The following is a 57,127-nucleotide window of genomic DNA, read 5'->3' on the forward strand; positions in this document are numbered from 1 at the left end:
GGATTTTTTCCGTAAGTCATGAAGAAATCGTAGATTTTGTCTTTGGTGGTTTCAGACAGGTTCTTACGCCATGCAATCGGGTCGCCTGGGATCAGTGGAGATTTCCAGATGACTTTCAGCTCTTTCAGCTTGTCTGGCGCGGAAGTTTTCAGCTTTTCGAGGTTTTCGGTATTGTTGGTCGCCACATCAACTTGCTTATTGGCAACCGCCAGGGCGTTGGTTTCATGGCTGGCATTCACAGAGCGTTTGAACTCGCTCACCGAGGCGTTGTTCTTCGCAAAAACGTAGTATCCCGGGACGAGGTAACCGGAGGTTGAGTTCGGATCACCGTTACCGAAAGTCAGCTCTTTACGTTTTGCCAGCAGCTCTTGCAGGTTGTTGATTGGGCTGTCTTTGTTAACGATCAGCACGCTCCAGTAACCCGGAGAACCATCGGCTGCGACGGTTTGAGCAAAGACCTGAGCGTTAGCGCGGTCGACGGCTTCCATTGCCGAGAGGTTGCCGTACCAGGCGATATCCACTTTGTTAAAGCGCATCCCCTGAATGATCCCCGCGTAGTCCGGTGCGAAGAAAGCATTAACTTTCACGCCCAGCTTCTTCTCCATATCCTTGAGGAACGGTTCCCATTGTGGTTTCAGGTTTTGTTGTGATTCGGTGGAGATGATGCCGAAGTTCAGGGATTTCTCTTGTTCTTCCGCGTGAGCCGGGCTGAACAGGGCACTGACGCTTAACAGGCTGGTAAAGGCTAAGGCTTTCACGGCTTTGTAGCTCATGGCGGACAATTCCTTGAGGCGATTGATTGGTTGAAGTTTTTTATGCAGCCGCCGCATCAACGCGGTTAATGCTGCGGTAGAGATTCCCCAGCCGTTCGTTGTCGAACGCCGAGCTGTTTCCGTCGTAAAACACATGACCCTGGCGCAGCGCGACGATACGTTCGCAGTAGCGCAGGGCGTAATCCACCTGATGCAGCGTCACCACCACGGTGATACCGTCCAGACGGTTAATGTCGTGCAGCGTTTCCATCACGATGCGCGCGGATTCTGGATCCAGAGAGGCAATCGGCTCATCGGCCAGAATCACTTTTGCTCGTTGCATCAGCGCGCGGGCAATCGCCACACGCTGTTGTTGCCCACCGGACAGGGTGGACACGCGTTGATAAGCAAACTGCGCCATACCGACGCGGGTCAGCGCCTGCAATGCACGTTGCTTTTCTTCGCGAGTAAACCAGTTAAAACAGGTGCGCCAGAACGGCGTGGAACCCAGTGCGCCAATCAGTACGTTTTCCAGTACCGTCAGGCGGTTCACGAGGTTGAACTGCTGGAAGATGTAGCCGGTGTGGGCGCGGCTTTTACGGATATCGCTCGCCAGACGGCCCGCTTTTTGTACGGTGCGGCCGAGCAATTCCACGTGGCAATCGGGTGATTTATCGGAAGTAATCAGACCGCTCAGATGGCGTAAGAGGGTAGATTTGCCTGAGCCAGATGGCCCCAGCAGAGCAACCATCTCACCTTCATTAACCATCAGACAGACTTCATTCAACGCTTGATGCTGGTTGAAGGTTTTGCTGAGTTTGTTGACGCGAATAATTGTTTGCATCATTCGGCTCCTTAAAAAAGTTGCCTCATGGTGCCGATGAAATGTGACGGTTTTGTTAAGAATAAGTTTCCATATGATGAAGAGTGAGTCTCAGCCTGGAAGTCATCAAGCTAATCAGCTATTTGTCGTATTGTTAGGCGCTTCGTTTTTGTATTTGCTTACTGGTACCTGTCGGCCGTTGGGAAGGCAAATAATGGGCAAAAATATTATTTTTTGTGCCGATGGCACATGGACCGCTCCCGGTGTGGAAGCAAAGCTGGATGATGAAACCGTCGCCAGTAATGTTTATCAGTTATTTATTGATTTGAAAGGAATTGTCGACCAACAGAGTTTGTTGTTAGCCAATGAGCAAGAAAAAACGCTTACGGATAACAGCGGCAATGTGGTGCAAGTCGCGAAATATATTTATGGCATGGGCGATCCCCATAACGGTCTGATCAAACGTCTGGGTGGCGCATTTGGCGCAGATTTGATCGTGCCGATCATTCGTGGCTACACCTTTATCAGCCGTCACTGGCAGGCGGGCGATCGGATCTATCTGGTGGGATTTAGCCACGGCGCTTATACCGCGCGGGTTCTGGCGGAAATGATCATCGATCGTGGCTTATTAAGTCGTGAAAAACTCAATCTAAACCTGCGCAATAAAGAAGAAGCGTGGCGTTTTGCCTCGTCCGTGTGGGCGCAGTATCTTGCTCATTCAGCGGAAATGAGCCCGAGTCTGCTGGGCAGTGTGGTGCGCGAGTTACCGGGTTTTTTTTGCGACAGCGTGGATCCCACCTGCATTGCGCGGCCTGCTTCAATTGAAGCGGTTGCGGTGTGGGAAACGGTCGGGCAGATGGGCATTCCTAAATATTTCACTGATAAGCGTTACAACGTCTTCCGCTTTAACAATACCGAGCTGCATCCACGGGTGAAATACGGGCTACAGGCGCTGGCGATTGATGAGCAGCGCGTCGATTTATCCCCGGTGTTGTGGGACAACCGCGATCGTATTTTACAGGTGATGTTTCCGGGTATTCATCAGGATGTGGGCGGGGGCTATAGCACCACCTGTGAGGATCGCAGCTTGTCGAATGGCGCGTATTTGTGGATGCACGATGCGCTTGACGACCTGGGGATTAATCTTGCACCCAGCAATATTGTGGCTGATCCACTGGGGCCGTTGCATTGCGACTGGTATCCACCGACCCGTTATTTGCGCATCAACCCGCGCCAGCTTCCTCCGCCGGTGACGTCATCGATGATGGTGCATCAGTCGGTTATTGAGCGGCTGAGTGGCGGTTCAGTGCTGCTACAGCAGTCAGCCATCAACGGCGAGTGGCAGCCTGGGCCTTATATGCCGCAACCGTTACAGGACTATTTACGCGGGCTGGGGGCGATTCCCATTAACTGGGCCATTGCGCGGTAAAAAGATAGAGAACGGGTTGCGTAGGGTGGATAAGCGCTAGCGTCATCCACCATTTTCATCAGATATGTCGGATGACGCTGCGCTTATCCGACCTACGTTTGGTATCAGGTCGAACCGGTTACATTGGTTTTTCGACATTCACCATCCATGGGATTCCGTACTTATCGGTCAGCATGCCAAATCCTTTGGCCCAGAATGTTTCTCCCCAGGGCATCGTGACATCGCCACCCGCGGCCAGGTTTTCAAACCAACGCTTACCTTCGTCGAGATCTTTGGTGGCAAGGCTCAGTGAATAGCCTGTGTGTTTCACTTTATCAGCGGACATATTGCCGTCGCTCATCATCACTTCACCGTCACCAATCCGGACATTGGCGTGCATGATTTTGTCGTCAGGCCAGTTGAATCCACTACCGCAGCCTTCCGCCGTGTCGCTTGCTTCCTCCTTCGGCATCTCGCCAAAAGTCATTTTAAACAGCAGTTCAGCACCGATAGCTTGATTATAAAACGCGATAGCTTCTTCACAGGTGCCGTCAAAAAAGATGTAGGGACTTACAGACATGACTTGTTCCTCATAATGCGGAGTGCACAAGTAGTTTAGTTGTGGGGAGTAAGGCAAGCCAGGCGGGGGGAGGGGAAACTTCTTGTAGTGCGGATGAAAACGGTGGATGACGCTGCGCTTATCCACCCTACAACGACCCTACAACGATCCTTCGTAGGTCGGATAAGCGCAGCGTCATCCGACACTTAACTAGTTCTTCTTCACAAACTCTGATTTCAATTTCATCGGGCCAAAACCATCAATTTTACAATCGATGTTGTGGTCGCCTTCAACCAGACGGATACCCTTCACTTTGGTACCAATTTTCAGCATTGAAGAACTGCCTTTCACTTTCAAATCTTTAACCACGGTGACGTTATCGCCGTCAGCCAGCAGATTGCCGTTGGCATCTTTAACAATCAGTTGGTCGCTGTCTGAAGCGGGTTCGGCATCATTCCATTCATGTGCACATTCCGGGCAGATAAACATACCGTTGTCTTCGTAGGTGTACTCGGAATTGCATTTTGGGCAATGAGGGAGAGTCATTACTAGTATCCTCAAAAATAGCGGCTTTCCGCCAAAAGTGGCACAATTATACATTAAAACCCTACTTCTGCAGGGATTATTGCCGCTACACCTACTGCCATCGGGGTAAGCGAAACGCAAAGATTAATATTTAGTATCTTTAATCAATTGCTAAATTCGGGATGAAAATACAGAATTAGCTTATTGAAATGCGCTATTGTTTCTTTCTTTTTATATGCCACCTGATAACTTCATTTTTGAAAAGTAAGTTTAATTATAAAAACATCGAATAATTGATTTCCGCGCGTAATTATAATTACCGGTACTTAATTGACCTGCAAATATAAGTATTTTTATAAAAATCCGGATAATTTGATTTAAGTAAGGATTTTTTATGCATACACAAGCAATATTTGAGTTAAGTCAGGAGGCTGAGCGGCTATTACAACTCGCCTTACAAAATCTTAATTCCTTAAAAGCGACCTCTTTTACTACCCAGCCTGATGAAAATGACCAGGGTAAAGCGCAGGTGGGGTCGGTTGCCTCGTCTAAGTTTTGCCCGCGTACCATTCAGGAGCAGCAGGCCATGCTGCAAAATGAGTTACGCAAAATCACGCAGAATGAAATGGTTCTGGCCATTGTCGGCACGGTTAAAGCCGGCAAATCCACGACCATCAACGCCATTATTGGCACAGAAGTCCTGCCTAATCGCAATCGCCCGATGACGGCATTACCGACATTAATTCGCCACACGCCAGGCCAGCGTGAACCGGTGCTGCATTTTCCTTACGTGCAACCCATCGACAAATTAATGCAGACGTTGCAACTTCGTTTGCAACAAACCGACAGAGCAACGCTTGGCAGGCATCTGGAAATTGATCGGGATATGGCAGCATTATTAACCCGAATAACTGAAGGGGAATCTTTCGCTAAGCATTATCTGGGTGCTCAACCTATTTTTCATTGTTTGAAAAGCCTTAATGATTTAGTGCGTTTATCAAAAGCACTGGATGTGGCTTTTCCATTTAAAGCTTATGCAGCAATTGAACATGTTCCGGTAATTGAAGTGGAATTTGTTCATTTGGCCGGAATTAATGAAGGTCACGGGCAACTGACATTATTAGATACGCCGGGGCCGAATGAAGCCGGGCAACCGCATCTGCAAAAAATGCTGCGAGAACAACTGGCGCAGGCGTCTGCGGTGCTGGCAGTACTGGATTATACCCAGTTGAAGTCAGTTTCTGACGAAGACGTGCGAAAAGCGATATTAGGCACCGGTTCTTGCGTACCGCTGTACGCGCTGGTCAACAAGTTCGATCAAAAAGACAGGAATGGCGACGACGAAGAACAGGTTAAAGCATTGATTTCCGGGACGCTGATGAAAGGGATGATTGAGCCGAGTCATGTTTTCCCGGTCTCTTCCATGTGGGGATATCTGGCTAACCGTGCGCGTCATGAAATGGCGTTACACACGAAGTTGCCGGACCCGGATGAACATCGCTGGGTGCAGGATTTTGCTGATGCCGCACTCGGGCGCCGTTGGCAGCGTGATGATTTGGCAGATAGCGCAGTGGTACACCAGGCGGCAGAGCTGCTTTGGCAGGACTCGCAGTTTGCCGAGCCTATCAAAAAGGTGCTTCATGCCGCCCACGCCAACGCCTCGATGTACGCGTTGCGTTCCGCCTGCCAGAAATTACTTAACTACACGCAAAGCGCGGAAGAGTACCTGAATTTCCGCAGCCAGGGTTTACGCATCGCCAGCGAGCAATTGCAGCAGAATATTACGGCCATTGAAGAGGACATTAACCAGGCGGCTGCCAGCCAGCAGTCGGCTGGTGAAGTTGCACGCAGCAACGTCGATCAGGCTGTGGATGCGATGGAGGACTTTATCCGTCGTTATCAGCAACAGATTAATGCCAACGTAGCGGACTATTTCCAGAATGGCACGGTGCCAGAAAAACTCACCCGCCAGGCGATGGCGTTTGGCACCCGTCGTGGTGTCGATTTTGACGCCCGCTATGACACGCTGAGTTTTGACGACGAACAGTCGGCGCAGATTGCACTGCACAGGATCCGGGCTTCCTGCGAAATCATCCTCACCGCCGCGCAGGAAAAAATGACCGAGGAGCTGATGCATCTGTTCAGTTATCTGGAAATCGAACTGGCGGATACGCTGCGTAATACCTTAAAACCGATTGAATCCCGCGTCGCACAAGGGCTGGCGCAGGCCGGATTTCGCACCAATATCACCCTGCCGGTGTTCCATGTCGGGTTGTTAAATTTCAATGCCAATAAAGCCTTCAATGAACTGATTGAGGAACAAGATATTCCGGTCGCGCGGTTACGCCGTCCGGCGGGGATGCGGGGCACGGTTGCGCGCTGGCTCAATAGCGACGAGTGGGGCTGGGAAGGATACACGGTAATGCAAAGTCGCTACGTCATTTCGCTGCCCGATGTTCAGCACAAGCTGTGCGAGCACGTGGCTAACTTCCTGTTGCAGCTCAATCAGACCATGGCCGCGCAAATTGAAAATGCGGTGAGCGAGGGCATGTCCGCCTTCTTCGTCGATTTTTCCCAGGCGCTGGATGCGATACGCCTGAATCTGCAACAAAGTTTGTTGGCGCGTCAGCAAAATGAAGACGCGGTGATGAGCTTGCGTCATCAGCTCCAGCAGTGCGTACGCACCACGCGTTACATCCATGAAGACACCCGCCTGCTACGGGATGATATTCAGACGTTATTTACGGTAGAACAGCAATGAGCAGTCTATTACAAGGTATTCAAACTCGCGCTCTGGAGTGTGTTGCAGAGAAGTTTGTCGTCGATTTTGCAAAAACTAGCGGTGTCACACGTGAGCTGTGGCATAGCCAGCAAAGCAAAGCCTATTACCAACGTCTGAGCGGCGAGTTCATCGGCAGAAGTCAGTTACAAAAATGGGCGATGGACGAAGTGTTACTGGAGACGCCGGAGTTCACGCTAGCGATACTCGGGCAGCTTTGCCAGCGTGTGGCGAAAAAACATCGGGCGATGGCGATCGTCTATGACAGCGTGTGTGCCATGTCCGCCGCTTCAGCGCGGGTGAATAACGAGGCGCGTGAAACACGACAGCTGTTTACTCAAGTACAGCAACAACTGGCGCAACGCGTCGCTAAGCTGGAAGCGCAATTTAACGGCACCGATCTCACCCATCTGGGCATCGTACATTGCGAGCAAGTTTTTGCCCGTTGGCAGGCGGGGCACTATGCCTCGTTTTCCCCGGCAGGACGCTGTTATGTCGCGTTGCAGGAGTTGTACTGGGGCGCGTTTGGCGATGCGTTGCGTTTTGGCAGCACGTTGCAGGCAACGGAACTGGTGGAACAGGCGCGGGCGTTAGCTATCAGGCAGTTAGCGCAAGATGTGAATGCCTCAACTCGCACCCGTCATTACTATTATGAATGGCTGATGTTCCCGTCAACAGCAGCAATGATGGAAAGCAAAGAAGCGCTCGCCTGGCTGGGCGATGACTGCGACAGCGAGCAACAGCCGGTAAGTTTTGCCACCACCCAGACCCACCAGGGCGTTTCGCTCGGCATGCCACGCATTTGTTCCGCCATGCGCCTCGGCAGCGCGATGGTCGATGAAGTATTTAATTAAGTCGCGTTAAAGTCAGTAAAATATGATCAGCATCATATTAAGTGTTATTTATATCAATATTAAATAGCAAGAATAAGTAACTTAAATGGAGTTGATTGCTTATTCTTTACTGGCTGTAAATATTTAACAACACATTACCCTGTTAATTATAAATATCCGCCACTGCAGAATTATCCCTAAAAGTAATAATATTACCCGCCTCGCTATTTTCGTTTTTCAAACATCAGGATTTATTAACGCAATGAACGCGATAATCGTTGACGATCATCCATTGGCGCGGATCGCCATTCGCAATTTACTGGATACCAATGGCATCACCGTCACCAGCGAACTCGACAGCGGCGAGCATGTGGTGCAAACGGTGGAAAAGCTCAAACCCGAACTGCTGATCATCGACGTAGATATTCCCTGCATCAGCGGCATTGAAGTGCTGGAACAATTACGTAAACGCCATTTCACGGGCGTTATCATTATCATCTCCGCCAAAAACGAATTGTTCTATGGCAAGCGCAGCGCAGAATCTGGAGCCAATGGATTTGTCAGTAAAAAGGAGGGCATGAATAATATTCTCGCGGCCATCGACGCGGCAAAGAATGGTTATAGCTATTTTCCTTTTTCACTTGAGCGATTTATCGGCACCGGTAGGACTGAGCAGGACAAACTGGATACGTTATCGACCCAGGAAATGAAGGTGTTACGCTATATTCTTAACGGCATTGATTACACCACCATCGCCAGCAAAATGAATATCAGTAATAAAACGGTTAGCACTTATAAAACCCGCTTAATGGAAAAGTTAGATTGTTCCTCATTAATGGAACTTTATGATTATGCGCAAAGAAATAAAATAGGGTAATAAGATGTTGGCTCGTGTGTTTATTTATTTGATTGTGATGTTGGGTTTAAGTAGTTTTTCTACTGCGGGTGCAACTCAGGTCATTGAGCTTAAAAGTAACTACCAGCCCGCGGTGCTGGATATTCATTTAAACGCGGAACACAGGCTGTGGCTCGAGCGTAAAAAAACGCTGACTGTCGGGACCTGGTTGCCGGAAGTTTCCCCTATCGATTATGAAAGTACCGGGGGCATTTATCAGGGGGTGAATGCCGATTATCTGGCCCTGATGCAAAAAAATCTGCAGATTAAAATCGCGATAAAACAGTTTGATAGTGAGCAAGAGGCCCTTGCGGCATTGTCGAGGCATGAAGTCGATACGCTGCTCACACAACTGACTGACACTAAAGAGGTGGGCAGTTCTCTGCTGACGACTTCGGCGTTAATCAAAACCTGGCCGACGCTGGTCACCTCGCTGAAAAATACTCTGTTGCCGCTGAACACGGACAAAGTGGTGACGCTTGCTTGCGTGCGAGATTGCCCGTTTTCGCTTGTTGTCAGGGAAGCCTTTCCTCACGCCAGAATGACCTTATACGATAATGATTACCAGGCATTATCATCGGTGCGGGACGGTCAGAATCAATATTTTATTGGTAATAACGTCACCACCGGAAATTACATTTCTAAGTACTTCTCACAGTCGCTGGTGATTACCCACTACTTTAACCAGCAACAACAATACAATTATTTTATCACCAGCAAGAATCAGCCATTATTGCGAAATATCCTTGAAACGTTCATGACTTCTATAAGTAATGAAACCCATATGCGGATGATGCAGAACTGGTTGAATCGCGGCAATCTTTCCTATCTCAACTCGCCAATTCCGTTCAGTAAGCAAGAGCAGGACTGGCTTAAAAAACATCATCAAATTAAGGTGTTGATTAACCCAAACTATCCACCGTTTACGCTTCTCGACCAGGGTGGCGAGCTGCGTGGCATCATGGCTGATTTACTCAATATTATTCAGCTCCAAACCGGCCTTGAATTTCAGCCGGTGATGGTTAATTCCGAAAACCAAATGGCGCGCGATCAATGGGATATGATCCCCGCCGCTACGCTGAATAATGTGCCGCAGAAATTTATCTCGTTTAGCGATCCGCTGATGAGTGTCTCGTATGTGATTGTCACGCCTCATCAGGAAAATGCCGACCGGTTGCTCACCAAACCCCTGCGTATTGCCGTGGCCGCAGGGACGATTTTGACCGACGACTTGCATCAACGTTATCCGCAGGCGACGTTGATTGAAACGGAAAACGTCGTTGAGGCAATGAAAATGGTTGAGAAGGGAGATGTGGATGCGGCGATAACCACCGAGTTATCCGCCCGCTACATGATTGACCATTATTATCTGCAAAAAATGTACTACATGCGGCTCCCCGGCATGCCGAGCGCCTCGCTGAGGTTTGCGATGGCACGCGATGAACCCGAACTGAACGCCATTATGAGTAAGGCGCTGCAAGCTATTCCTCCGCGCGACATTCTGCAAATGACTGAGAAGTGGTCGAAAATTTCCAGCGTACAGAAAGATACCTGGAGACTTTACAGCAAGCAGTTCTATCAGCTGGTGCTGTTTGCGTTAGTGCTGATTGCTATTAGCCTCGGCTGGGGATTGTCGCTTTCGCGTGAAGTGCGCAAAAGAAGGGAGTCGCAACGGCAACTCGAAGAAGAGCTGCGGCTAAAAGAAGCACTTTCACATGAACTGGAAGCTGAAAAAGATAAAGCGATTCAGGCGACTAAAGCGAAAAGCCGCTTTCTGGCGAGTATGAGCCATGAGCTGCGTACGCCGGTGAGCTCGATTGTGGGCTTTCTGGAGTTGCTGTCGAGTTCGGATCTCAACGCCAGTCAGCGCAAAGAGGCTGTCGCACTTGCTGGTGCTACGGCGCAATCGCTGCTTGGCTTGATCGGGAAGATCCTCGATGTGGATAAAATTGAGTCCGGAAAATACCAGATTTCCCCGCAATGGACGGATTTATCGCAGCTTATCGACATCCAGTGTCACTCGTTTAAGGCGCTGGCCCGACAGAAGGGTGTGGAATTGCGTTATATCAGCGATCTTGCGGCGGATGACCGTGTACTGATTGACCCGCAAGCCTGGCGGCAAATCCTCAACAATCTGGTTGGCAATGCACTGAAGTTCACCGAACGAGGGCATATTGAGGTTTCTTGCCAGCTGACGGAGGTTGAGGATAAACACGGAACGCTGGTGGTGAAGGTGAGTGATACCGGCTGCGGGATCAGTGCTGAAGAGCAAAAGACGTTATTCCACCGTTATGTTCAGGCGGGCCAGGGGCGCAAACAAACAGGATCTGGATTGGGTCTGGTGATCACCAAAGAGTTGGTGACGTTGATGGGCGGCACGCTGGAACTCAGCAGCCAGTTATCACGGGGTTCTACGTTCACGATTACGCTTGCGGTTGAAACGGCGCAGCAGACTGTTGTACCGACGAAGAAGACGCCTGCCGCGTTGTCGCCATTGCCGCGTTTGTCGATTCTGATTGCTGACGATAATCCGACTAATCGCCTGCTGCTAAAGCGCCAGTTGAATGCGATTGGTTACAACGTGGATGAAGCCTGCGACGGCGAGGAAGCTGAATCCAGAATCGCTAACAAACAGTACGATTTGTTAATCACCGATCTGAACATGCCGAAAAAAGATGGCATGGCGTTAACGGCGTCTTTGCGCAGCAAAAATGTGCAGCTGCAAATCTGGGGGCTGACCGCCAGTGCGCTGTCGAAGTCGCGGGAGCAGTGCCTGAATAGTGGGATGAATCAGTGCCTGTTTAAACCGATTTCGATTCAGACGCTGACCCACGAGCTAAGTAAGCTCGATGTTGGGCGTGCGTCCTCTTCCGTTACGGGACATTTGAAGCTGAGTATTTTGACTGAGAATACCGGCGGGGACAGGAAGTTGATAAACGAGATTCTGGAAACGTTCCGCGAGGCTTCGGCTAACGATTTACAGGTCGCCGTGCGTGCAATAGAGCAGGATGAACCTCAGATGTTTTTGCACGCGTTGCACCGTTTGCATGGTTCGGCGCAGATTCTGGAAATCACCGCGCTTCAGGCATTGTGTGAGCCTTTCGAAGCACGCCGGCATGATTCGATTCCGCTTGCGGATCGCAAGGAGACGCTCGAGAAAATTGCCGCGGTGTTGCGGGAGATAGACGTTGAGATTGATAGTTTGATGAGTCATTGAAAATGGTGGATGACGCTGGCGCTTATCGAAAATGGTGGATGACGCTGGCGCTTATCCACCCTACGAAACCGAAACCGAAACCGAAACCGAAACCGAAACCGGAATCGGAATCGGAAACCGGCAATCGGAAACCGGCAATCGGAATCGGCAACCGGAAATCGCCAATCGAACCGGCAATCGGAAACCGGAATCGGCAACCGGAAATCGGAAATCGGCAACCGGAAATCGGCAATCGGAAACCGGCAATCGGAATCGGAATCGGCAACCGGAAACCGGCAATCGGAATCGGCAACCGGCAACCGGAAATCGCCAATCGGCAACCGGAAATCGGCAACCGGCAACCGGCAACCGGAAATCGGAATCGTCATCCGGAAACCGGAATCGGCAACCGGTAACCGGAAACCGGAATCGGCAACCGGCAACCGGCAATCGGAATTGAAACCGAAATCCAAATCCAAATCGAAATCGTAGGTCGGATAAGCGCCAGCGTCATCCGACGCCCGGCACCTTAATTCAAAACTAACTTAGTTAGTCGCGGCGAACATTTCGCTATCCACTACGATACCGTCCTCAGCACCTTTCAGAACCAAATTAGCCTCGTAGTATTTACCGTCTGCCAGCAATTTTTGAGCCTGGGCCACCGCTTTACGGGTCTGATTCAAAGGCATCAAATATTGATTTTCCATCACGCCAATCCCTGCCAGACGTAAGGTCTCCATTGCCCCTTTTTTATCGCCTTTCGCCAGTTTTTCATTGGCAGATTTGATGGCGCTCTCTTTGGCCGGGGTCGCAATATAGTCCTCTGACAAGGTGACATTGGCGTTAATGATGACGTACTGATCATCAATCATCTTCGCTTTGGCATCAGTTTTGACAAATTTCTTCCAGTCCACGCTGTCATCTTTGAGCAGCGTTGCCGCATCATCAGTCAGCTTTTTAGCGCTAGCGGGTTCACCGTGAAACAGTGCCAGGCGTGCAAACTGGATATCACGCATGGCATTTTCGCCCTGTACGGCAACTTGCATGACATCGGCAGCTTCTTTTTGGATTTGTGCGGTTGCAGCAGCCGTTTGCGCGGGAGTAGTCGTAGTTGCAGCCAATACCGGTGCAGAACTCATCATGGTAGCCAGAACGCTTGCCAGAATTAATTTTTTCATTCTTTTCTCCTGAATAAAATGGGTGTTAATCACCAACGGAGCCAGAATAGAAAATTAATATACGGATGAAAATCAGAGTGCGGAATGAATATTGCAGGAGTCGTCTGACAGTTGTCAGATTGAGCGTATAGCAATGGGGCTTCACTCTTATTTACCCCGTCAGATCAATAGATTTACTATTTCAGGTATCAATTATAAGGTGGATGCCAAATGTTCATATTTAACCCATTTAGAGTAAAGAGTCTTAGTGAAGGCTCACGTCTACAATATAAAAGGCATGCCATGATTATGGCGGTTCTTCTGTATATATGTGGTGCCTGCTGTCTTATCTTTCCTTTTATGGCTGGGATGTATCTCTGTTATATCATTGGCATGCTGTTTATGGTCTGCGGTTTTTATACGCTTTATAGTCTGGTGGTTTTCCGCTCCCAGCACTGGAGATCTAAATTTGTCAGTGTTGTATTTGCCTTAGCCTGGTTGTTGTTGGGCTACAGTTTTGTCTCACATCCGCTGGTTGGAATGAGTTCGTTATCGTTAGTATTTTGCTGCTTATTCATTATTGGTGGGGTATCACGCATCCTTTCAGGGTTCGCGATGCGTGGCCATGTGGGCGCTATCCCGAACATATTTATCGGTATTTTTGATCTGCTGATTGCCGTTATCTGGTTAGGGATGACTCCTGAACAATCTTATCTATTTACCACCGCATTTGTTGGTATTGAGATGATTTTCAGTGCAGCGAGTTTTCTCATTTTACGCAAGAATTTGACCACTGCCCCGCAACTAAAACAAGCTGTTTCAAATTCACAATAAACATTGGATGAAATTATGAAGAGTAAACACTTTATTACGGCAATTATTTCAGTTGCCGCTTTATCGGGCTCAATGAATAGCGCATTCGCCGTCCAGGAGACGACGCCGAAAAATATGACGTGTCAGGAATTTATCGACATGAATCCAAAATATATGACGCCTGTCGCTTTTTGGGTCGTGAACAGAAATACCGACTTTAAAGGCGGTGATTATGTCCATTGGCAGGAAGTCGAAACGGTATCGGTGCCAAAAATTGTTAAACAGTGCCAAAAAACGCCTAAAGCGAAATTAGGCGAACTGACTCAAAGCGTTAACTAAATATCTGCGCTCACGCTCCCCTGGCTCGTCTAAAACTGTTGAGAATGCTATCGCTATTTTTGTGTATTAACGGATAATGGCCGATTCTGAAACGGCAGTTTATTTTTGGGTAAGGGAAGGGGCGTGAGTCATAACGTTTCGCTGTTTACTAACAAGAAATTCGCATGGATGGGAGCGGCTTTTTGCTGCTTGTTATGGGGAAGTGCGTACCCGGCCATTAAAAACGGTTATGAAATTTTCCAGATAGCGACGGACGATTTACCGGGAAAAGTGGTCTTTGCCGGTTACCGTTTTGTCATCGCCGGCCTGCTGTTGCTGGCGTTTGCCCTGTTACAGGGCAAGCCGGTTGCGCGTTTATCCCGCCACCAGTTTTCGCAACTTGCGCTGTTAGGCGTGACCCAAACGGCCATTCAATACCTCTTCTTTTATATTGGCCTCGCCTATACCACAGGCGTGAAAGGTTCAATTATGAATGCCACGGGCACTTTCTTTAGCGTTCTGCTGGCGCATTTTATCTATCAAAACGACAAGCTCAGTATTAACAAAGTGGTGGGCTGCGTGTTGGGGTTTGCCGGTGTGATGGTGGTGAACTTCAATAGCCAGCTGATGGATTTCAGTTTCAGCTGGATGGGTGACGGCTTCGTAGTGCTGGCGGCATTTATTCTTTCTGCCGCGTCGCTGTATGGAAAACGTCTTTCGCAAACCATGGATGCGACCATTATGACCGGCTGGCAATTGGCCATCGGTGGCGTGGTGCTGACCGTTGGCGGCTACGCATGTGGCGGGCGGTTGGCGTTTCATGGCCTGGAGTCGGTGGCAATCCTTGGCTACCTGGCATTGCTCTCTTCCGTGGCCTTTGCGCTATGGAGTTTGCTGCTCAAGCACAACCGCGTGGGGATGATTGCGCCGTTTAACTTCCTGATCCCGGTGTCGGGTGCGGTGCTTTCAGCCATCTTCCTGCAAGAAAGTATTCTTGAGTGGCGTTATGCCCTGGCATTGGTGTTGGTGTGCTTCGGCATCTGGCGGGTGAACGTCGTTAAATCCCGCTTAAATTAGAGCAGGCAAAATCGTCAAATGCAGGCCATTATTTATCCATCTTTTATCGATAAAGGGCCTGCCAATGACCAGACTTACCGCAAAAGATTTCCCTCCTGAATTACTCGAATACTTCGATTTCTACGTCCACGGCAAAATCAGCAAACGTGAGTTTCTCGACCTGGCAGGCAAGTTTGTCGTCGGTGGGCTTTCAGCGGTGGCGCTTGGCACTTTGCTGACGCCTGATTACGCCTTCGCCCAACAAGTGGAATTTACCGATCCCGATATTGTGGCTGAATATATTCAGTACCCAAGTCCGCAAGGGCATGGGGAGGTGAGAGCCTATATGGTGCGTCCGGCGAAAGCCGCGGGTAAAGTGCCGGGCGTGGTAGTGGTGCATGAAAACCGTGGCCTGAATCCCTACATAGAAGATGTCGCGCGGCGTGTGGCCAAAGCGGGATTTATTGCGCTGGCACCGGATGGTTTGAGCTCGGTCGGCGGGTATCCGGGCAATGACGAAAAAGGCCGTGAGCTGCAATCTCAGGTCGATCCCACCAAACTGATGAATGATTTCTTCGCCGCGATTGAGTTCCTGATGCATCACGAGGCGGTAACGGGAAAAGTCGGTATTACCGGATTTTGTTACGGTGGCGGTGTAGCAAATGCCGCGGCGGTTGCCTATCCGGAATTAGCCGCCGCCGTACCGTTCTATGGTCGCCAGCCAAAAGTGGAAGATGTGCCGCGTATTAAAGCGCCATTGTTGCTGCATTACGGTGAGCTGGATTCGCGGATTAACGAGGGATGGCCTGCGTATGAAGCGGCGCTGAAAGCCAATAATAAAGTCTACGAAGGCTATATCTATCCGGGTGTGAATCATGGTTTTCACAACGATTCGACACCGCGTTATGACAAGGCGGCAGCGGAGCTGGCCTGGTCGCGAACCCTCGACTGGTTCCGCAAATATCTGGCTTAACTGTGGATCAGAATGCTGGCACCCAGTGCGATGCCATTCTTGCCGGTGCGTTTAATCAGGTACATGGATTCATCGGCACGAATCACGGCATCGGCAAAGTTGTCGCTGGCCCAGGATTCGTTCACGCCAATGGATGCGCCCACTTTCGCCGCACCATTACTCAATTCAAACGGAGTGATGGCGGCATCGAGGCAGCGGCGGGCGATGGTCTGGATTTGGTTGTTATCCAGCGTCCAGGGCATCAGCAGGATAAATTCATCGCCACCCAGGCGACCAATGGTCACTTCCGCTGGGCAGGCTTCGGATAAACGTTGGCTGAGTTGCAACAGAACTTCGTCGCCGCTGCGATGCCCGAGGGTATCGTTAACGTTTTTGAAATCATCAAGATCGATAAATGCCACGGACAGCGAGCCGAGTTTTTTGAGCAGATCGAACTGCGCCTTAAGCGCATGGCGGTTGGCAAGACCGGTGAGCGGGTCGTGGTTAGCGAGCTTCGCCAGTTGCTCCTCGTACTGCTTTTCTTTGGTCATGTCGATGTGGGTGCCGGTGACTTTCAGCGGTTTGCCGTCATCGCTCCATTCGGTCACACGTCCGCGATCAAGCACCCAGGTGATGGTGCCGTTTCTGGCCTGCATGCGGTGCAGTGCCTCGTAATAGGGCGCTTTCCCTTCGAGATGGTTATAAAACGCGGCGAGCACCCTGTCTCTGTCTTCAGGATGCAGGTGCTCACGCCACACATCAAAATGAGCGCTAAGTTCTTTGGGCCGATAACCTAACATGGCTCCCCAGCGGCGGTTGAAAATAACCAATTTGCCGCTACTGACATCGAGTTGCCACAAGCACAAACCTGTCCCGTCGAGCGCCGCACTCAGCTTGTTGCGTGAGTCATGGGCAATTCTTTTGAGTCGGGCATTGTGCTTTTTGAGGTTCTGGATCTGCTGCCTGAGGTTGTCTTCTGACATTGACCATATTTATGTTCAAATAATACTCATTCTTAACATGTATTAATAAGTTGTAAATATGGCGAAGAAAATATCGTACTAATTCCACTGCTGTTGGGATATCGACACGCGTTTTCTCTTCTCAACCGGGATAACAGAGAGAAAAACACCGCCCAACATCGCCGCCAGCAGAAGCCAGGATGTCTGTGAAAATATGCTGTCCATGACCACGCATTCGAGGATGACGGCGATCACCGGGAAACAGATAAACACCAGCGATGTCCTGAACGTCGAAAGGCGTTTTTGCAGCGAGAAATAACACAAAATCCCGAACACGCCCGCCACGATGCCAAGGTAAATAATCGAGGCAAACGACAGCCAGGTAATATTTTCCAGCATCGGTTTCTCTACTATCGCGCCAATCATCGTCAGGATTAATCCCGCGGCGAGGCAAGGCAGGGTATTGAAGGTGAAAAGCGAAACCGGGCAACTGCGCTTCTTGCATTGAACATACATAAAAGCATGCATGAACACGGCGAGAACCACGGCTAACGCCCCTTTCCAGTTGTTACTCAGGCTGACTCTGGCTTCTTCTTGCAGGATGCAGAACAGCGCGACCAGTGCCAGCACAGCCCCCATCAGCTGCAATAAGCTGGTTGGAGTATTCAGCAGCACAATGGAAATCAGCATCACGGCGACGGGCATCACGGCAAAGATTATCGCCGCGGTGCTTGGGTCGACGTATTGCTCACCGTAAAGCACCAGCGTGAAGGGCAGGCAGTAACAGAACAGGAACACGCAAAACTGGAAAAAGCGGTGGCCTGGTGGGAACAACAACGAAGAGCGGGTAATGCTCAACATCCACAGTAGCAGCGGCGCTGCGCTTAAGAAGCGCAGGCCGGTGGCAAAGATCGGTGGCATGCTGACCAACGCGAACTTCATGGCAAGCCAGGTGCTCCCCCACGTCAGAATAACGATGGCGAAAAGAGTGAACATTTTTGCTTTCTGCATGGGGTGGCTCCTTTGTTACCTCGGATTAATGATCGATATACAGGTAGTGCATCCAGCTGGTCATACGCAGCAGGATTTTGCGGATAATGGAAACGTGCTCGAAGTGATCGGAATAGACCGCCACTTGTCCCATGGTACCGGCGGGCAATCTCTCCACATCGGCTACGTTGCTCAGCTCGATTTCCGCGTAGATGCCGTCGAGTTTCGGATCAAGGCTTAAGCCTTGCAGATGTCCCTGTGCCTGGTAGCTACTGTTAGCAATGGCGGGCAGGATCTGTTTCACTTTCCCTTTTACGACGCTACCTGGCAGACCGTTGAATACCACTTCGGCTTCATCGCCTGCGATTAAGCGCAGCGCTGAGTTCTGACGGAACACCGCATAAACACTGGTTTTCTGATCCGGTACGAACACCATCACCGGGCGCAGCGGAATCGGACGGACGAACATGCCTGGTTTCAGGAACAGTTGCGTCGCGTAGCCATCGCTCGGGGCGCGAATAACGGTTTTCTCAAGGAAGTACTCGGCTTCTTTGAGATTGGATTTCAGGCGGTACACCACGGCGTTTTCGCCGTTAATCAGAGCGCTAAGTTCTGCAGCCGTTTGATCTCTTTTCGACAGGGAAGAGCGCCATTGAGCTTGCGCTGCCAGATAAGTTTGCTGCGCACGGACCACTTCTTGGTCTGTGAACGGGCTTTTCATTTTGTCATGGCTGCCACTGCGGTAACGGTCAGCATCTTTCATGGCTAAATCACGTTGCGCTTTCGCCTGAGCGATATCGGCATTTTCGGACGCCAGACGCGCTTTAAGCATCTCAACGTTTTGTTGCGCGCTTTCAATCTCACCTTTTATCGACTCAACTTTGGCCTGGTAAGCTGTTGGGTCAATACGGAACAGGAAATCGCCTTTTTTCAGCATCTTATTGGCTTTAGACGTCACTTCGACCACCGTTCCCGAGACTTCAGGGATAATAGGTACCGTGACGGTAACCATCTGAGCCCTTTCGGTATAAGGATGGTTGTAGTTCATTAATAAAAGCAGAGAGCCAATGAGAATAATCCCACCCAATACTGCGGTAGGGACGCTCCATTTATTTAATGGAATTTTAAAGAATTTAAATATACCCACACAAATGGCGGTATAGGTAAGAATAAGTAGTAAATCCACAATGAATCCTGCTCAATAATTCAGTTATTGATGGTTTGTTGTATTATTTTTGTGCTGAGCTTCCAGTTGCGCTAAACGTTCGCGAAGCGCTTCCAGTTCATGATTTTTAGTCGTAAAACCCCAACCACGATCTTCGCGATATAACATCGCCCAGATCCACAGGAACGGCCATAATGCGTGCAGTGTGAATAAGCTCACCCAGCCCGCAGCATGAATCGCATCCTGGTGTGGGTGGTTACGATGCACCGCAATTTCATAGGGGATGTCGTGCACGACAATAACGCCGTAAAACAGCGTAAGTCCCACAAATATAAGAGCGCCTAAGGCAAGATAGTCCAGAATCATAGATGGGTGCCCCCGTAAGAAAATGTTCGGAGACACTAATGAGAAGGGGGGAATGGCACCACAATTATTTTGTTTAAAAATAAACAATTAGCCATTTTTTAATTGCACATATTCCCAATAATGTGCAAGAGGAAAAGTCAGAAATTACACTTCTTTTCATCACCGACACAGTTGTAAAACTTTTGGCGAATAATGTATTAGTTTTACAATACACAGTTGTATGTAAGTGGCAAAGCCCGCTAAGGTAGCGGCTCCCAGCTAGATCTTTGGCGTGGTATATACTTCAAGGAACCTGCATGTATTGTGAGTAATTTCAGGAAAACAAATGATTATACCTACTCCAACCCGACCCGAAGATGCCATTGAGCGCCTGCTGACCGTCCTCGAACCCCATGGCACCCCTATGGAGATCATTCCCCGTAAGCGTATTAACTGGGAATATAAAGATGTCCCGCAGTTCTACGTGTTCAAAAAGGGCGAGATTTCCGTGCTCCGTGCAACGGATGGCCTGGTTATCGTAACGCTCTCCGGTCAGAATTTGTTCGGTATTGCAGAGAGCATTCAACCTTTACGCAGCCATATTCTGCGTGCAGAAACCGAATGCACCATGCTCCGTCTTGATGCCAGCGTAGCCCATGAAATAATTACGCAAGAGGGTTTGTGGAAAGATGTCGCTATTATTCTCGCGTATTACACCACCTACCTTTGCTACCGTGACTCGGTCGTCGTACAACAGCGCACCTATTCCATTATTCGTGGTCATCTTATTGAGATGGGACGCCTGCCGGAAGAATCTCGTTTAAGAACGTCTATTCTTGATTATATCCAGGAAAGAACGCACTTATCGCGTAGCAGTATTTTGAATGTTATGTTTGCTCTAAAAAATGGCGGCTATATTGACATTCGACGTGGCGGCTACTTATTAGAAGTTATCAATTTGCCTGAGAAATTCTAAAGCAGGCTAACTATTATAGTGATATTAGTTTTAGCAGTGCGTTGATGCAATAAATTCACCTACCTCTTTTTCATTTAAATTTAAACAAACTTCAAATTCCCTCTGCTGGGGAATATCAATACCATTCATCGCTTAAATATTAATACCATTGAGCAATCCCCCAGCAGCGACTTCAAGGAATATGATGAAAAAGACTCTTATTGCGTTAATCGCACTCAACGCCTTCGCAGTAACGAACGCTAATGCCGCAGCCGATACCAATACCTGGTATGGCGGTGCTAAATTAGGTTGGTCACATTATTTCGACGGCAATGGTAACAATGACTTCAATGATAATTTGAGCAATGCTACCGACTTCGATACCAGCAGCGATAATGTTGGCGGCGGCGTATTTGGTGGTTATCAGATTAACCCATGGCTGGCTGTTGAAGGTGGCTACGACTACCTTGGCAACATGCAAGTTGAAGGCAACAACGGTGTAGCCGGTGCCAAAATGGGCTCCCAGGGCCTGCAACTGTCTATGAAAGCCAGCTATTCATTCAATGAAAACTGGGACATCTACGGTCGTGCCGGTGCAATGGCATACCGTGCTGAAACTCAGCAAGATGGCAACACCAAGTTTGAAACCGGCGTGCGCCCATTGGCAGCGGTGGGTACAGAATATGAGTTTAACGACAACTGGGCTGGCCGTCTGGAATACCAGTGGGTTAGCAATGTCGGTAACTCCAACCAAATCGGCATCACTTCTGATGTCAGCACTGTGACGGCAGGCGTGGTTTACCGCTTCGGTCAAAATGCTGCAGCACCGGTTGTTGCTGAAGCTCCAGCGCCAGTAGCAGCACCGGTTGAGCCACAGCGCTTCAATCTGAAATCAGACGTTATGTTTGCCTTCAACTCTGCTGTGCTGTCACCAGAAGGTGAAGCTGCAGTGCGTGATCTCTTCAACCGCCCGGAAATTCAGGCGTCTAAAGAGAAAACTACCATGGTGATTGGCTTTACAGACCGTCTGGGTTCCCAGAACTACAACCTGGATCTCTCCACTCAACGTGCACAAGCCGTTGCTAACGAACTGGTTCGTTTAGGTATGCCAGCTCAAAACGTGCAGGCAGAAGGCCGTGGTTCAAGCGAGCCGGTAACTGGCACAACTTGTGATGCAGTGACTGAGCGTCAAGAACTGATCAACTGCCTGGCACCTGACCGCCGCGTTGTTGTTGAAATCGCCGGTGTAGCCGTACAGCCGTAAGCCCCAGATGCAATTAAAAAAATAGTAGTACCGTCCGTTTTGCCCGATGCACTTGTGCCTATCGGGCTTTTTTTTGATCTGAAAACCCTATAGAGAAAAGAGGAAAACGATGAAATATTTAAAAGTGGCTTTTCTGGTTGCTGCAACACTGGCCGCAGGTTCGGCAAATGCAGTTTCATTCCACGGTGAGGCGGGTTCTAAATGGACTAACCTCGGGATGAGTTTTGGCGCCAATGAACCCGGCTTTACCTTCAGTGGTAACTGGGCGCATAACGATAATGACGGTGATGTGGCGAGCCTGGGAATGGGCTGGAATATTCCGTTAGGTTCGGTGTTAATTACTCTCGGGGGCAAAACGCTTTATCTGAACCCAGATGACAACGACGAGGGTTACGCCGTTGCGGTGGGCGGTGGTGCGCAGCTGCCACTAGGTGAACATTTTACTCTGTTCGGTGATGCTTATTTCTCACCTGATTCGCTCTCCAGCGGTGTTGCACAGTACGGTGAAGCCAACGCTGGTCTTCGCTGGAATGTGAATAAAACGTTTTCCGTTGATGGCGGATACCGTTATGTTGGCATGGAAGGGAAAGATGGACGCAGCGATAATATCTTAGCCGACGGCGCTTACGCCGGGGTTAATTTCAGTTTCTGAGAAATTTATTTTTATACACGAATAAGTTTGCTGCAGAAATTGTCACGCACTACAATTATCACGTTGAGACATCAAGCCTCATTGATATCATCAATCCGAGTGATTCGATCCTTTAATATTGTTTGTGCATCTTGCAGTGCCAATACAATAAGCCCGCCTGTCCGGCGGGTTTTTTTTAGCTAAATATTAAAATTTATTTTTACATAAAAATACTTTTGAATGGCAGGCGTATTAACTTTATGCTGCTTCTGGTTCATAAGGAAGTGAGCTATGTAAGCAACCATCAAATAGTAAGCAGTACGAAGCCACACTATGGCAACATAGTGTGGCTTTTTACTATGCGGTTTTCTGTTATTTATTGAAATCAATGAATTTATGCAGCAGGTGTGTACCCCGCGCAACGGTGACTTAGCAATAGAACAGACCTGTTCGACTCTTATTAAAGATAAAATAGGTTAGCAGAACAGTAATTAAAAAATCACCCCGACGAATGGCGTTATTTTTTCGGTTTTGCATTGGGCCATCGAGCGGTTGCTATATATAAGTAGGCGAACAGGTTAACTAACGGTACCAGCATTAATAGAGAAATCCACGGTTTGAGCCCGGTTCTTTTAATAATAATCCACTGTAAGAAAATGAAAATATAAAGGGTAATAAACTCCATTTCGAGCATGGTAATCTCCAGATCATATATCTTAAATATTATAATTAACATTGTTAATGGAGAGTTAACTGATTTGTTTAAAAATAAACGACTAAGGATTATCAATGTCATTCTGGCTGCGTTATTAATATAACGGTGCTAATGGAATTATTACTTATTATTTGTAAGGGTATTGAATGAAGAAAATGTTTAAAGTTGCCATGGTGGCAACGGTTCTGGCTTTTTCAGGTATGGCTTCTGCATCCACTTCTACAGAAACGCTGCTGCAAGATAGCCTGGCACAGCAATTAAAACTGACACCAGAACAAATTAAGACGGTGAATACACTGCGTGAGGATGCACAAAAAGAGATCGGTAAAATTAATACTGATGCTTTAGCTCAGGATGCCATTGTGAATATGTTCCAGACCGGCGTGTGGGATGATGGTGCGGCGAAGAAACAGCTTTCTGCCCTTGGAGATATCCAAAGCCAGGTGCGCTATCAGAGAGCTAAATACGTGTTTAATGTCAGCCGTGTGCTCACGCCTGAACAGAAGCAACATTTGCAGCAGCTGCTGATTGAGAAACAACTTTACTGATTGTTGTTACCGATTTAATAAAAGGATGTCGTCAGGACATCCTTTTACTTTACGATCAGGAGGTTTTCCCGGTGAGAGGCGTTAACACCTTACCAATTTGCACTAGTCCAGTTTTATTCTTATCTTTCAAATAGATATTGTTCAGTTCACCAAACTCTTCAAGGCGTGTCAGCGCTTGAAACACGTTATCGATTCCATAGCGATTATCAAATACATCGTCACTTTTCAGGCCATCCACACGTGCCGCTTTAATTTCAGCTGTCAGACTGGCAATAGCTTGCTTATTGGCGTTGTGCAGGCTTTCTAATTCCACAGGATTACTGTTCGCTGTGGCAGTCGATGACGGGGTGGCGTGGAATTCGATAGTATTTAACGCTTCGACCTTTTCATCGCCTTGTTGGGCGCACCCGGCGAGAATGAAGGCGAATATAAGAATGGATTTCTTTAACACGATATTTCCTTGCAGTTTGCTTACTGATTAACTCAGACGGCAACTTACCTGCAGGGTTATCCTGAAACTATATTAAGTTTGTTTATTTTTAAACAATAAAAATGGCAGGTCACGGTTGCAACCTGCCATCAGAATGTTATTTCGCCAGTTTATCTTCGGTACGCAAATCAAAGTCTGATGCGTCGTGGCGTTCAAGTAATTGCTGCGACGGCTCACCGAAGGTGCGATTCACAATACGCCCACGCTTCACGGCTGGACGTTCTGCGATTTCATCGGCCCAGCGGACGAAGTTTTTATACGATGCAATATCGAGGAACTCAGCCGCATCATACAACCCACCTTTTGCCAGGCTGCCGTACCACGGCCAGATAGCGATATCAGCAATGGTGTATTCCTCGCCAGCAATAAAGCGATGGTTCGCCAGTTGGCGGTCGAGCACGTCGAGTTGGCGCTTGGTTTCCATAGCAAAGCGGTTAATCGCGTACTCAATTTTCATCGGTGCGTAATTGTAGAAGTGACCGAACCCGCCGCCGAGGTAAGGGGCAGAACCTTGCAGCCAGAACAGCCAGTTCAGGGTTTCGGTGCGTGCTGCCAGCTCTTTTGGCAAGAAATGACCGAACTTCTCCGCCAGATACAGCAGGATTGCCCCCGACTCAAAGACGCGAATCGGTGGTGTGACTGAATGATCCATCAATGCCGGGATTTTCGAGTTTGGGTTCACATCGACAAAGCCACTGGAGAACTGATCCCCTTCGCCGATACGAATCAGGTGTGCATCGTATTCAGCCTCGCTCACGCCTGCTGCCAGCAACTCCTCAAGCAGGATAGTGACCTTCTGCCCGTTCGGTGTACCAAGAGAATAGAGCTGCAACGGATGCTTGCCGACAGGCAGGGTACGCTCATGGGTCGGGCCAGCAATCGGACGGTTGATGTTAGCAAAGGTGCCGCCTTCACCTTTTTTCCACGTCCATACTTTTGGGGGCTGATAGTTATTATCTGACATGTTGTGTCTGCCTTATGGTTGCCAGGAGAGGGACTGAAAAGTGTAACCCGTCTTTGTTTTGTTCGGTAATCGCCCGCTATTTTTTTTAACTTCTGGCGGTGTGATCTGGGGTAACAATTAATTAACTATAAATTTGCAATATGAACCAAATGATACAACATTAACCGACTTATCCCGATCCCCAGGAGCCAACATGCAGCGTTCAATTGCAACCGTATCTATCTCTGGCACGTTGCCGGAAAAACTGGCCGCAATCTCGGCTGCGGGTTTTGACGGTGTCGAAATTTTCGAAAATGATTTGCTTTACTACCCAGGCACGCCCGCCGATGTGCGCAAGATGGCGGCCGATCTTGGGCTGACCATCACGCTGTTTCAGCCATTCCGCGATTTTGAAGGGGCCTCGCGCCCGCAATTTGCCAGCAATCTGGAACGTGCGCGGCGTAAGTTTGCTCTGATGCATGAGCTGGGCTGCGACACCATGTTGCTGTGCAGCAACGTGGCACCGGACTGCTCCGCTAATATTGATTTGCAGGTCAGTGACCTGGCGCATTTAGCTGAATTAGCACAACAAAATGAAATTACAGTCGGCTATGAAGCGCTGGCGTGGGGCACGCATGTGAACCGTTATCGCCAGGCCTGGGAGCGGGTAAAACAAGTGAACAGCCCGGCGTTGGGGCTGGTGCTGGACAGTTTCCATGTGCTGTCGCTCGGCGATCAGCTGATCAATCTCGACGATATTCCACTGGATAAAATCACCTTCCTGCAACTGGCCGATGCGCCATTGATGAAAATGGATGTGCTGGAGTGGAGCCGTCATTTCCGCTGCTTCCCGGGGCAAGGGGAACTGCCGGTGGTGGAGTTTACCCGCCTGCTGACGGAGAAAGGTTATCGTGGCCCGTGGTCGCTGGAGATTTTCAACGACAGCTTCCGCGCTACGCCGAACGCGCCAACCGCCAAAGATGGCTATCGTTCGCTGCTGTGGCTGGAGGAGCAGACCTGGAATAACAATCCGCTCATTGATGCGCCCTTGTTCCATAGTGCGCCGCAGGCCAGTTATCAGGGCATCGAATTTTTAGAGTTTGCTACCGATGCTCAGGATGCCGTCGCCCTTGGCGAAGCCTTGCAACCGCTCGGTTTTGCCCACGCCGGTGAGCACCGCTCTAAGGATGTTTCGCTGTGGCGCAACGGTGATGTGAACGTGATTATCAACCATCAGGCGCATAGCTGGGCGGATGAGTTCCATCGTCGTCACGGCGTTTCGCTTTGTGCCATGGCCTGGCGAGTCAAAGGTGCGGCAAACGTTTTGCAGCGGGCACAAGATTATGGCTACCCCATCTGGCATGAAGAACACGGCCCGGACGAGCGAGCGCTGGCAGCCATTTGTGCTCCAGATGGCAGCTTAATTTATCTGATTGAAGCGCCGGATGCGGGCGAAAATGATATTTATCAGACAGACTTTACACTGACTGAAACCGCGAGCGAGGGCGTGTTGCGTGGCATTGACCACCTCGCGTTAGGTTTAGTCGAAGGCAGTCGCGATAACTGGATTATGTTTTTCCGCGCAGTGTTTGGCTTTGAGCTGGATAACGAACTCAGCGTGCCGGATCCGTACGGTCTGGTCCGAAGCCAGGTAATGCACAGCCCGTGTCATTCGATTCGCCTGCCGCTGAATATGTCCCATAGTCTGGATACACAAATCGCGCGTTCGGTGGCGAGTTATCAGGGAACCGGGTTGCAACACGCGGCATTCGCCTGTGATGATTTACCGGCAACCGTTGAAAGTCTGCACGTTAAGGGGTTGGAATTGCTGCCGATCCCGGCGAACTATTATGACGATTTGCTGGCGCGTTACGGGGCAGACAATACGTTACTGCGAGGGCTTGCGCGTCTGGACATCCTTTATGAGCGTGATGCTCACCTGCAAGAATTTTTACATGCGTATACCCCACCGTTCCGCCCGAACCGCTTCTTCTTTGAACTGGTCGAGCGGCGGGGTGATTATCAACAATATGGCGCGACTAACGCGGCAGTTCGCCTGGCAGCCATGCAAACGCGATGATTTGATTTAAAAAATAATAAATCAGACTGATGACAAACCTCTTAGCAGGTCGGATAAGCGCAGCGTCATCCGACGCCACTGACGCAAAGGGTGGATGACGCTAACGCTTATCCACCCTACAAACCCGTTTATCGCTCTTTGTCAGCAATCTGAATAAATGAACCTTAAGGTTCAATAAAACACCTGTTACCTACAAATAGACAGAGGATAAAACAATGGCGAGTTATGGCCAGGGCGACATCGCCGCCCCGAAAACTGGTGTAGAAAAGCGCTCCCGAACCCGACTGGTTATCCTGACCCTTCTGGCTATTGGGACCATGATCAACTACCTCGACCGTACGGTTTTAGGTATCGCCGCGCCGCAACTGAGCGCCGACCTCGGTATTGGTGCGGCCACGATGGGGATGGTGTTTTCTGCTTTTGCCTGGACGTACGCGGCGATGCAAATCCCCGGTGGCATTTTCCTTGACCGCTTCGGAAACAAAATCACCTATGCACTGGCGCTGTTTTTCTGGTCGGCATTTACCTTATTCCACGGTTTGACGGTGGGGCTGAAAACCTTACTGCTATGCCGCTTAGGGTTGGGGATCAGTGAAGCACCGTGTTTCCCGGTTAATAGCCGGGTCGTGGGCAAATGGTTCCCGCAACATGAACGCGCCCGTGCGACCGCGGTGTATACGGTGGGGGAATATGTTGGCCTCGCAGCCTTTGCGCCATTGTTGTTCTTTATTATGGAAACCTTTGGCTGGCGAGCGCTGTTTATCACCGTCGGGGTTGCGGGGATCTTGTTTGTATTAGTGTGGTGGCGTTTTTATCACGAGCCGCATGAATCGAAAACCGCCAACCAGCTTGAGCTGGAATATATCGGGCATGATCAGAAAGAGGCGGAACCTGAGCCTAAGATGAACTTCAGTTGGGCGAATGTCGCAAGACTGGTGAAATGCCGCCAGATACTCGGCGCAGGGATTGGCCAGTTTGCTGGCAATACCACGTTAGTCTTCTTCCTGACCTGGTTCCCAACTTATCTCGCCACCGAGCGCCATATGCCGTGGCTGAAAGTGGGCTTCTTCGCCATTATGCCGTTCCTCGCTGCCGCTGTAGGCGTGATGTTTGGTGGATGGGTGTCGGATCAAATTCTGAAACGTACCGGTTCGGTGAACATCGCACGTAAATTGCCGATTATCGCGGGTCTGTTAATGGCGAGCCTGATTATCTCGGCTAACTGGATGCCGACTGACGCGCTGGTGATTACAGTGATGTCCGTGGCCTTCTTCGGGCAGGGAATGGTGGGACTGGGCTGGACGCTGATTTCTGATATGGCGCCAAAGAATCTGGCCGGGCTGACGGGGGGCTTATTTAATTTCTGCTCCAATCTTGCCTCTATTATCACACCGCTGATTATCGGCTTCATCGTCGCGGCGACGGGCAATTTCTTTTATGCGCTGGTGTATATCGGCGGGGCAGCATTGCTGGGCGTATTGTCGTATGTCTTTATTCTTGGCGATATCAAACGTATTGAACTGGACGATGAATGATGGAAATCAGTGGCAACACCCGTTTAATCGCTCATCTGGGCTATCCAACCACCACCTTCAAAGCTCCGATGATTTACAACCCGTGGTTTGAAGCGCAGGGCATTGATATCAAAGTGGTGCCGATGGGGGTAAAAGCTGAAGATTATGCGCAGCTGATCCCTTCTTTATTTCGCCTGACCAATATTGTGGGGGCGCTGGTGACCATGCCGCATAAAGTCTCGACCTGCGAATTGGTCCACAGTTTAAGCCCCACCGCGCAAATTGCCGGAGCCTGTAATGCCATTCGTCGTGAAGCGGATGGCAGCTTGCGTGGCGATATGTTTGATGGCGACGGTTTCGTGCGCGGCGTGTTGCGCAAAGGGGTTCAGGTGAAAGGGGCGCGGGCATTGGTGGTGGGATGCGGCGGAGTGGGTTCTGCTATTGCCGCCTCTCTTGCCGCAGCGGGTGTGGAAACGATGGCATTATTCGATAACCGTCCCGCAATCTGTGAAGAGCTGGCAACACGTCTGCGTCGCCACTATCCGTTGCTCACGGTGCAAACCCACTTGCGCAACCCGAAGGGGTTTTCCATTGTCGTGAACGCAACGCCGTTGGGGATGAATACAGGCGACGAACTGCCGGTGGAGATGAGTGCAATAACGCCGGGAAGTTTTGTCGGCGAAGTGGTGATGAAAAACGAAATCACGCCTTTTTTGCGCGCAGCCCTGGAAAGAGACTGCCAGATACAACCTGGAACAGATATGTTATTTGAGATGATTCCTGCTTATATGGAGTTTTTTGGCCTGCCAGAAGTGACGCCAGAAGCACTACGAAAAGTGGCAAAAATAGATTATTAACAATCGATTAGAGCAAAGCGAAGCGGGTGTGATTGAGTATGATTTACACCCCCTAAGCGAAGCGCTAAAAGAGGGGGGCTTTAGCTCCAGACCTGTGGACGGCTAAAATAATCCTTGTCATTCATCGCCTAAGCATGAGTTAATACACCCATCGGTTTGACGTACAGACCTTTAAAGCAACTTAGTAAAGCAGTCCTTCAAGAGTCATCCCTGGATACCCTTTGTCGTGTGCTCCTCTACCGCTTCATAAAATCTGTAAAGCATACCAAATCGCCGTAAGGCACACTTAAATCAAAAGGTAATACACATGTCTAACAAAATGACTGGTCTGGTAAAATGGTTCAACGCTGATAAAGGTTTCGGCTTCATCACTCCAGACGACGGTTCTAAAGACCTGTTCGTTCACTTCTCTGCAATCCAGAACGACGGTTACAAATCTCTTGATGAAGGCCAGAAAGTTTCCTTCACCATCGAGAACGGCGCTAAAGGCCCAGCAGCTGGTAACGTAACTAGCCTGTAAGGTTAGCGTTAACTAAGCTCTAAAGAATTTAAAAACCCGCTTCGGCGGGTTTTTTCGTTTTAGTAGCAAACCCGATCTCTACCGTTTTCCTTCGCCTGATAAAGTTGCTTGTCTGCCTGTTCCACCAATTCTTCGAGAGTCATCCCTTCGCGCCATTGGGCAATCCCCTGGCTGACCGTCAACACGGAAGAAATCGCCGAGCCTTTATGCGGGATATGGGCATGAGCAATATTTTGCTGGATCCTCTGGCTGATGGCTTTGGCCTGAGAAATTTCGTTGCACACCGTCATGACGACAAACTCCTCACCGCCAAAACGAAACGCACTGTCACTCTCTTTACGCAGCGATTGCTCAATACATTGCGAGACTTTGATCAGACATTTATCGCCAGTCACATGCCCATATCTATCGTTGTACTGTTTGAAATAATCGATATCCAGGACAATCATGAAGAGTTTTTTATTGCTATCGGAAAGGGCGCTGACACACTCTTCAAAAAAACTCGCCATGCTCAGGCGATTGAAAAGGCCGGTTAAGGCGTCATAGTGTGCCTGCTGAACCAACTTTTTGATCAGGATATTCTTCTCATATTCGCTCCGTTGTACGCGCTGATACCACTCCAGCAAGATGTAGCGGGCAGAGTAGATGACTAACAGCATAATCAGCACCCCTGCGAACTGCACCACGCTAAATTGATCTTGTAAGTACGTTTCGACATACAACAAACACAGCGCCAAAGGCGTGGAGAACAGCAGCAGCAACCGTCCAGAAATGAAGAAGGTGATGGTGGCGGGCAGTAACACTGAGACGGTCAGCATTAGGGTGATGAGCGGGTTTTGGTAGTAAAGCGTGAAGTTAAGAAATATCACCGACCACAGCAATCCGAAAGCCAGCACCACAAAAGGAAGCACGGCGTGATAGAAGCCGTCGTTGATATTCTTCTTTATTTTCAGCGTAATAATCAGGTTAATTGCGGAGAGCGCAATGATGCAGCCGCACAGAATTTGTAATAACTGAGGAAGGGATTCGATATCCGGGCGATGAGTGCCACGCAATAATAACCAGGCGCAAATGATAATATTCAGAGACAAAAACCACATATAGCCTTTGGTACTGGTAATGACATTTTCGCCAGTGCTGTGATTAATATCCATTAATGCCCGCCCTTTTATAAGTTTATTGGATGATACCGTGCTTGCTATGGCTGTGCCATCGTTGAAAACTGCGGTCCCCAACCCCTTAACTTATCTCCCTTTATCTTGAATATGCATGATGCTGAACTATGCTCAAATCAGTTCTTTGACGGGAATGATATCTCTCGTGTGATTGAATAATAAAACAAAATTACATTTTCACTGGGTGATGCATATGATTAGGGCGTTGCTTTTTCTTTGGCATGGACATCTCATTTCACCTCATGCGCCTTGCAAGCGGCAATGCAACCCGAAAAACCGCTATGAATAAATCCGCGTATCTGCTCGCTGTGCTGACATTGCCTGGGCTGTGGCTACCCATGGAAAGCCACGCCGCAGGATTTATTGATGATAGCGACGGCATGCTGGATATGAGCCAGTATTTAAGTGACAACCGCTATGGATTCTTACCGGTTCCGGTAGTGATAACAGAACCGGCGGTTGGCTATGGGGGCGGGCTGTTTGGCCTGTTCTTACATGATACCGAGGATAGCCGCGCTTCCAAAAACCGAACCGATGGGCGGGCCATACCTCCGGCGGTTTCGGCATTTGGCGGTGGAGCGACACAAAACGGCACCTGGTTTGTCGGCGGTGGTCATCGTCATACCTGGAACAATGACAGCATTCGCTACCTGGTTGGCCTGGGCTATGCCAATGTAAATATTGATATTTATTCGGGCGATATTGCAGGTTTTGAGAACGGAAAAGGCATTAGTACCCAAACAAACGGGTACGGAGGTATGCAAAAATTACTGTTCCGCGTTGCAGATACTCCGTTTTTCCTTGGTGGTTCGCAGTTCTATGCAAATATGAAAATCTCGGCCGATAACAAGCTTATCAACCGCACCTTTCAACGGGTGCTTGGCGAGGAAAGCTCGACTTCGGGCGTGGGTTTACTGATGGAATATGACACCACGGATAACTTTTTCTATCCGCGCAGTGGTTTGTCGGCCACCGGTGAATATCAGTTTTATACCCACTTTCTCGGCGGCGATTATCGGTACAACATGTTGACCCTCGATGGCAAATATTTCCAGCCGCTCGGGGGCGATTTCACCCTGGCGCTGGCGGGAAATTATCAGGCACTATCGAACAACGACAGCCATTTACCGCCGATGGCGCGACCCTATATCTCTTTGCGAGGCATCTCGCGCTATCGCTATCAAGCTGATTATGTCGGCACCGTGCAAACGCAGCTTGAGTGGCAAATGACGCCGCGCTGGGTATTGCAGGGATTTGTGGGCGCGGGGAGCGCCGCAAAAAATGCGGATGAGCTTTATCAGACGACTGAAGTGGCGTGGGGTGGCGGTTTCCGTTACCTGATCGCGCGCGAGTTTGGGCTGCATACGGGTATAGATATTGCGTTTAGCGACGACGAACAAGCGGTCTATTTCAACGTGGGGGCGGGGCTGTAAAAGGAATTAACCGCGAGACTGACAAAGCTAACTACAAAGAGAAGCTAATGAAAATAATATTAAGTGGTGTGCAACAGTGCCGGGCTTACGCGCTGCCATTGCTGTTTTTATCCGGTGCGGCGTTTGGCGCATCAACGGATACGGCAAGTGAGAGCAGCACGTTTCCTATCTGGGGGGATGAAGCACGCGCACGGGGATATTCCATTCCGTTGCCGTTTGGTGTGAATCTCAGTTACATGAATATTCGCCAGAATGTGGATGTCGACAGTATTACTTTCTCCGGGTTGAAGCTGGGTCAGCATGCGATTCCCAGCGACATGTTTAATATCGACGTCGGCAACACCCGGGAGCGCAGTAATAGCGAAAACCTGCGCCTCGATATGTGGGTATTCCCGTTTTTAAATATCTACGGGCTGATGGGTTACACCAAAGGATCGTCGGTTTCGAACGTCTCTGTGGATGCTGACCCGTCGCGCTATACTGGCATCGATCGGCTTATTGCCTCGTCGGTACACCGGCTGAACCAGAGCGGTGATTTACAAAATATTGATTTCACACTCGATTTCGAAGGCGTCACTTACGGCACCGGTTTTACCCTGGCAGGCGGTTACGAAAACTGGTTTACGCTGGTGGATACTAACTATACGCGTACCAGTTTCGATATTCTGGATGGCAAAATTTCGGCGTTGACGGTATCGCCACGCGTGGGTTATCGCTTTGATATGCCGCAGATTTCCGGGCCTTCGCATTTGAGTGTCTGGGTTGGGGCGATGTATCAGGACGTTCAGCAGGAGTTCAAAGGCAATCTCTCTGATTTGCATATGCCTGCTTCACTTCAGCCGCTGATTAGCGCCGTGAACAAAGACAATGATGGGCGTTTTGACGTTCAACAGCATCTGACTTCACCGTGGAATACCCTGATTGGCGCGCAGTATGAACTCACGCAAAACTTTAATATCCTGACTGAAATTGGTTTTAACGAGCGTAATAGCTTCTTCCTGGCGGGCGAATACCGATTCTAATGAATAAAAGTGGCGCGCTATTTTTGGGTTTCTTAAGCCTCATGACGATACCGACGGCCACGGAAGCCATGACGCGCGAAGAAGTTGACGGTTTTCTGGGGAAATTGGGTGCGGACAATCAGTATGATGCCAGCAAAGGAATTAACTGGAGCGTGCTGCCAGGGCCGTTTTATACCCCAGAGTTAAAGCTCGGTTTGGGAACGGCCGTGGCGGGCATTTACCGTGTTGATCCCAGGGATCGTGTGACACAAAACTCTTCTATCTCATTGACCGGCTTTGTCAGTACCAGCGGGGCGCTGGGGCTTGGTATGAAGAACTATACGTTTTTCGCCGGTGATGAATGGCGGCTGTTTGTGGATGGGTCGCTTGCGAAAATCCCCACCGGCTTTTGGGGCATTGGTTATGACGCGGCGCAAGGCAACGAGCAGAAATACACCCAGCAGTCGTTCAGCATCCACCCACAGATCATGCGTCAGATCGTCGATAATCTGTATGCGGGCGTGGGTTGGGACTTCTCAACCTATGATGCGGATAATATCGATGATCCGAATCCTGGCGATAACTTTTCCCGCTACGATGCGGGCGGCAGTACGTTGAGTTCCGGTGTCACCACCACGCTTAATTACGATACGCGAGATGTGGTAACCCGCCCGCGACACGGCCAATTCTTTAGTGCCGAATACAGTCTTTTTGATCCTTCCCTTGGTTCAGATACCCACTTCACCGTGCTTGAGATGCAATATAATTATTACCTCCCGCTCAACGATCAGGATGTCTTAGCGTTTGATCTTTGGGGACGTTTCGCGCGGGGCGATGTGCCATGGGATCGTCTATCTCAGGCTGGCGATGACGAACGCATGCGTGGATATTATCAGGGGCGCTATCGCGATAAAGATGTGGTCAGCACGCAGATTGAATATCGCAAGAAGCTCAACTGGCGACATGGCTACGTTCTGTGGGTGGGGGCGGGCGCATTGGGCGACAGCCCGGAAAACCTCTCGGATCATCCGCTGTTACCCACTGTGGGCGCCGGTTACCGCTTCGAGGTAAAACCGGACATGAACATCCGTCTCGATCTGGGATTGGGTAAAGAGAGTGCCGGTTTTTACTTTCAAGTTGCGGAGGCATTTTAATGCGGTTCTGGATTGCGATTGTGCTGATGGGGGTGGCGTCTCTGAGTTATGGCGCGCCACCAACATCAGCAGATATTTTGCCTATTGAGCAGGCGCGGCGTGTGTGGCCAGTGGCGCAAGATTTGACTGCGCCTGAGTCCCTGCGCCCTTGCTGCGCTTTTGGTTATGACTTGCAAGTTCGCGCCGTTGGCGTGCCGATTCCGGTTTATCAGATTGGTAATATTCTCACTCTCGCAACGCTCGGCCAGCATCGCTACAACGACAGCGCGCTGGGAGCGGTGAAAAATATCGTCGGCCTGAGCGAAGAGAAAAGTGGCCTGATCTATACCCATCGTGGCGGTTTTATTGATATCGCCCACGTGCGTGATACTGCCGATAACACCTTTTATCTGTTCTCGCAGATTTACTCCCGACTCGGCCAGGACTGGCGGTTGTTCTACAGCGAAGAGCTGGGTGTCAGACGTATTCAACTGCATGCGTTTACACCGCCTGCGTCAATGTCTGAACGCTATACCCTTGCAGCGTGGCTTGCGGGGCATCTCGCCTTTCAACTCGCGCAATGGCATGAGATTGCCCAGTGGTATGGTTTCGAATCTGTTCCGGGGTTCCCTGAGGAGATATCGGCGTTCTCACCAGAAGATCTCTATTCCAATTTATTGGGGGCAAGGCTTGCGATAAATGTGATTTTGCACGGGCAGGCAAGCTCGGTGGATTCTTACAATCATGCGATGGATAAAGCGCTCCATAAGGCGCTGGTGCAACTTGGCGCGGTCAGTCAAGCAGAGACCGAACGGAAGTTCCGCTCCGTTGACGGTGACTGGTGGAACAGCAAACGCCGGGTGCCGGATAAGTTTTTGGTGCTCAACCGTAACTACGATTTAAGTGAAAACCGCTATCCGACCAAGGTGCCGTTTGAAAATGCCCATGCCTATCGTTTAGTAATGCCCGTAAAAGTGGCCGGCGCAACGCTAAGCCAGCTTGGGGAGCTGCAAATCCATACTGGTAGTGATATGCATAGCCTGAAAGCGCCTGAGAGTTTTTATCTGCCATCGCAGTTTCCTGGATTGGCAGAGCAAGCGAAAATCGCCGATGAGATTCAGCTCCAGCGTATGAATAAATGAGTGTCATAAGGAATTTGTATTGGACGAGTATTCTGATGTCCGCTTTGATGTTGCAAATATGTTATAGATTCGCAAAACATTCATATGGAAACAGAGCATGTTCACTATCAAAGTTGACGATCTTTCGCATCACGCGGTGCAGACATTAGTGGCTTTTCATATTTCCGGCATGCTGGAGCAGTCTCCACCGGAAAGCAGCCATGCATTAGATGTACAAAAACTGCGTGACCCAGCGGTAACGTTTTGGTCGGCGTGGGAAGGGGAAAAATTAGCCGGAATTGGGGCGTTAAAAACGCTGGGGGATGGACATGGTGAGCTGAAATCAATGCGCACGGCAACGGAATTTTTACGCCGTGGTGTGGCGAACCAGTTTTTAGTGCACATTCTGCAGGTTGCTCGCGAGCGGGGATTAAAGCGTCTGAGCTTAGAGACGGGGACACAACCAGGCTTTGCTGCCTGCCATCAACTTTATCTCAAGCATGGCTTTGTTGATTGCGAGCCGTTTGCGGATTATCAACCCGACCCGAACAGCCGCTTTATGACGCTGGCTTTGTGATTCGTCCGAACCCCACGTAGTTCGATGGAGAGTCCTAACCCCAGAAAGCAAAAAACCAGCCCTTAGGCTGGTTTCTTTAAATAGTGGTGCCCGGACTCGGAATCGAACCAAGGACACGGGGATTTTCAATCCCCTGCTCTACCGACTGAGCTATCCGGGCAACGGGGCGCATTAAACCGTAAAGGCCGTTTGGCGTCAACGGCTTTGTCATAAAAAAGGTGTTAAATGCGTTTAACTGCCTGCTTTTCATTCAGAATGGCGAGAAAAGCATTCATCAGGTTAAAGCGCCACCCTGTCGGCACTGCGCAAATCGTAGAATATCTTCAGCCAGTCGGCGTGCCGTATCGATGTCTGCCTGGCTGCGTTTCACCAGTAAACGGCTCAGGCAACCTTCCAGCACCAGTTCCATCTGGTGAGCCACCATCGCTGGGTCATCCACTTCCAGTTGCGTCAGCAACTCATGAGTAAATTCCCACGCCGCTTTTTTCTGCTGATCCGCCAGTTGATGAATCGGGTGCGCTGCATCGGGATAAAACGTGCAAGCGGCGATAAACAGGCAGCCCGGATAGCGCTGGTTATTGACGCATTCGGTCAACGCCTGGTAGCGCTTCAACAGTTTTTGTTCCAGCGACAGCTCATCATCGAGAATTAACTTACGGCGCCAAATATCCACTTGCTGACTCAGATAGCGCAGTGCGTCGTACAGCAACGCTTCAGTGTCTGGCCAGAATTGACGAATTTCTTTTACCGGATAGTCAGCTTCGTTCGCGACCATCTCCAGAGTGGTGCTTGCAATCCCCACACGTTCAAGGACGTGTAGGGCGTGCTCAAGTACGTCTTCGCGTTGCACGGTTATCTCCTCCATTACCCTTAAACTATGTCCCATAGAATTGTTGTTTACGGTGCCTGATTGCGCAAATGCGCATCAAACGTACTCGCATCCATAAAGCCTGTCACGCGTGCTTGTGCCTGCTCGCGGCCTTGATCATCAAAGAACAATATTGTGGGTAAACCTAAAACCTGTAGATGCTTTAACAGTGCGATATCCTGCGCATTATTGGCGGTGACATCAGCTTGCAGTAAAACAGTATTTGCCAGGCGTTGCTGAACTTTTGGGTCACTAAAGGTGTATTTCTCAAATTCTTTACAGGCTACACACCAGTCGGCGTACAAATCGAGCATCACCGGTTGACCTTTCGCCTGAGCGAGTGCCGCGTCAAGCTGCTCGACATTGGCAATCTTTGTGAAATTGAGATGTGCCTGGTTTGCCGTGACGGAGGTACCAAATGCCCAGTCTTGCAGAGGGCGAGCACAGACCAGCGCCGCGCCGAGCAAAACTATCTGCACGATGCGCATCCATGATTTGTGGGCTTGCAGGCTCGTGATAAACGCCCAACTAAAGAACGCCACACCGAGCAGGCCCCACAAGCGAATTCCCCATGTCTCTCCCAGTATGCGTTCAAGCAGGAATACTGGTAGTGCAAGGATCACAAAACCAAACGCGATTTTGACAGTTTCCATCCACGGGCCGCTTTTTGGCAGCAGACGGTTGCCGAAAACAGTGATTAACATCAGCGGCAGGCCCATGCCTAACGCGTAGAGATACAGCGTGCCGCCACCCAGCCACATATTCCCGCTTTGGGCGATATACAGAAGAATGGCGCTCAATGGTGCAGTGGTACAAGGCGAACAAATTAATCCGGCCAGCGCACCCATCGCAAACACGCCGCCTGCTGAACCCCCTTGCTGGCGATTACTCAGCAACGTCAGACGCGTTTGCAGCGATGACGGCAGTTGCAGCGTAAACAGCCCGAACATCGACGCGGCAAGCAGTACAAACAGTGCTGACAGCCCGATAAGCACGTAAGGGTGTTGCAACGCCGCCTGGAATTGCAGGCCTGCTGCCGCGACGACCAGCCCCAGAGCGGTATAGGTCAGCGCCATCCCTTGCACATAAACAAAGGTCAGAAGCAGGGCGCGAGCGGTGGATAAGCGTTGTTTGCCGCCCAGCACAATGCCGGAAATCAGGGGATACATAGGCAGTACGCAAGGCGTAAAGGCGATGCCGATGCCAATTAAAAATGCCCACAGTGCGGAGAAGGGCAGTTGGGTTGGGGCGCTGTTGTCTGGGCCCCTCACCCCGGCCCTCTCCCCAGGGGAGAGGGGGAAAGACGATTCTGAGTTGGCGCGGGTTTGTCCCCTCTCCTGGGGGAGAGGGTTAGGGTGAGGGCGTCCCTCATCCACTGCCACTATTTCACTCAGCGGCACCACACGCGTCTCAGGCGGATAACAGAAACCTGCTTCGGCGCAGCCCTGGTAAGTCACGCTAACGGTCGCGCCTTTCGCTGCCGATTTTAGGGTGACGGGCAGATTGAGTTGCTGGGTGTAAATCTCGGTCTTACCGTAGAACTCATCCTCATGCCATGTGCCTTTCGGCAGTTCCAGCGGAGCGAGTTCAGCTTGTGCCGGGGTCAGTTTGATTTGCTGACGATACAGGTAGTAGCCCGGTTTTATCTGCCAGTTAAGGTTGAGCTGGTGGTCAGACTGCTGGAAATCGAAAGCAAAAGCCTGGTCGACAGGAACAAACTGAGATTTGCTCTGGTTATCGAACAGACCTGCAAAAGCGTGAGTGCTGAAGAGCGCAAAGATTAGCGCAAAGATGCGTAGAGCCATGAGAGGTAATCACTATCTCCGTGGGTAACTGGCAGAACCAGTAATTCAGGGGTTTGGTATGGGTGATGCGACTTGAGACACGCGATCAAGGCTTCTTGATGGTCGATATCGCTTTTGAGCAACATCTGCACCTCATACTCCTGTTCCATTTTCCCTTCCCAGTAATACAGCGAAGTGGCACCGGGTAATAAGGTGACGCAGGCGGCCAGTTTTTCAGCCAGCATAAGAGCGGCAAGTTCCTGGGCGGTGGCTTCGTCTGGGGCAGTACAAAGGATGACAACAGCCTGGGTAGTGGGCATAGCTAACCTCGTATCTGGGGAAACAGCGGTTGACTATAGCATGGAGGAGGGAGGGGCGGTGTTAAACGGGCCGCAGCGCGACCCGTGTTTTAAAAGATTTACAGAACCATGCCACCGACGATAAAGCCGAGGATCACGCACAGTGAAATAGCAATCACGCCAGGGATTAAGAACGCATGGTTAAACACGTACTTACCAATACGCGTCGAGCCGGTATCATCCATTTCCACCGCCGCCAACAGAGTTGGGTAGGTTGGCAGAACGAACAGTGCAGACACCGCAGCAAAGGAGGCGATGGCAGTCAGCGGGCTTACGCCGAGCATCAGGGCCGCAGGCATCAGAGCTTTGGTGGTTGCTGCCTGGGAGTACAGCAGCGTTGCGGCGAAGAACAGCACCACGGCTAACAACCACGGATAGCTTTGCAGCAAGTCACCTGCAACGGCCTGAATATCCTGAATATGGTTTTTAACGAAAGTATCACCCAACCAGGCCACACCCAGCACGCAGATACACGCACTCATACCTGATTTGAAGGTGCTGGCATTGAGGATTTCGCCGGTATCAATTTTACAGGTGATGCAGATAAGCGTGGCGATGGTCAGCATAAACACCACAATCGCTTCGTTACGCGGCAGGATTGGGTTTTGAATCAGGCCAACGGTTTCGCTGATAGCGGTGGCATAGAACATCACCGCGATAATACCGATAAGGAACAGTAGAACTGAGCGCTTAGCATGTGGCTTGAGGTCAAACACGCTGGACCCACGCAGTTTCACTTCACCTTTAGCGAGGCGTTCCTGGTACACCGGATCGTCTTTCAGTTCGCAGCCAAGGAAGTTACACACAATTGCAGTCAGCATCACCGCCACGAGCGTGACAGGAATACAGATGCCCAGCAGAGTCAGGTAACTGATACCCATTGGCTCAAGGATGCCAGAGAAGAATACCACTGCTGCGGAAATCGGCGACGCCGTGATGGCAATTTGCGACGCGACAACGGCAATAGACAGTGGGCGTGACGGGCGGATCCCTTGCTCTTTCGCAACTTCCGTAATCACCGGCAGTGTCGAAAATGCGGTGTGCCCGGTACCCGCCAGAATGGTCATAGACCAGGTGACCAGCGGGGCGAGGAACGTGATGTATTTAGGATGGCGACGCAAAAGTTTCTCTGCAAGGCTTACCAGATAGTCCATTCCCCCAGCGACTTGCATAGCGGCAATCGCGGCAATAACTGCCATGATAATTTCGATAACATCGAACGGTATCGCACCGGGTTTAACCTGGAAAATAAGGGTTAAAACCAGTACGCCAAAACCGCCAGCAAAGCCAATGCCTATGCCGCCGAGTCTGGCCCCGAGATATATCGCTAAAAGCACGATGACGAGTTCTGCTCCAAACATAATTCCCTTCCTTGTGTTTGCTTATTTGATAATTATATGTTGTGTATTTGTTTAACGTAGAAATGAAAAAGGCACGTCCAATGGACGTGCCTTTTTTTAACTACCGGTTGGTCTACTGTTCATTTTCATCGGTATAACGCTTCGCTTTATAAACTGGATGCATCAGGTTGTTGATAGAGAAAATATCATCCAGTTCGGCTTCGGTGAGCAGGCCGCGCTCCAGCACGACTTCACGCACGCTCTTGCCGGTCTCAGCACAAATCTTCCCGACGATATCGCCATTATGGTGGCCAATGAACGGGTTCAGATAAGTCACGATACCAATCGAGTTGTAGACGTAGTTCTCACACACTTCTTTGTTCGCGGTAATGCCGTTGATGCATTTTTCGAGCAGATTGTAGCAAGCGTTAGTCAGAATGTGGATAGACTCAAACATCGCCTGGCCAATCACTGGCTCCATGACGTTCAACTGCAACTGACCTGCTTCGGAAGCCATGGTGACGGTGATGTCGTTACCAATAACTTTGAAGCAAACCTGGTTAACCACTTCTGGAATCACCGGGTTCACTTTGGCTGGCATAATAGAAGAACCGGCCTGCAGTTCTGGTAGGTTGATTTCATTCAGACCCGAACGTGGACCGGAGGAGAGCAGACGAAGGTCATTACAGATCTTCGACATTTTCACCGCCAGACGTTTCAGCGAACTGTGAACCATCACGTATGCGCCGCAGTCGGAAGTCGCTTCAATCAGGTCTTCAGCTGGGACGCATGGCAGGTTACTGACTTCAGCCAGTTTCTGCACCGCCAGTTGTTGGTAACCTTCTGGCGTGTTAAGACGGGTACCAATTGCGGTCGCACCAAGGTTCACTTCCAGCAGCAGTTCTGCAGTGCGCAGCAGGTTACGGGTTTCTTCAGTTAACAGCACGTTGAAGGCATGGAATTCCTGACCCAGCGTCATTGGGACGGCGTCTTGCAACTGAGTACGACCCATTTTCAGGATGTTTTCGAACTCAACGGCTTTGCGCTGGAAACCATCGCCTAACTGATTGATCGCATCAATCAGTTTTACAATAGAGGCGTACACCGCGATACGGAAACCGGTTGGGTAAGCATCGTTGGTGGACTGGCATTTGTTGACATGGTCGTTCGGGTTCAGATACTGGTACTCACCTTTCTGGTGGCCCATCAGCTCAAGCCCAATGTTGGCGAGCACTTCGTTGGTATTCATGTTAACGGAGGTACCGGCACCGCCCTGGTAAACGTCCACCGGGAATTGGTCCATACATTTGCCGTTATTCAGAACTTCATCGCAAGCCTGGATGATGGTGTTTGCGATGCTTTTCGGAATGGTTTGCAACTCCTTGTTCGCCATTGCCGCTGCTTTCTTAACCATCACCATACCGCGTACAAATTCAGGTATGTCACTGATTTTGCTGTTGCTTATGTAGAAGTTTTCAATCGCTCTCAGAGTGTGAACACCATAATAGGCATCCGCTGGCACTTCCCTGGTACCCAACAAGTCTTCTTCGATACGAATGTTATTTAACATGTGAACCTTCTTAATTAAAGCTGCCATTGGTTGATCACGGCACGCACAGGATCTTTGGTCGTGCGATGAATAGACCGACGATTATGTCCATATTCGGTCTCTACGCCGTGATGATATGCTGATGATAGATAAAAGCAGTAATCTGGATCACTTATTAAACGTCATCTCACATAACAATTATTAATATGTGATGCTGATCAATTGTTGAAAATTTCCAAAAAAATAATGCGGCACGAAGATTGATTTTTGACTAAGGCGTCGCCATCTCTTTGACTACGCTTAAAGGCCAAACTATTTTACGCAAGTGCTTGATGGCGCTTGCTACAGTATTCCCAACAACAGGAGTGTACGGTGCGCTGGATACCGTTAATTGCCGTTTTCCTCTATGTTTACATAGAGATTTCGTTGTTTATTCAAGTCGCCCACGTGATGGGAGTTTTCCTCACGCTGGTGCTGGTTATATTCACCTCAGTTATAGGTATGTCACTGGTTCGCAACCAGGGCTTTAAGAATTTCATGCTGATGCAGCAGAAAATGGCAGCGGGTGAGAGCCCGGCGGCAGAGATGATTAAAAGCGTGTCGCTTATCATCGCCGGTTTGCTGTTGTTGTTGCCAGGCTTCTTCACTGACTTCCTCGGTTTGTTGCTGTTATTGCCACCGGTACAAAAACATCTCACCTTGAAGCTAATGCCGCATTTGCGTTTTTCACGCACACCAGGTGGAGGCTTTAGCGCGGGCACGGGCGGTGGTTCAACGTTTGATGGTGAGTATCAACGTAAAGATGATGCACCCAAACAGCTCGACGACCACGAGAACGATGATCGCCACAATCGGTAAAAATCGAAATTTTTTTTGTTTTCCCCCCTTGAAGGGGGGAAGGCTCATCCCCATCTCTCAGGTCACCAGCCGATAACCCATTTTGGGCCGGCGTTACCCAAACACTGATACAGACTTTCTCAAAGGAGAGCTATCACATGAGCATTCGTCCATTACATGACCGTGTCATCGTCAAACGTAAAGAAGTTGAATCTAAATCTGCAGGCGGCATCGTTCTGACCGGCAGTGCAGCTGGTAAATCAACTCGTGGCGAAATCATCGCTGTCGGTAAAGGCCGCATCCTGGAAAACGGTAACGTGCAACCGCTGGACGTCAAAGTCGGCGACATCGTAATTTTCAACGATGGCTACGGTGTTAAGTCTGAGAAGATCGACAATGAAGAAGTGTTGATCATGGCAGAAAGCGACATCCTGGCAATTGTTGAAGCGTAATCCGCGCAAAAACTTAACGAACATATACACAAAATAATTCGAGATGCAGGAAGGCGGCAAGTGAACGAGTCCCGTTGAGCTTACTCAGGTAAGTGATTCGGGTGAGAAAACGTAGCCAACGCCCATGCAACTTGAAGTATGACGGGTATTAACGAATTAAAGGAAAGTTAAGAATGGCAGCTAAAGACGTAAAATTCGGTAATGACGCTCGTGTGAAAATGCTGCGTGGCGTTAACGTACTGGCAGATGCAGTGAAAGTTACCCTCGGTCCTAAAGGCCGTAACGTTGTTCTGGATAAATCTTTCGGTGCACCGACTATCACTAAAGATGGTGTTTCTGTAGCGCGTGAAATCGAACTGGAAGACAAGTTCGAGAACATGGGTGCTCAGATGGTTAAAGAAGTTGCCTCTAAAGCGAACGACGCTGCAGGCGACGGTACAACAACTGCAACCGTACTGGCTCAGTCCATCATCACTGAAGGCCTGAAAGCTGTGGCTGCGGGCATGAACCCAATGGACCTGAAACGCGGTATCGATAAAGCTGTTATCGCCGCTGTTGAAGAGCTGAAAGCACTGTCTGTTCCTTGCTCTGACTCTAAAGCCATTGCTCAGGTTGGTACTATCTCTGCTAACTCCGACGAAACCGTGGGCCAGCTTATCGCTGAAGCGATGGAGAAAGTAGGCAAAGAAGGCGTTATCACCGTTGAAGAAGGCACTGGCCTGCAAGACGAGTTGGACGTTGTTGAAGGTATGCAATTCGACCGTGGCTACCTGTCTCCATACTTCATCAACAAGCCAGAAACGGGTTCTATCGAACTTGAAAGCCCGTTCATCCTGTTGGCTGACAAAAAAATCTCCAACATCCGTGAAATGCTGCCAGTTCTGGAAGCCGTTGCGAAAGCGGGCAAACCACTGCTGATCATTGCTGAAGATGTTGAAGGCGAAGCGCTGGCGACTCTGGTGGTTAACACCATGCGCGGTATCGTGAAAGTGGCTGCGGTTAAAGCACCTGGTTTCGGCGACCGTCGTAAAGCCATGCTGCAAGACATCGCAACCCTGACTGGCGGTACCGTAATCTCTGAAGAGATCGGTATGGAGCTGGAAAAAGCGACCCTGGAAGATCTGGGTACTGCTAAGCGTATCGTTATCAACAAAGACACCACTACCATCATCGATGGTACCGGTGAAGAAGCTGCAATCCAGGGCCGTGTGTCCCAGATTCGTCAGCAGATCGAAGAAGCAACTTCTGATTACGACCGTGAAAAACTGCAAGAGCGCGTAGCTAAACTGGCTGGCGGCGTTGCAGTAATCAAAGTCGGTGCTGCTACCGAAGTTGAAATGAAAGAGAAGAAAGCACGCGTTGAAGATGCCCTGCACGCTACACGTGCTGCGGTTGAAGAAGGTGTGGTTGCCGGTGGTGGTGTTGCGCTGATTCGCGTGGCGTCCAAACTGTCTGAACTGCGTGGCCAGAACGAAGACCAGAACGTGGGTATCAAAGTTGCGCTGCGCGCAATGGAATCTCCACTGCGTCAGATCGTTCTGAACTGCGGCGAAGAGCCATCTGTTGTTGCTAACAACGTGAAAGCGGGCGACGGTAACTACGGTTACAACGCAGCAACTGAAGAATACGGCAACATGATCGACATGGGTATCCTGGATCCAACTAAAGTGACTCGTTCTGCTCTGCAGTACGCAGCATCTGTAGCTGGCCTGATGATTACCACCGAGTGCATGGTTACCGACCTGCCAAAATCTGACGCACCTGATTTAGGCGGCGCAGGTATGGGCGGTATGGGTGGCATGGGCGGCATGATGTAATTGCCCTAACACTCGTGTGCTAAAAGCACCGTGTTAAGAAAACCCTCAGGCAGAAATGTCTGAGGGTTTTTTCTTTTTGGTCGCAGTCTGGTATAAGGTCATACCGGGGCGACGATGGCCCACTACACTGAATACGGCATTGATTACGGGGAACAACATGCGCATAAAAGTTTCAGCAGGAATGGCTGTGGCAGCATTGCTGCTGGCAGGGTGCAGTACCAGCAATGATCTGAGTACCGCCGGGCAGAGCGTTCGTTTTGTTGAGGAAAAACCGGCCAGTAATTGCCAACTGTTAGGCACCGCTACCGGCGAGCAAAGCAATTGGTTGTCCGGGCAGCATGGCGATGAAGGCGGCTCTATGCGCGGTGCGGCAAATGCCCTGCGTAATAATGCTGCGGCAATGGGTGGAAACGTGCTTTATGGCGTGAGCAGCCCGACGCAAAACTTGCTGTCGAGCTTTGCTCCAACGGCCAGCAAAATGACCGGCCAGGTTTATAAGTGCCCGAACTGATTTATCGGCGCTTTATGATGTCGGGTGGAGCTGAGCTTACCCGACTTACCCAACCCTTCATTTTGTAGGGTGGATAAGCGTCAGCGTCAGCCACCGTTTCAGGCTAGCTCTGCCGCAGTTGTAAATCCAGCGGTGTTTTACTCGGCTCGCCACCAATCTCACGTGCCAGCTTCGGCACCATATAGCCTGAAATCAACGTCAGCAATTCCCGCATAATCAATCTTGCTTCGTCATCAGTCACCATGAAATGTGCCGCACCTTGTACTTTATCAAGCACGTGCAGGTAATAAGGCATCACTCCGGAATCAAACAAAGCGTTACTCAAATCTGCGAGAGTCTGCGCAGTGTCGTTCACATCGCGCAGCAACACGCTTTGGTTAAGCAACGTAACACCCGCCTGGCGTAGCTGGCCCATGCTTACCCTGAACTCATCCCCAATCTCATTGGCATGGTTGATGTGGTTAACCAAAATGACTTGCAAGCGAGAGCGTGCAAGACGTGCAACCAGCGTGTCCGTGATACGAGCCGGGATGACAATCGGCAAGCGGCTATGAATGCGCAGGCGCTTAATATGTGGGATAGCTTCGACTTCGGTGATTAACCAGTCGAGTTCATGGTCTTTCGCCATCAGCGGATCGCCACCGGAGAAGATTATCTCATCCAATTCGGGATGTTCGCTGATGTAATTAATGGCTGCCTGCCAGTTGCGTTTGTTGCCCTGATTCTCCGAGTACGGGAAATGGCGACGGAAACAATAACGGCAGTTCACTGCACAGCCGCCTTTTACCAGCAACAATGCCCGGTTACGGTATTTGTGCAGCAGGCCTGGAACCACGCTGTGCTGTTCTTCGAGAGGATCGGTACTAAAGCCGGGGGCGGCTATAAATTCCTCTTTAGCGGTGAGTACCTGGCGCAGCAACGGGTCATTCGGATTACCTTTTTCCATATGCGCGACAAAAGCGCGCGGCACACGCAAGGCAAAAAGTCGGCGTGCGTCACGTCCCGCTAACAACTCTTTGTCAGCGTCTAACTGTAAAATATGCAGCAGTTCATCTGGATCGGTTATAACATCGGCAAGTTGCGTTAACCAATCTTCTCTGCGGGGGGGATTTAGGGTTACAATGTGTGCCATTTTTTGGCTAAGCTACCAATTAACAATTTCAGAGGGCCTTATGGCGACTTATTCTAGCAACGATTTTCGTGCCGGTCTTAAAATCATGTTCGAAGGCGAACCTTACGCAGTCGAATCCAGTGAATTCGTGAAACCAGGTAAAGGCCAGGCCTTTGCTCGCGTTAAAATGCGCCGCCTGCTGACAGGCACCCGTGTTGAGAAAACTTTCAAATCTACCGACTCCGCTGAAGGCGCAGACGTTGTAGATATGAACCTGACTTACCTCTATAACGACGGTGAGTTCTACCACTTCATGAACAACGAAACCTTCGAGCAGCTGGCAGCCGACGAGAAAGCGATTGGTGACAACGCTAAATGGATGCTGGATCAGGCCGAGTGTATCGTGACCCTGTGGGACGGCCGTCCAATCGCTGTTCAGCCACCAAACTTCGTAGAGCTGGAAATCGTTGAAACGGATCCAGGTCTGAAAGGTGATACTGCTGGTACCGGCGGTAAACCTGCAACACTGTCAACTGGTGCTGTTGTTAAAGTACCTTTGTTCGTTCAGATTGGCGAAGTCATCAAAGTTGACACTCGCTCTGGCGAATACGTTTCTCGCGTTAAGTAATCTACCCAAAATAATTCGAGTTGCAGGAAGGCGGCAAGAGAGCGAGTCCCGATGAGCTTACTCAGGTAAGTGATTCGGGTGAGTAAACGCAGCCAACGCACATGCACTTGAAGTATGAAGGGATACGTGAAGGTTTGCGGTGAAGCGTTTGACGCCTCACCGCGGCTTACAAAAGGCAGGGAAGATGAGCCGTTTGATTAAACATTTACTTTTCATCACGTTGTTAGCCTCCTTTCTAGCCGGCTGTAACACCACTCGCGGCTTTGGTGAAGATCTTAAGCACCTGGGCGGCTCAATCGAGCGCGCAGCCAACAAATAATTTCTAAAACTCCTAAAAATCTGCTTTTTCCGTCAGCCTGCCATTTTTTGACTATGCTTTAACTGCTATACACAAACAATATCGTCAAAAAAGGATACGGTCATGATTAAGAAAACTATTGCAGCGTTTTTTTCTCTCATAGTGCTTTCGTCATTGCTGACTGCATGTAATACGACTAAAGGTGTGGGTGAAGATATTCAAGATGGCGGCAATGCAATTTCTGGTGCAGCTACAAAAGCACAGAACTAATGTATTAGCAGACGGTACGGTGTTCATACCGTACCGTTATTAATACATTATTGATGCCGCTGTTCTATAAACAGTGAAAAGCGATTGCTTATCCCGAGCTTCATTCGGATATTGCGCTTGTAGGTATATACTGTCTTCGTACTAATCCCCATCATCCTGGCAATAAAATCATTGTTGGCCTTATCGGTCCATAATTTTAATATCCGCTCTTCCCGCAGCGTCAGTAATGGCGAGGTGTATTCACGCTCAGGGTGAAAGGGTGGCCGGGCGCTAAGCTGTGCCTGTATGGCTGAGTAAAGTTCAGGTAACGGCAATGATTTGCTTATTACCTGGCGTGAGCCCTGTGACAAGCAATACTCTTCAATCTTTTGGTGGCGCATGCTATTAAACAACATCAGCCGAATAGACTTCCCACAAGCCGAATAAATAGATGAGAGTTGCTGGATATTATGTAATGAATTGGCGAAGCTGGTGAAGTCGGCAATAACGAGATTGGGCCGCCACTGTATTATCTTTTCCCGCGCTAAAAGCAAATTATCCGTTTCAGCAATAGAAAATACCATATTGTGACTCAGCCAGTTTTTAAAACCGTGCCGACTATAATGACAACGGTCCACTAACAATATCTTATGCATACGTACCGTTCGCGTGACTCACTATTACAGCCTTTTCTGAATGTGCGAGAAAACATAATAATATGAAGAAAACGGCAGAAACGAATTGGGGATTTACGGGTTAATTCGTAGTCAATTCGCGGCTTAGGGTCAGCGCGTCTACTGAGGTGGCAACTTAACGTTACTGGTCTGGTGACGGCAAAGTCAGGTTTTGGCTTTTCTCCACGTCGTGGGTTGCTAAAATAACGCCCTCACCAGCCTTTTGGGACGACCCTCAAGCGCTTGATTTCCGGGGACGGCCCCATTGACTCGAGCTATTTATGGCCTGGTTGATTCTTGTTATTGCCGGTTTATTAGAAGTTGTCTGGGCTGTCGGCCTGAAATATACCCACGGCTTTACCCGCTTATGGCCAAGTGTTATCACGGTGTTGGCGATGGTGGTTAGCGTCGCGTTGCTGTCATGGTCGATGAAAACCTTGCCAACCGGTACGGCTTACGCCGTCTGGACGGGCATTGGTGCGGTAGGGGCTGCCACTACGGGGATCTTGTTGTTAGGCGAATCTGCAAGCCTGGCCCGCATTGCGAGCCTGGCGTTGATAGTCCTTGGGATTATTGGCCTGAAACTCAGTACCCATTAACTTCCCGTCTGTTTAATCCACATAAGTTTTTCTACCTTGAAGCCCTGTTGTGTCGCGATGTTCAGCATTTGCTGTTTCACTTCAGGGCTAATGGTTGGCGTGCGTGACAATATCCACAGATAGTCTTTATCCGGCCCGCACACCAGTGCATGTCGGTAATCTTTATCTATCGCAATGACGTTATAGCCACCGTAAAACGGGCCAAAGAACGAGACCTTAAGCGCTCCACGGCTTGGGTCACCGGTGAAATACGCTTTGCCAACACTTTGCTGCCACATCTGCCTGTCTGCATTAAACCCTCTGTTTATCACCCGAATCCCACCATCATCCATGGTGCTGTAGGAGGCGGTCACTTGATCCAGCCCGCGCTCAAATTTGTGGTCAAATCTGGCAATTTCATACCATTTGCCGAGATACCGTTTAGCTTCAAAATTGCTAACGACTGTGGTGCCGGGTGGTGGAGTGGGGGAGCTACAAGAGACGACGAGAAACGCAACTGCAAGGGTGGTGACAATCGGCCAGATGCGCATAGCAAAATCCTTGTCTGTTTTTTGCTAAGTGTAGATTGTGGTGGCAAAAATGCGGGGGATGGCTGGAAATAAATAGGCCTGCTGGCAGGCCTGGTTGTACTACTGCAATGCTTCGAGAATTTTGTATCCTGCTTTTACGCGTTCGGTGTTGGGGTAGCTTTTATTTGCCAGCATTACGATGCCGAGTTGTTGCTCTGGAATAAAGGCCACATAAGTGCCAAACCCACCGGTTGAGCCTGTTTTGTGGACCCAGGATGCTTTCACGACAGGAGCGGGTGGTTCGATAGCGACTGCTTTTTGTGCCGCCAGCGCCACTTTGTTATCGCTGCCGTTAATCAGTGTGTTGGCCTCTACCGGCAAGTTCAACATCTCCCAACCTAAGCCCTGATACATGCTGCCAATGCGCCAGTAGCGAGATTGTGCGAGTTCAATGCCTTGCTGTAACGTTTTGTCGTCGACGTCTTCAGGTTTCATGTTGGCCTGGACCCAGCTTGCCATGTCCTCAATCGTCGATTTCACCCCATAAGCTTCTGCATCCAGCATGCCAGGTGAAACGTGCACCGCCTTGCCGTCACGGTAACCCCAGGCGTAATGGCTTTGCTCAGAGGTGGGCACTTTTATCCAGGTATGTGACAGATTCAAAGGCTGGAATACGCGTTTCGACATCGCCTCTTCAAAACTTAATCCGGACGGTTTCACTGCCAGTGCGCCGAAGAGGCCTATGCTGGCGTTGGCGTACAAACGCGTGTCGCCCGGCTCCCACTGCGGTTGCCAGTTCTGGTAAAAGTTGAACAGGGAGGTCTGGCTGGTGACGTCATCAGGCACCTGCAATGGCAATCCGCCAGCGGTGTAGGTAGCCAGTTGCAGCAGCGTAATATCTTTCCATTGCTGGCCGGTTAATTCAGGCCAGTACTTCGTTGCCGGGTCGCTCAGCTTAATTTCACCGCGAGCAACATTATTGCCCCCAAGAACGCCGGTAAACGTCTTACTGACAGAGCCAAGTTCGAACAGTGTCTCTTTGGTTACCGGTAAGTTTTGGCCGACATCAGCCTGTCCGTAAGTGAAGTAATACGGTTTTCCCTGATAGATAACCGCGACGGCCATTCCTGGAATGCTTTGTTCTTTGAGTAGCGGGGTAATGACACGATCGACGGTCTGAGCAATCTGTTTTTCGCTAAGGGTTTTCTGGGCGGCAAAGGTAGAGCAAGAAGCTGTCAGCATCAGCATGCAGCAAAGTGTTTTTTTTATCACAGGTATTCCTCCATAAAGTGACACTTTAGTCCTGGGCGCTACAAATAAAAAGACCTGCACGGAGGCAGGCCTTTTTTGACACTCAGCGTGATTAGAGCGTAATCACACCGATAAACGTTACCACGGTCAGAATTGCCGCCAGACCGTAGAACACCCACTTGCCAGAGGGCACGTGGATTTTCAGGTCGTGCATTGCGTGGTGGATACGGTGTAAACCGCACCACAGCGGCAGCACAATCATCAGGAAGATGAACAGGCGGCCAATCAGGCTTTGTGAAAATGCCAGCACCCGCTCATAGCCCAATGCATCGCCCGGGAACAGACCCAGCGGCAACATAATGCCCACCAGCAAGACGATAACGGGGGCGATGATTGCGCCCCACATGCCGCCTGCGCCAAACAGACCCCAGAATACCGGCTCGTCGGAGCGTTTTGGATTTGGATTAATCATGACGTCCCCTTACCAGAACAGTGCAACAAACAGAATGACGACAGTGGCGACAGCAGTCACCGCCCACAATCCCTTAATCACCGGCTCTGGGCCCATTTTCTCATCTTTAATGATGATATTGGCGGCCTTCGGTGCCAGTTCGAACCATGTTTTGGTATGCAGTAAAGCAGCCGCTAAGGTGATCAGATTGAGGATAACCACGATTGGATTTTGCAGGAAACTGACAAACCCTGCCCAGCTTTCAGGGCCGCCTTTCAGTGAAAACAGACCGCAGATAAGCAGAATACTGAACCAGACGGTCGGCACTGCGGTTCCTTCGCGAATCATATAAAAACGGTAGAAGCCCAGCTTTTGCCACCAGGTCGGGGTCATCGTCCGTACATATGGCTTACGTTTGGTAGTCATTTTGCACTCCTTAGCGTGGTTTCAGGGTGGCAATCAAAAAGTCTTTCGAACTTTCGACTTTACCCTGCTGGATTGCAGCAGCCGGATCGACGTGTTTCGGGCAGACTTCGGAGCAGTAGCCCACGAAAGTACAGCTCCACACGCCATTCTGGCCATTTAGCTGCGCCATACGCTCTTTCTTGCCATGGTCGCGGCTATCCAGGTTGTAACGATGAGCTAGCGTAATTGCTGCCGGGCCGATGAACTCAGGATTCAAACCAAACTGTGGGCAAGCCGAGTAGCACAGGCCACAGTTGATGCAGCCGGAGAATTGATGGTATTTCGCCATCTGTGCAGGCGTCTGGGTGTTTGGCCCTTGGTCTGGCGTGCGCGCATTGCCAATGATATATGGCTTAATGGCTTCCAGGCTTTCGATAAAGTGAGTCATGTCGACCACCAAATCGCGCTCAATAGGGAAGTTGGCCAGCGCTTCAACCTTCATGCCTTGCGTGTATTCACGCAGGAAGGTTTTACAGGCCAGTTTCGGCACGCGGTTAACCATCATGCCGCAAGAGCCGCAGATAGCCATACGGCATGACCAGCGGTAGCTCAGGTCCGGTGCCAGGTTGTCTTTGATGTAACCCAGTGCGTCAAGCAGCGAGGTTTGTTCATCGTAAGGCACTTCGTAGATTGCACTGTGCGGTTCGCTGTCCGTTTCCGGGTTGTAGCGCACCACTTCAATCTTCAGAGTCTTCATCAAATCAGCCATTCGACGTCTCCTTCTTCTTGTCGGCTGCTTCGGATTCCGCACCGTAGACGCGTTTAGCCGGTGGCAACGTCGTGATTTTCACATCACTGTAATCCAGACGCGTGGTTCCATCAGCGTCACGGAAAGCGAGAGTATGCTTCAGGAAATTCACGTCATCACGCTCGGTACACCCTTCGTCTAAGCGCTGGTGAGCACCACGAGACTCTTTACGTGCCATCGCCGAGTGCGCCATACATTCCGCAACGTTCAGGCCGTGGCCCAACTCGATGGTGTAGAGCAAATCGGTATTAAACACGCTGGAGGTGTCAGTAATGCGCACGCGTTTGAAGCGTTCTTGCAGCTCAGACAGCTTATCGATGGTCTTCTGCATCAGTTCTGGAGTGCGATAGATCCCGCAACCTTCTTCCATCGACAGACCCATTTCGTCGCGGATCTTCGACCAGTTTTCAGTCCCTTCCTGATTAGCCAGCTTCTTCAGACGCGTTTCGACGTCAGCGGCTTGCGCATTCAGCGCAGCATCGTTGGCAGGTTGCGCTTCGTTGGCGCGCTTCATCGCACTTTCGCCCGCCAGGCGGCCGAATACCACCAGCTCAGCTAGGGAGTTGGAACCCAGACGGTTTGCCCCGTGCAAGCCCACAGAAGAGCATTCACCTACGGCAAACAGCCCTTTGATACGGCTTTCACATTGGCTGTCTGTTTCGATACCGCCCATGGTGTAGTGCGCGGTAGGACGTACCGGAATCGGATCTTTAACCGGGTCTACGCCGACATACGCTTTCGACAGCTCACAGATGAATGGCAGGCGTTCGAGGAGTTTTTTCTCCCCCAGATGACGCAGGTCGAGATAAACCACATCGCCGCGCGGCGTCGGAACGGTGCGGCCTGCGCGCCATTCGTGCCAGAAGGCTTGAGAAACTTTGTCGCGTGGACCCAGTTCCATGTATTTGTTGCGTGGCTCGCCCAGCGGAGTTTCAGGGCCCATGCCGTAATCTTGCAGATAGCGATAGCCATCTTTGTTGACCAGAATACCACCTTCACCACGGCAGCCTTCTGTCATCAGAATGCCGGAACCCGGCAGGCCGGTTGGGTGATATTGTACAAATTCCATATCGCGCAGCGGTACGCCATGGCTCAACGCCATGCCCATCCCATCGCCAGTCACAATGCCGCCGTTGGTGTTATAGCGATAAACGCGACCCGCACCGCCGGTTGCCATGACCACGGCATTGGCACGGATCTGCACCAGCGAACCTTCCATCATATTCATGGCGACCAGGCCACGTGCTGCACCGTCATCAACCAGAATATCGAGCACGAAATGCTCGTCAAAACGCTGGATTTGCGGGAACTGCAATGAAGTCTGGAACAGGGTGTGGAGCATATGGAAGCCGGTTTTATCTGCGGCAAACCAGGTTCGCTCAATCTTCATCCCACCAAAGCGACGCACGTTGACTGAACCGTCCGGACGACGACTCCACGGGCAACCCCATTGCTCAAGTTGGGTCATTTCGGTTGGACAGTGATGGACGAAGTAGTCGACCACATCCTGCTCGCACAACCAGTCACCGCCAGAAACGGTGTCATTAAAATGGTATTCGAAGCTGTCGTGATCCTGCGTAACGGCAGCAGAACCGCCTTCAGCGGCCACAGTGTGGCTACGCATTGGGTAGACTTTGGAGATCAGAGCAATTTTGGCTTGTGGATTGGCTTGTGCTGCCGCGATGGCTGCTCGTAAGCCCGCTCCGCCAGCGCCTATTATGGCGAGATCGGCTTGAAAGGTTTGCACGACATTCCTCCAGATTTTAGTTATTTCGCATAGCTAATTTAACCAAAGGTAGTTCACCAATACGGCGCTAGCTATAGCGAAAGGGTTATCCCTGCTCCTTTGTAGGTAGCGGATTATAGCCGCAGGCTTTCTATGGAAATTTGACGTGTTCGATTTTTTTGCTGTTCAGTGCAGCAATTAATTAATTCTGGTGATGAGTCAGGTCACGAAATTCAAATTATTACTGCTGAATCGGCGCAGCAGACGATGAAAATTTACTGCGCAAAATTTGTCTCCCTTATGCGTTGCGGGTAGACTTCTCGGCCTTGTATGAATACGGAGACTCTACCATGAGCGAAACGGCAACCTGGCAGCCGAGCGCATCCATCCCCAACCTGTTGAAACGCGCCGCGATCATGGCGGTTATTCGGCGTTTTTTTGCCGACCGCGGTGTACTGGAGGTGGAAACACCCTGCATGAGCCAGGCTACGGTAACGGACATCAATCTGTTCCCGTTTGAGACCCGTTTTGTTGGCCCAGGCCACGCTCAGGGCGTCAATCTGTATCTGATGACCAGCCCGGAATATCATATGAAACGCCTGCTGGCGGCGGGCATAGGCCCGGTATTCCAGCTGTGTCGCAGCTTTCGTAACGAAGAGATGGGCCGCCACCATAATCCAGAGTTCACCATGCTGGAGTGGTATCGTCCGCACTACGATATGTATCGTCTGATGAATGAAGTTGATGATTTGCTGCAACAGGTTCTGGAAACCGATGCCGCTGAATCACTCTCATATCAGCAAGCATTCCAGCGCCACCTGGAAATTGACCCGCTTTCTGCGGACAAAAACCAGTTACGCGAAGCAGCAGCGAAGCTTGATTTAAGCAACATTGCCGATCGGGAAGAAGACCGTGACACCTTGCTGCAACTGCTTTTCAGCATGGGTGTAGAGCCGCATATTGGTAAAGACAAGCCGACGTTTGTCTACCATTTCCCGGCAAGCCAGGCCGCACTGGCGCAGATTAGCACCGAGGATCATCGTGTCGCCGAACGCTTTGAGGTTTACTTCCGAGGTATTGAGCTGGCGAATGGTTTCCACGAATTAACTGATGCACGTGAACAACAACAACGTTTCGAGCAGGATAATCGTAAGCGCGCCGCTCGCGGCTTACCGCAACAGCCGATTGATGTGAATTTGCTGGAAGCGCTGAAAGCCGGTTTGCCTGATTGTTCTGGTGTCGCGTTAGGTGTGGATCGTTTGATTATGTTGGCTTTGAAGGCTGAAAGCCTGTCTGACGTGCTGGCGTTCCCGGTGGACCGGGCTTAAAGCCACCCTCACCCTAACCCTCTCCCTGAGGGAGAGGGGACTGTCCGGTTTGCTCTTTCGCCGTAGAGGGAGATGGGATTTGTTTGCTCCTTCTCCCTGGGGAGAAGGTTGGGATGAGGGGAGCAGACTTACAAACTCCCCGGCGTTCTACCTGTTTTACCCGACGATGTCAGCGTCTTACTGCTACGCTGCCCGCCCAGGCTATCCAGACGCATCTGGAATGGAGGGAACGGCAGTTCGATACCGTGTTCGCGGAACCCTTGCAGGATCAGCTGATGAATCTCGTGGCGCAGCGGCATACGGTGGTTCATCTCCGCGGCATAAATACGCAGCTCAAAAATCTGAATACCGGCCTGTAAATCCACGAGGAAAGCTTCTGGCGCTGGGTTATCAATCACCAGAGAACAGCGATCTGCCGCCTGTAACAACACTTTCGTCACTTCTTCGCTGTTGGCATCGGACGGTGCCGGAACCGTCAGCACCACACGCGTGACCGAATCTGAGAGTGACCAGTTGATAAACTGCTCGGTGATAAACGCCTTGTTCGGGACGATAATCTCTTTGCGGTCCCAGTCACTAATAGTCGTGGCTCGAGTGTTGATTTTGGTGACGCTACCGGTGAGATCGCGGATGGTCACGGTATCGCCAATACGAATCGGCTTTTCGAACAGGATTATCAGGCCAGAGATAAAGTTGGCGAAAATCTCCTGCAAACCAAAACCTAAACCGACACCCAGAGCGGCGACGAGCCATTGCAACTTCGACCACTCAATTCCAATCATCGAGAAGCCGACCAACGTCCCCACCAGCAACAGCAGATATTTGGTCACGGTCGTGATGGCGTAACCGGTGCCTGGGGCTAAATCCAGGTGCTGTAACAGCGCGAGTTCGAGAAGTGCAGGAAGATTGCGCACCAGCTGCATGGTGATAATCAGCACCAGAATAGCAATCAGCACGGCGCCGAGCGTAATCGGCTCAAGGCTCTCCACGCCTTGTACGGTTGAGGTCACATCCCACAGCGTAATGTTCTCAAGGAAGCCAAAGGCAGAATGAATTTCTGACCACAAGACAATTACCGACAACAGCGC

General features: G+C 50.2%; 58 protein-coding genes and 1 tRNA gene (2 of these 59 cut by a window edge). 32 read left to right on the plus strand and 27 right to left on the minus strand.

Annotated elements, in window-relative coordinates:
- Both phnD and phnC read right to left on the minus strand, forming a co-directional pair.
- A protein-coding gene (gene phnD, locus WBL83_RS22390; protein WP_424591178.1) for a phosphonate ABC transporter substrate-binding protein crosses the window boundary here: on the minus strand, positions 1–773 show its 5' portion. Its footprint begins 244 nt before the window's first position; the window shows 773 of its 1,017 coding nt (coding positions 1–773); its start codon is at positions 771–773; the stop codon falls past the left edge of the window.
- A gap of 40 nt (positions 774–813) precedes the next feature.
- Positions 814–1,596, minus strand: coding sequence for a phosphonate ABC transporter ATP-binding protein (gene phnC / locus WBL83_RS22395; RefSeq protein WP_424591280.1), 783 nt, complete (start codon positions 1,594–1,596; stop codon positions 814–816).
- 193 nt (positions 1,597–1,789) lie between these two features.
- On the opposite strand from phnC, the gene WBL83_RS22400 reads away from it, so the two are divergent.
- A complete protein-coding gene (locus WBL83_RS22400) occupies positions 1,790–3,004 on the plus strand; it encodes a phospholipase effector Tle1 domain-containing protein (RefSeq protein ID WP_424591179.1) in 1,215 nt (404 codons plus the stop codon).
- 118 nt (positions 3,005–3,122) lie between these two features.
- On the opposite strand, the gene yjdN is transcribed toward WBL83_RS22400, so the two are convergent.
- Positions 3,123–3,563, minus strand: a complete 441-nt coding sequence (gene yjdN / locus WBL83_RS22405) for a VOC family metalloprotein YjdN (RefSeq protein WP_424591180.1) — start codon at positions 3,561–3,563, stop codon at positions 3,123–3,125.
- Positions 3,564–3,752: 189 nt separating this feature from the next.
- Positions 3,753–4,088: a zinc ribbon domain-containing protein YjdM gene (locus WBL83_RS22410; RefSeq protein ID WP_424591181.1), complete on the minus strand. Its 336-nt coding sequence runs from the start codon at positions 4,086–4,088 to the stop codon at positions 3,753–3,755.
- A gap of 373 nt (positions 4,089–4,461) precedes the next feature.
- Here WBL83_RS22410 and WBL83_RS22415 point away from each other — a divergent pair, with 373 nt between their 5' ends.
- The 5 genes from WBL83_RS22415 (at position 4,462) to WBL83_RS22435 (ending at position 12,186) form a co-directional block, all read left to right on the plus strand.
- On the plus strand, positions 4,462–6,828 hold the full coding sequence (locus tag WBL83_RS22415; protein ID WP_424591182.1) for a dynamin family protein: 2,367 nt from the start codon (positions 4,462–4,464) through the stop codon (positions 6,826–6,828).
- Positions 6,825–7,700: a diguanylate cyclase regulator RdcB family protein gene (locus WBL83_RS22420; RefSeq protein ID WP_424591183.1), complete on the plus strand. Its 876-nt coding sequence runs from the start codon at positions 6,825–6,827 to the stop codon at positions 7,698–7,700. The genes WBL83_RS22415 and WBL83_RS22420 overlap by 4 nt, the downstream gene beginning before the upstream one ends.
- 241 nt (positions 7,701–7,941) lie before the next feature.
- Positions 7,942–8,556 carry an acid-sensing system DNA-binding response regulator EvgA gene (gene evgA / locus WBL83_RS22425; protein WP_424591184.1) on the plus strand — a complete coding sequence of 205 codons (615 nt, stop codon included), beginning with the start codon at positions 7,942–7,944 and terminating at the stop codon, positions 8,554–8,556.
- A 4-nt stretch (positions 8,557–8,560) separates the two neighbouring features.
- Positions 8,561–11,791, plus strand: coding sequence for a response regulator (locus WBL83_RS22430; RefSeq protein ID WP_424591185.1), 3,231 nt, complete (start codon positions 8,561–8,563; stop codon positions 11,789–11,791).
- Positions 11,792–11,793: 2 nt separating this feature from the next.
- Positions 11,794–12,186, plus strand: a complete 393-nt coding sequence (locus WBL83_RS22435; protein WP_424591186.1) for a hypothetical protein — start codon at positions 11,794–11,796, stop codon at positions 12,184–12,186.
- Between the two features lie 129 nt (positions 12,187–12,315).
- Here the strand turns inward: WBL83_RS22435 and WBL83_RS22440 are convergent, their stop codons facing one another.
- Complete coding sequence (locus WBL83_RS22440; protein ID WP_424591281.1) at positions 12,316–12,978, minus strand: YfdX family protein; 663 nt, start codon at positions 12,976–12,978, stop codon at positions 12,316–12,318.
- A 180-nt stretch (positions 12,979–13,158) separates the two neighbouring features.
- Between WBL83_RS22440 and WBL83_RS22445 the strand changes: the two genes are divergently transcribed.
- From WBL83_RS22445 to yghX, 4 genes are all read left to right on the plus strand, one after another.
- Positions 13,159–13,761, plus strand: coding sequence for a DUF308 domain-containing protein (locus tag WBL83_RS22445; protein WP_424591187.1), 603 nt, complete (start codon positions 13,159–13,161; stop codon positions 13,759–13,761).
- Positions 13,762–13,776: 15 nt separating this feature from the next.
- On the plus strand, positions 13,777–14,079 hold the full coding sequence (gene hdeB, locus WBL83_RS22450) for an acid-activated periplasmic chaperone HdeB (RefSeq protein ID WP_424591188.1): 303 nt from the start codon (positions 13,777–13,779) through the stop codon (positions 14,077–14,079).
- A 168-nt stretch (positions 14,080–14,247) separates the two neighbouring features.
- Positions 14,248–15,135 carry a DMT family transporter gene (locus tag WBL83_RS22455; protein WP_424591282.1) on the plus strand — a complete coding sequence of 296 codons (888 nt, stop codon included), beginning with the start codon at positions 14,248–14,250 and terminating at the stop codon, positions 15,133–15,135.
- A 64-nt stretch (positions 15,136–15,199) separates the two neighbouring features.
- Positions 15,200–16,087, plus strand: coding sequence for a YghX family hydrolase (yghX, locus tag WBL83_RS22460; RefSeq protein WP_424591189.1), 888 nt, complete (start codon positions 15,200–15,202; stop codon positions 16,085–16,087).
- Here the strand turns inward: yghX and WBL83_RS22465 are convergent.
- From WBL83_RS22465 to WBL83_RS22480, 4 genes are all read right to left on the minus strand, one after another.
- On the minus strand, positions 16,084–17,049 hold the full coding sequence (locus tag WBL83_RS22465) for a diguanylate cyclase domain-containing protein (protein ID WP_424591190.1): 966 nt from the start codon (positions 17,047–17,049) through the stop codon (positions 16,084–16,086). The genes yghX and WBL83_RS22465 overlap by 4 nt on opposite strands.
- 78 nt (positions 17,050–17,127) lie before the next feature.
- Positions 17,128–18,039: a DMT family transporter gene (locus tag WBL83_RS22470; RefSeq protein WP_424591191.1), complete on the minus strand. Its 912-nt coding sequence runs from the start codon at positions 18,037–18,039 to the stop codon at positions 17,128–17,130.
- Between the two features lie 25 nt (positions 18,040–18,064).
- Complete coding sequence (locus WBL83_RS22475; RefSeq protein WP_424591192.1) at positions 18,065–19,204, minus strand: HlyD family secretion protein; 1,140 nt, start codon at positions 19,202–19,204, stop codon at positions 18,065–18,067.
- A gap of 24 nt (positions 19,205–19,228) precedes the next feature.
- The gene (locus tag WBL83_RS22480; protein ID WP_424591193.1) at positions 19,229–19,549 is read right to left on the minus strand and encodes a DUF3302 domain-containing protein; all 321 of its coding nucleotides are present in this window, start codon (positions 19,547–19,549) and stop codon (positions 19,229–19,231) included.
- 325 nt (positions 19,550–19,874) lie between these two features.
- On the opposite strand from WBL83_RS22480, the gene WBL83_RS22485 reads away from it, so the two are divergent.
- The 4 genes from WBL83_RS22485 (at position 19,875) to WBL83_RS22500 (ending at position 23,641) form a co-directional block, all read left to right on the plus strand.
- Positions 19,875–20,504 (plus strand): helix-turn-helix domain-containing protein, encoded by a 630-nt coding sequence (locus WBL83_RS22485; protein ID WP_424591194.1) that lies wholly within the window; start codon positions 19,875–19,877, stop codon positions 20,502–20,504.
- Between the two features lie 184 nt (positions 20,505–20,688).
- A complete protein-coding gene (gene ompA, locus WBL83_RS22490) occupies positions 20,689–21,747 on the plus strand; it encodes a porin OmpA (protein WP_424591195.1) in 1,059 nt (352 codons plus the stop codon).
- A gap of 109 nt (positions 21,748–21,856) precedes the next feature.
- Positions 21,857–22,399, plus strand: a complete 543-nt coding sequence (locus WBL83_RS22495; RefSeq protein ID WP_424591196.1) for a YfaZ family outer membrane protein — start codon at positions 21,857–21,859, stop codon at positions 22,397–22,399.
- A gap of 840 nt (positions 22,400–23,239) precedes the next feature.
- Complete coding sequence (locus WBL83_RS22500; protein ID WP_424591197.1) at positions 23,240–23,641, plus strand: Spy/CpxP family protein refolding chaperone; 402 nt, start codon at positions 23,240–23,242, stop codon at positions 23,639–23,641.
- A gap of 55 nt (positions 23,642–23,696) precedes the next feature.
- On the opposite strand, the gene WBL83_RS22505 is transcribed toward WBL83_RS22500, so the two are convergent.
- Together WBL83_RS22505 and yghU are read right to left on the minus strand one after the other, a co-directional pair.
- Positions 23,697–24,092 (minus strand): hypothetical protein, encoded by a 396-nt coding sequence (locus WBL83_RS22505; RefSeq protein ID WP_424591198.1) that lies wholly within the window; start codon positions 24,090–24,092, stop codon positions 23,697–23,699.
- A gap of 136 nt (positions 24,093–24,228) precedes the next feature.
- Positions 24,229–25,095 carry a glutathione-dependent disulfide-bond oxidoreductase gene (gene yghU, locus WBL83_RS22510; RefSeq protein ID WP_424591199.1) on the minus strand — a complete coding sequence of 289 codons (867 nt, stop codon included), beginning with the start codon at positions 25,093–25,095 and terminating at the stop codon, positions 24,229–24,231.
- Between the two features lie 193 nt (positions 25,096–25,288).
- Here yghU and WBL83_RS22515 point away from each other — a divergent pair, with 193 nt between their 5' ends.
- From WBL83_RS22515 to cspE, 4 genes are all read left to right on the plus strand, one after another.
- The gene (locus tag WBL83_RS22515) at positions 25,289–27,154 is read left to right on the plus strand and encodes a bifunctional sugar phosphate isomerase/epimerase/4-hydroxyphenylpyruvate dioxygenase family protein (RefSeq protein WP_424591200.1); all 1,866 of its coding nucleotides are present in this window, start codon (positions 25,289–25,291) and stop codon (positions 27,152–27,154) included.
- A 215-nt stretch (positions 27,155–27,369) separates the two neighbouring features.
- Positions 27,370–28,689 (plus strand): MFS transporter, encoded by a 1,320-nt coding sequence (locus tag WBL83_RS22520; protein WP_424591201.1) that lies wholly within the window; start codon positions 27,370–27,372, stop codon positions 28,687–28,689.
- Complete coding sequence (locus WBL83_RS22525; RefSeq protein WP_424591283.1) at positions 28,689–29,525, plus strand: shikimate dehydrogenase family protein; 837 nt, start codon at positions 28,689–28,691, stop codon at positions 29,523–29,525. The genes WBL83_RS22520 and WBL83_RS22525 overlap by 1 nt, the downstream gene beginning before the upstream one ends.
- A 307-nt stretch (positions 29,526–29,832) precedes the next feature.
- Entirely contained in the window at positions 29,833–30,045 is a 213-nt protein-coding gene (gene cspE / locus WBL83_RS22530; RefSeq protein ID WP_034461105.1) for a transcription antiterminator/RNA stability regulator CspE, read from the plus strand.
- Positions 30,046–30,104: 59 nt separating this feature from the next.
- Here the strand turns inward: cspE and WBL83_RS22535 are convergent, their stop codons facing one another.
- A complete protein-coding gene (locus WBL83_RS22535; protein WP_424591202.1) occupies positions 30,105–31,199 on the minus strand; it encodes a GGDEF domain-containing protein in 1,095 nt (364 codons plus the stop codon).
- 302 nt (positions 31,200–31,501) lie between these two features.
- On the opposite strand from WBL83_RS22535, the gene WBL83_RS22540 reads away from it, so the two are divergent.
- From WBL83_RS22540 to WBL83_RS22560, 5 genes are all read left to right on the plus strand, one after another.
- Positions 31,502–32,653: a BamA/TamA family outer membrane protein gene (locus WBL83_RS22540; protein WP_424591203.1), complete on the plus strand. Its 1,152-nt coding sequence runs from the start codon at positions 31,502–31,504 to the stop codon at positions 32,651–32,653.
- Positions 32,654–32,700: 47 nt separating this feature from the next.
- The gene (locus tag WBL83_RS22545) at positions 32,701–33,675 is read left to right on the plus strand and encodes a hypothetical protein (protein WP_424591204.1); all 975 of its coding nucleotides are present in this window, start codon (positions 32,701–32,703) and stop codon (positions 33,673–33,675) included.
- A gap of 41 nt (positions 33,676–33,716) precedes the next feature.
- Positions 33,717–34,808 (plus strand): BamA/TamA family outer membrane protein, encoded by a 1,092-nt coding sequence (locus WBL83_RS22550; protein ID WP_424591205.1) that lies wholly within the window; start codon positions 33,717–33,719, stop codon positions 34,806–34,808.
- Positions 34,808–35,929: a DUF4056 domain-containing protein gene (locus tag WBL83_RS22555; protein WP_424591206.1), complete on the plus strand. Its 1,122-nt coding sequence runs from the start codon at positions 34,808–34,810 to the stop codon at positions 35,927–35,929. The genes WBL83_RS22550 and WBL83_RS22555 overlap by 1 nt, the downstream gene beginning before the upstream one ends.
- A gap of 97 nt (positions 35,930–36,026) precedes the next feature.
- The gene (locus tag WBL83_RS22560) at positions 36,027–36,485 is read left to right on the plus strand and encodes a GNAT family N-acetyltransferase (protein ID WP_424591207.1); all 459 of its coding nucleotides are present in this window, start codon (positions 36,027–36,029) and stop codon (positions 36,483–36,485) included.
- Between the two features lie 84 nt (positions 36,486–36,569).
- Here WBL83_RS22560 and WBL83_RS22565 read toward each other — a convergent pair.
- From WBL83_RS22565 to aspA, 6 genes are all read right to left on the minus strand, one after another.
- Positions 36,570–36,645, minus strand: a tRNA-Phe gene (locus tag WBL83_RS22565).
- A gap of 114 nt (positions 36,646–36,759) precedes the next feature.
- The gene (locus WBL83_RS22570) at positions 36,760–37,335 is read right to left on the minus strand and encodes a transcriptional regulator (protein WP_424591208.1); all 576 of its coding nucleotides are present in this window, start codon (positions 37,333–37,335) and stop codon (positions 36,760–36,762) included.
- Between the two features lie 47 nt (positions 37,336–37,382).
- Positions 37,383–39,158, minus strand: coding sequence for a protein-disulfide reductase DsbD (locus WBL83_RS22575; RefSeq protein WP_424591209.1), 1,776 nt, complete (start codon positions 39,156–39,158; stop codon positions 37,383–37,385).
- Positions 39,134–39,457 carry a divalent cation tolerance protein CutA gene (gene cutA / locus WBL83_RS22580; RefSeq protein ID WP_424591210.1) on the minus strand — a complete coding sequence of 108 codons (324 nt, stop codon included), beginning with the start codon at positions 39,455–39,457 and terminating at the stop codon, positions 39,134–39,136. The genes WBL83_RS22575 and cutA overlap by 25 nt, the downstream gene beginning before the upstream one ends.
- Positions 39,458–39,555: 98 nt before the next feature.
- Positions 39,556–40,857 (minus strand): anaerobic C4-dicarboxylate transporter, encoded by a 1,302-nt coding sequence (locus WBL83_RS22585; RefSeq protein ID WP_424591211.1) that lies wholly within the window; start codon positions 40,855–40,857, stop codon positions 39,556–39,558.
- A 112-nt stretch (positions 40,858–40,969) separates the two neighbouring features.
- Complete coding sequence (gene aspA, locus WBL83_RS22590) at positions 40,970–42,406, minus strand: aspartate ammonia-lyase (RefSeq protein ID WP_424591212.1); 1,437 nt, start codon at positions 42,404–42,406, stop codon at positions 40,970–40,972.
- A 351-nt stretch (positions 42,407–42,757) separates the two neighbouring features.
- Between aspA and WBL83_RS22595 the strand changes: the two genes are divergently transcribed.
- The 4 genes from WBL83_RS22595 (at position 42,758) to WBL83_RS22610 (ending at position 46,002) form a co-directional block, all read left to right on the plus strand.
- Positions 42,758–43,243 (plus strand): FxsA family protein, encoded by a 486-nt coding sequence (locus WBL83_RS22595; protein WP_424591213.1) that lies wholly within the window; start codon positions 42,758–42,760, stop codon positions 43,241–43,243.
- A 137-nt stretch (positions 43,244–43,380) separates the two neighbouring features.
- Entirely contained in the window at positions 43,381–43,674 is a 294-nt protein-coding gene (locus WBL83_RS22600) for a co-chaperone GroES (RefSeq protein WP_034461121.1), read from the plus strand.
- A gap of 173 nt (positions 43,675–43,847) precedes the next feature.
- Positions 43,848–45,491: a chaperonin GroEL gene (gene groL / locus WBL83_RS22605; RefSeq protein WP_124023866.1), complete on the plus strand. Its 1,644-nt coding sequence runs from the start codon at positions 43,848–43,850 to the stop codon at positions 45,489–45,491.
- Positions 45,492–45,648: 157 nt separating this feature from the next.
- On the plus strand, positions 45,649–46,002 hold the full coding sequence (locus WBL83_RS22610; protein WP_183272518.1) for a DUF4156 domain-containing protein: 354 nt from the start codon (positions 45,649–45,651) through the stop codon (positions 46,000–46,002).
- Between the two features lie 103 nt (positions 46,003–46,105).
- Here WBL83_RS22610 and epmB read toward each other — a convergent pair whose 3' ends face one another.
- Positions 46,106–47,134 (minus strand): EF-P beta-lysylation protein EpmB, encoded by a 1,029-nt coding sequence (gene epmB, locus WBL83_RS22615; protein ID WP_424591214.1) that lies wholly within the window; start codon positions 47,132–47,134, stop codon positions 46,106–46,108.
- A 40-nt stretch (positions 47,135–47,174) separates the two neighbouring features.
- On the opposite strand from epmB, the gene efp reads away from it, so the two are divergent.
- From efp to ecnB, 3 genes are all read left to right on the plus strand, one after another.
- Positions 47,175–47,741, plus strand: a complete 567-nt coding sequence (gene efp, locus WBL83_RS22620; RefSeq protein WP_424591215.1) for an elongation factor P — start codon at positions 47,175–47,177, stop codon at positions 47,739–47,741.
- A gap of 184 nt (positions 47,742–47,925) precedes the next feature.
- Positions 47,926–48,060 (plus strand): entericidin A/B family lipoprotein, encoded by a 135-nt coding sequence (locus tag WBL83_RS22625; RefSeq protein WP_424591216.1) that lies wholly within the window; start codon positions 47,926–47,928, stop codon positions 48,058–48,060.
- A 102-nt stretch (positions 48,061–48,162) separates the two neighbouring features.
- Positions 48,163–48,309: a lipoprotein toxin entericidin B gene (gene ecnB / locus WBL83_RS22630; protein ID WP_424591217.1), complete on the plus strand. Its 147-nt coding sequence runs from the start codon at positions 48,163–48,165 to the stop codon at positions 48,307–48,309.
- 47 nt (positions 48,310–48,356) lie between these two features.
- Here the strand turns inward: ecnB and WBL83_RS22635 are convergent, their stop codons facing one another.
- Positions 48,357–48,872 carry a response regulator transcription factor gene (locus tag WBL83_RS22635; protein WP_424591218.1) on the minus strand — a complete coding sequence of 172 codons (516 nt, stop codon included), beginning with the start codon at positions 48,870–48,872 and terminating at the stop codon, positions 48,357–48,359.
- A gap of 371 nt (positions 48,873–49,243) precedes the next feature.
- Here WBL83_RS22635 and sugE point away from each other — a divergent pair, with 371 nt between their 5' ends.
- Positions 49,244–49,561, plus strand: a complete 318-nt coding sequence (gene sugE / locus WBL83_RS22640) for a quaternary ammonium compound efflux SMR transporter SugE (protein ID WP_424591219.1) — start codon at positions 49,244–49,246, stop codon at positions 49,559–49,561.
- Here sugE and WBL83_RS22645 read toward each other — a convergent pair.
- The 6 genes from WBL83_RS22645 to frdA all read right to left on the minus strand — a co-directional run bounded on the left by WBL83_RS22645 (position 49,558) and on the right by frdA (position 54,732).
- Entirely contained in the window at positions 49,558–50,091 is a 534-nt protein-coding gene (locus WBL83_RS22645) for a lipocalin family protein (RefSeq protein ID WP_424591220.1), read from the minus strand. The two genes, sugE and WBL83_RS22645, sit on opposite strands and share 4 nt — an antisense overlap.
- Before the next feature lie 99 nt (positions 50,092–50,190).
- Entirely contained in the window at positions 50,191–51,342 is a 1,152-nt protein-coding gene (gene ampC / locus WBL83_RS22650) for a CMY2/MIR/ACT/EC family class C beta-lactamase (protein ID WP_424591221.1), read from the minus strand.
- A gap of 91 nt (positions 51,343–51,433) precedes the next feature.
- Positions 51,434–51,793 (minus strand): fumarate reductase subunit FrdD, encoded by a 360-nt coding sequence (gene frdD / locus WBL83_RS22655; RefSeq protein WP_064540797.1) that lies wholly within the window; start codon positions 51,791–51,793, stop codon positions 51,434–51,436.
- A 9-nt stretch (positions 51,794–51,802) separates the two neighbouring features.
- On the minus strand, positions 51,803–52,198 hold the full coding sequence (frdC, locus tag WBL83_RS22660; protein WP_424591222.1) for a fumarate reductase subunit FrdC: 396 nt from the start codon (positions 52,196–52,198) through the stop codon (positions 51,803–51,805).
- 10 nt (positions 52,199–52,208) lie between these two features.
- Positions 52,209–52,946 carry a succinate dehydrogenase/fumarate reductase iron-sulfur subunit gene (locus WBL83_RS22665; RefSeq protein ID WP_424591223.1) on the minus strand — a complete coding sequence of 246 codons (738 nt, stop codon included), beginning with the start codon at positions 52,944–52,946 and terminating at the stop codon, positions 52,209–52,211.
- On the minus strand, positions 52,939–54,732 hold the full coding sequence (frdA, locus tag WBL83_RS22670; RefSeq protein WP_424591224.1) for a fumarate reductase (quinol) flavoprotein subunit: 1,794 nt from the start codon (positions 54,730–54,732) through the stop codon (positions 52,939–52,941). The genes WBL83_RS22665 and frdA overlap by 8 nt, the downstream gene beginning before the upstream one ends.
- 329 nt (positions 54,733–55,061) lie before the next feature.
- Between frdA and epmA the strand changes: the two genes are divergently transcribed.
- Positions 55,062–56,039 (plus strand): elongation factor P--(R)-beta-lysine ligase, encoded by a 978-nt coding sequence (gene epmA, locus WBL83_RS22675; protein ID WP_424591225.1) that lies wholly within the window; start codon positions 55,062–55,064, stop codon positions 56,037–56,039.
- 128 nt (positions 56,040–56,167) lie between these two features.
- Here epmA and mscM read toward each other — a convergent pair whose 3' ends face one another.
- On the minus strand, positions 56,168–57,127 hold the 3' portion of the coding sequence (gene mscM, locus WBL83_RS22680; protein WP_424591226.1) for a miniconductance mechanosensitive channel MscM. It continues 2,379 nt past the right edge of the window; 960 of the gene's 3,339 nt are visible here — the last part of the coding sequence; its start codon lies beyond the right edge, outside the window; it ends in the stop codon at positions 56,168–56,170.

Source organism: Buttiauxella sp. (assembly GCF_049686335.1).
Classification (GTDB): domain Bacteria; phylum Pseudomonadota; class Gammaproteobacteria; order Enterobacterales; family Enterobacteriaceae; genus Buttiauxella.

Bases quoted from the DNA above. Each gene is read 5' to 3' on its own strand.
- phnC (WP_424591280.1), bottom strand. From the start codon at position 1,596: ATGCAAACAATTATTCGCGTCAACAAACTCAGCAAAACCTTCAACCAG.
- WBL83_RS22400 (WP_424591179.1), top strand. From the start codon at position 1,790: ATGGGCAAAAATATTATTTTTTGTGCCGATGGCACATGGACCGCTCCC.
- yjdN (WP_424591180.1), bottom strand. From the start codon at position 3,563: ATGTCTGTAAGTCCCTACATCTTTTTTGACGGCACCTGTGAAGAAGCT.
- WBL83_RS22410 (WP_424591181.1), bottom strand. From the start codon at position 4,088: ATGACTCTCCCTCATTGCCCAAAATGCAATTCCGAGTACACCTACGAA.
- WBL83_RS22415 (WP_424591182.1), top strand. From the start codon at position 4,462: ATGCATACACAAGCAATATTTGAGTTAAGTCAGGAGGCTGAGCGGCTA.
- WBL83_RS22420 (WP_424591183.1), top strand. From the start codon at position 6,825: ATGAGCAGTCTATTACAAGGTATTCAAACTCGCGCTCTGGAGTGTGTT.
- evgA (WP_424591184.1), top strand. From the start codon at position 7,942: ATGAACGCGATAATCGTTGACGATCATCCATTGGCGCGGATCGCCATT.
- WBL83_RS22430 (WP_424591185.1), top strand. From the start codon at position 8,561: ATGTTGGCTCGTGTGTTTATTTATTTGATTGTGATGTTGGGTTTAAGT.
- WBL83_RS22435 (WP_424591186.1), top strand. From the start codon at position 11,794: ATGGTGGATGACGCTGGCGCTTATCGAAAATGGTGGATGACGCTGGCG.
- WBL83_RS22445 (WP_424591187.1), top strand. From the start codon at position 13,159: ATGTTCATATTTAACCCATTTAGAGTAAAGAGTCTTAGTGAAGGCTCA.
- hdeB (WP_424591188.1), top strand. From the start codon at position 13,777: ATGAAGAGTAAACACTTTATTACGGCAATTATTTCAGTTGCCGCTTTA.
- WBL83_RS22455 (WP_424591282.1), top strand. From the start codon at position 14,248: ATGGGAGCGGCTTTTTGCTGCTTGTTATGGGGAAGTGCGTACCCGGCC.
- yghX (WP_424591189.1), top strand. From the start codon at position 15,200: ATGACCAGACTTACCGCAAAAGATTTCCCTCCTGAATTACTCGAATAC.
- WBL83_RS22465 (WP_424591190.1), bottom strand. From the start codon at position 17,049: ATGTCAGAAGACAACCTCAGGCAGCAGATCCAGAACCTCAAAAAGCAC.
- WBL83_RS22470 (WP_424591191.1), bottom strand. From the start codon at position 18,039: ATGCAGAAAGCAAAAATGTTCACTCTTTTCGCCATCGTTATTCTGACG.
- WBL83_RS22480 (WP_424591193.1), bottom strand. From the start codon at position 19,549: ATGATTCTGGACTATCTTGCCTTAGGCGCTCTTATATTTGTGGGACTT.
- WBL83_RS22485 (WP_424591194.1), top strand. From the start codon at position 19,875: ATGATTATACCTACTCCAACCCGACCCGAAGATGCCATTGAGCGCCTG.
- ompA (WP_424591195.1), top strand. From the start codon at position 20,689: ATGAAAAAGACTCTTATTGCGTTAATCGCACTCAACGCCTTCGCAGTA.
- WBL83_RS22495 (WP_424591196.1), top strand. From the start codon at position 21,857: ATGAAATATTTAAAAGTGGCTTTTCTGGTTGCTGCAACACTGGCCGCA.
- WBL83_RS22500 (WP_424591197.1), top strand. From the start codon at position 23,240: ATGAAGAAAATGTTTAAAGTTGCCATGGTGGCAACGGTTCTGGCTTTT.
- yghU (WP_424591199.1), bottom strand. From the start codon at position 25,095: ATGTCAGATAATAACTATCAGCCCCCAAAAGTATGGACGTGGAAAAAA.
- WBL83_RS22515 (WP_424591200.1), top strand. From the start codon at position 25,289: ATGCAGCGTTCAATTGCAACCGTATCTATCTCTGGCACGTTGCCGGAA.
- WBL83_RS22520 (WP_424591201.1), top strand. From the start codon at position 27,370: ATGGCGAGTTATGGCCAGGGCGACATCGCCGCCCCGAAAACTGGTGTA.
- WBL83_RS22525 (WP_424591283.1), top strand. From the start codon at position 28,689: ATGGAAATCAGTGGCAACACCCGTTTAATCGCTCATCTGGGCTATCCA.
- cspE (WP_034461105.1), top strand. From the start codon at position 29,833: ATGTCTAACAAAATGACTGGTCTGGTAAAATGGTTCAACGCTGATAAA.
- WBL83_RS22535 (WP_424591202.1), bottom strand. From the start codon at position 31,199: ATGGATATTAATCACAGCACTGGCGAAAATGTCATTACCAGTACCAAA.
- WBL83_RS22540 (WP_424591203.1), top strand. From the start codon at position 31,502: ATGAATAAATCCGCGTATCTGCTCGCTGTGCTGACATTGCCTGGGCTG.
- WBL83_RS22545 (WP_424591204.1), top strand. From the start codon at position 32,701: ATGAAAATAATATTAAGTGGTGTGCAACAGTGCCGGGCTTACGCGCTG.
- WBL83_RS22550 (WP_424591205.1), top strand. From the start codon at position 33,717: ATGACGATACCGACGGCCACGGAAGCCATGACGCGCGAAGAAGTTGAC.
- WBL83_RS22555 (WP_424591206.1), top strand. From the start codon at position 34,808: ATGCGGTTCTGGATTGCGATTGTGCTGATGGGGGTGGCGTCTCTGAGT.
- WBL83_RS22560 (WP_424591207.1), top strand. From the start codon at position 36,027: ATGTTCACTATCAAAGTTGACGATCTTTCGCATCACGCGGTGCAGACA.
- WBL83_RS22575 (WP_424591209.1), bottom strand. From the start codon at position 39,158: ATGGCTCTACGCATCTTTGCGCTAATCTTTGCGCTCTTCAGCACTCAC.
- cutA (WP_424591210.1), bottom strand. From the start codon at position 39,457: ATGCCCACTACCCAGGCTGTTGTCATCCTTTGTACTGCCCCAGACGAA.
- WBL83_RS22585 (WP_424591211.1), bottom strand. From the start codon at position 40,857: ATGTTTGGAGCAGAACTCGTCATCGTGCTTTTAGCGATATATCTCGGG.
- aspA (WP_424591212.1), bottom strand. From the start codon at position 42,406: ATGTTAAATAACATTCGTATCGAAGAAGACTTGTTGGGTACCAGGGAA.
- WBL83_RS22600 (WP_034461121.1), top strand. From the start codon at position 43,381: ATGAGCATTCGTCCATTACATGACCGTGTCATCGTCAAACGTAAAGAA.
- groL (WP_124023866.1), top strand. From the start codon at position 43,848: ATGGCAGCTAAAGACGTAAAATTCGGTAATGACGCTCGTGTGAAAATG.
- WBL83_RS22610 (WP_183272518.1), top strand. From the start codon at position 45,649: ATGCGCATAAAAGTTTCAGCAGGAATGGCTGTGGCAGCATTGCTGCTG.
- epmB (WP_424591214.1), bottom strand. From the start codon at position 47,134: ATGGCACACATTGTAACCCTAAATCCCCCCCGCAGAGAAGATTGGTTA.
- efp (WP_424591215.1), top strand. From the start codon at position 47,175: ATGGCGACTTATTCTAGCAACGATTTTCGTGCCGGTCTTAAAATCATG.
- WBL83_RS22625 (WP_424591216.1), top strand. From the start codon at position 47,926: ATGAGCCGTTTGATTAAACATTTACTTTTCATCACGTTGTTAGCCTCC.
- ecnB (WP_424591217.1), top strand. From the start codon at position 48,163: ATGATTAAGAAAACTATTGCAGCGTTTTTTTCTCTCATAGTGCTTTCG.
- WBL83_RS22635 (WP_424591218.1), bottom strand. From the start codon at position 48,872: ATGGTATTTTCTATTGCTGAAACGGATAATTTGCTTTTAGCGCGGGAA.
- sugE (WP_424591219.1), top strand. From the start codon at position 49,244: ATGGCCTGGTTGATTCTTGTTATTGCCGGTTTATTAGAAGTTGTCTGG.
- WBL83_RS22645 (WP_424591220.1), bottom strand. From the start codon at position 50,091: ATGCGCATCTGGCCGATTGTCACCACCCTTGCAGTTGCGTTTCTCGTC.
- frdD (WP_064540797.1), bottom strand. From the start codon at position 51,793: ATGATTAATCCAAATCCAAAACGCTCCGACGAGCCGGTATTCTGGGGT.
- frdC (WP_424591222.1), bottom strand. From the start codon at position 52,198: ATGACTACCAAACGTAAGCCATATGTACGGACGATGACCCCGACCTGG.
- WBL83_RS22665 (WP_424591223.1), bottom strand. From the start codon at position 52,946: ATGGCTGATTTGATGAAGACTCTGAAGATTGAAGTGGTGCGCTACAAC.
- epmA (WP_424591225.1), top strand. From the start codon at position 55,062: ATGAGCGAAACGGCAACCTGGCAGCCGAGCGCATCCATCCCCAACCTG.